Below are 56,355 nucleotides of genomic sequence, written 5' to 3'. Positions count from 1 at the left end.
CCGCAGCCCGACGACACGATTGCGCGGTTCGACTTTGAAACCCACTTGGCCGCCCTGACTGCGCCTGCGCCGCATTGGCCGGACAGCACTCGCACGATTTCCGAACTGCGCCTGTCGCTGCGGGTGCGGCCCACGGGCCTTTTGTCGGGTCTGCAAGGGCCGCGCACGGTGCATCTGGATATTGTCGATTATCCCGGCGAATGGCTGCTGGATCTGGGCCTGCTGGACAAAACCTATGACCAATGGTCGACTGATGTGCTGGCGCGGATCGACAAACGCGCCTGTGCGCAGGGCTTCATGGAGCGCGCCCGCGCCGCCGATCCCGCCGCCGCATTTGACGAGCCGCTGGCGCAGGATCTGGCCAAACGCTTCACCGCCTATCTGAATGACGCGCGCAAGGCGGGGTTTTCCGACTGCACGCCGGGGCGGTTCCTGCTGCCGGGCGATCTGGCGGGCAGCCCGGTGCTGACCTTCGCACCGGTGCCGCTTCTTGGCGCGTCCAGGCGTGGCTCGCTTCACCGCGAGATGGAGCGGCGGTTCGAGGCGTATAAATCCCGCGTCGTCAAACCCTTCTTCCGTGATCATTTCGCGCGGATCGACCGGCAGGTGGTGCTGGTTGATGCCCTGGGCGCAATCCATTCGGGGCCTGAAGCGGTCGAGGATATGCGCCGCGCCATGGCTGATATCCTCAGCGCGTTCCGCCCCGGCCGCAACGCCTTCCTCAGCCGCTTGCTGATGGGCCACCGGGTGGAGCGCATCCTGTTCGCCGCCACCAAGGCCGACCACCTGCACCACACCCAGCACACCCGCCTGAGCGCGATCATGGAGGCGCTGACCCGCGAGGCGCGCGACCGCGCCGATTTCGCCGGGGCCCACACCCAGGCGCTGGCCATCGCATCCCTGCGCGCCACGGTCGAGGAAACGCTGGACCACGACGGCAAGACGTTGGATTGCGTCCGCGGCACACTTCTGGACAGCGGCAAACGGGCGGCATTCTATCCCGGCGAATTGCCCGAGGACCCCGCGCGCCTGCTGTCCCCCGCCCGTTCTGGTGCGCAGAAGTGGCTGGATGGCGACTATGCGGTGATGAACTTCGCGCCCGCGCCGCTGGTGCTGAAACCCGGCGAAGGCCCGCCGCATATCCGGCTGGACCGCGCGGCGCAGTTCCTGATCGGAGACAAGCTGTGACCCCAACCCGCGCCCGGTTGCGCCATATGCCCGCGCTGCTGGCGATCCTGTGGGCCCATACCCGCGCCCCGGATCAGACCGCGCCCGCTCAGCCCATTGTTGCGCGCCCGCGACGCGCCGACATTGTCCTGATGGCGCGGATCATCCTGCGCCGCTGGGTCTGGATCAGCTTCGACGACACCGGCCCCGCCGGGTTTCTGGCCCGCGACGGCGCACGGGTGCACGCGCTTTACGTCCACCCCCGCGCGCAGCGGCGCGGCCACGGCAGCGCCCTGTTGCGCCACGCCAAAAGCGCAATACCAACCGGCGACTGGCTAGAGCTGTGGACCCTGCAAGACAACGCCCCGGCGCGCGCCTTTTATGCCGCGCACGGCTTTGATGTGGCCCGCTTTGGCACCGGGATGGGCAACGATGAAAACCTGCCGGACCTGCATCTGGTCTGGCAAGCAAAGGCAGCAGCATGACCCAAGGCCCGATCCTGATCGACCTAGAAAACACCCCCGCCGCCCCCGGCCCGGATCAGGCCCCGCCGGTTCCCGACGTTGGCCTGCCCGCAGCAGGCCCGACGGCGATGCAAAAGGCGGTCACGCTGGCCGCGCGCGGGCCCTCAAGATTGGCACGGTGGGGCTGGGGGCTGGCGCTGTCTCTGCTTGGCGCCATGATCTCGGTCGCGGCGTGGGATTTCGTCATCAACCTGATCAACCGCATCCCGCTGCTGGGCTATGCCGTGGGCGCAATCAGCATTGCCCTGCTGCTGGTGCTGACCGTTGTGGTCCTGCGCGAACTGGCCGCGTTTTCGCGCCTGTCGCGGATGGACAAGCTGCACAAACGCGCCGAGGAAGCGCTGGCCGAAAACAGCCTGCCCAAAGCGCGCGAGGTCACCACGCGGCTCACAACCCTCTACGCCAACCGCCCCGAACTGGACTGGGCCCGCGCCCGCTTTGCCGAGCGTAAGGACGAACAGTTCGATGCCTCCGCCCTGCTGGACCTGGCCGAGGCTGAACTGCTCAGCCCGATCGACACCGCCGCCCTGGCCGAGGTCGAAGCCGCCGCCCGGCAGGTCGCCTTGGTTACCGCCCTCGTGCCGCTGGCGCTGGCCGATGTCGCCGCCGCCCTCACCTCGAACCTGCGGATGATCCGCCGCGTGGCCGAACTCTACGGCGGCCGCTCGGGCACACTGGGCAGCTGGCGCCTGACCCGCGCAGTGATGACCCACCTTGTCGCCACCGGCGCCGTGGCCATGGGCGATGATATGATCGGAACCCTGGCTGGCGGTGGCCTGCTGTCGAAACTCTCGCGCCGCTTCGGCGAAGGCGTGGTCAACGGCGCCCTCACCGCCCGCGTCGGCGTGGCGGCGATCGAGGTCTGCCGCCCGCTGCCGTTCTCGCGCAAACGCCGCCCCTCGGTCTCGGCCCTGGTCAGCCGCGCCCTGACCGGCCTCTTCGGCCGAACGTGATCTCGGCTTCTTTCTGAGCAAAATACTCCGGGGGAGGGTTTGAAAATCAAAGATTTTCAAACTCGGGGGCAGCGCCCCCAACCTCAGCGCAGCCGTGGCACCCCGTCCGGCCCAGCCATCTTTTCCACCACGCCCGCGCGCAACGATCGCCCGATCCGATGCGCCAACTCTGACCACGCCGCCGCCTGCGCGGGCCGCAGCTCGCGCTGCAACACGTGATCAAACAGCGCCAGCCAGACTGAAAACATCCCCGGCCTTACATCCCCCGCCTCGCGGTGCGCCTGCATCGGATTCCCGTCATAACTGCGCTCGTGCAAAATCGCATTGCGCCAGAACCCGGCGACCTTGTCCTCATGCGAGGGCCAGTCATCTACATGGCGCGCAAACACGGGGCCCAACCCGGGATGATGCCGGATCGCTTCGTAAAACACGGCAACCACCCGGTTGATCTCCTCCGGGGTGATGTCGAACTTCGGGGGAAGTGGTGCCATATCCGTGCCTCCTGTGGCCTTGGCTGCTGTCTACGCCCCCCCGACCGCGGAATAAAGTGGCCAAAGCGCCGCGACGCCGACCTGCCCACCAAGGCCGTCTGACCAAATTGTGCGCCTGGCGGCGCGCTGCATAAGCACTCCGTGCGCTTGGCGCTTCGCCCCTCAGGCGTTCGCGCGGGGCAAAACACATCGCCAGCCCGCGCGCGCCCACGCCACTGTCAGCCCATCCGCCTGTTTGCGGCACCGCCCACTGGACGCCCCCCGCGCAGCATCCTATAACGCACCCCATGACGCATCTGATCGCGATCATCACCCGAATTACATGCCCGGCGCTCTGATAAATTCGAGCCGCCGGGACAAGGCGCGTGACCACTGCGCCGCCCTCATTTCCCCAGAATAATCCGATCACCGAAGGACGCCCCCGATGTGCGCCGAGACCCCCGACTACAAAACCACGCTGAACCTGCCGCAAACCGATTTCCCGATGCGGGCGGGCCTGCCGAAACGTGAACCCGAATGGCTGTCCCGCTGGTCCGAGATGGACATCTACGGCCGCCTGCGCGCCAAGGCGCTGACCGAGGACCGCACGCCCTTCACCCTGCACGACGGCCCCCCCTATGCCAACGGCCACCTGCACATCGGCCACGCGCTGAACAAGACCATCAAGGACATGATCGTGCGCAGCCATCAGATGATGGGCCGCGACGCGCGCTATATCCCCGGCTGGGATTGTCACGGGCTTCCGATCGAATGGAAGATCGAAGAGCAATACCGCGCCAAGGGCAAGAACAAGGACGAGGTGCCGATCGTCGATTTCCGTCAGGAATGCCGCAATTTCGCCGCTGGCTGGGTCGATATCCAGCGCGAGGAATTCAAGCGCCTTGGCGTGACCGGCAACTGGGATCAGCCTTATCTGACGATGGATTTCCACGCCGAGCGTGTGATCGCCGAGGAGTTCCAGAAATTCCTGATGACCGGCACGCTTTATCAGGGTTCCAAACCCGTGATGTGGTCGCCGGTCGAAAAGACCGCGCTGGCCGAGGCCGAGATCGAATACCACGATCACAAGAGCCACACGATCTGGGTGCCCTTCGCCTGCAAATCCGCGCCCGAGGCCCTGCAAGATGCCCGCGTCGTGATCTGGACCACAACGCCTTGGACCATCCCCTCGAACAAGGCGGTCGCCTATAACTCGACCATCGCCTATGGCCTCTACCGCGTGGACGAGACCGAAGAGGAAAGCTGGACCAAGCCCGGCGATCTGTATCTGTTCGCCGATACGCTGGCCGCCGAGGCGCTGACCAAATCCCGCGCCACCAAGTTCACCCGTATCAGCGACGTGGCCGCATCCGACCTCGACGGCATGATCCTCAAGCACCCCTTCGCGGGCCTTGAGGGCGCCAACGGCTTCTGGGACTACGACGTGCCGATGATCGACGGCGACCACGTCACCGACGACGCAGGCACCGGCTTTGTGCACACTGCCCCCTCCCACGGCGCCGACGACTTCACCGCCTTTGAAAAGCGCGGATGGATGGACCGGATGACCCACAATGTCGGCGAGGAATCCGAATTCCTGCCGCATGTGCCGTTCTTTGCTGGCCTCAAAGTCTTTGACCACAAGGGCAAAGAGGGCAAAGCCAACACCACCGTCATCGCCAAACTGGTTGAGGCGGGCGGCATCATCGCGCGCGGGCAGGTCAAACACTCCTATCCGCACAGCTGGCGCTCCAAGGCGCCGGTGATCTTCCGCAACACGCCGCAATGGTTCGCCGCCATCGACCGCCCCGTCGGTGACGGGCACGACACCTATGGCACCACGATCCGCCAGCGTGCCCTGACCTCGATCGACCAGCTGGTGAAATGGACGCCGCAAACCGGGCGCAACCGGCTCTATTCGATGATCGAACAGCGCCCCGACTGGGTGCTGTCGCGCCAACGCGCTTGGGGTGTGCCGCTGACCTGCTTCACCAAAGTGGGCGCGCTGCCGACCGACCCCGACTTCCTGCTGCGCAACGAAGCCGTCAACGCCCGCATCCTCGCGGCGTTCGAGGCCGAGGGCGCCGATGCCTGGTACAAAGAGGGCGCAAAGGCGCGCTTCCTCGACGGGATCGTCAACCCCGATGACTATACTCAGGTCTTCGACATCTTGGATGTGTGGTTCGACTCCGGCTCGACCCATGCCTTCGTGCTGCGCGACCGCGAAGACGGCGCCGCAGACGGCATCGCCGATGTCTATATGGAGGGCACGGATCAGCACCGCGGCTGGTTCCACTCCTCGATGCTTCAGGCCTGCGGCACCATCGGCCGCGCGCCTTACCGCAACGTGGTCACGCACGGCTTCACGCTGGACGCGAAGGGCAATAAAATGTCCAAATCGCTTGGCAACACCATCGTGCCTGAAACCATCATCAAGCAATATGGCGCCGATATCCTGCGGCTCTGGGTGGCGCAGGCCGATTACACCAGCGATCAGCGCATCGGGCCAGAGATCCTCAAAGGCACCGCCGACAGCTACCGTCGCCTGCGCAACACCATGCGCTTCATGCTCGGCTCGCTGGCGCAATTCTCCGAGGCAGACCGGGTCGCGCCCGCCGACATGCCCGAGCTGGAACAGTGGGTGCTGCACCGTCTCGCCGAACTCGACCAGAAAGTCCGCGATGGCTATGCCAGCTTTGACTTCCAAGGCGTGTTCTCTGCGGTCTTCACCTTCGCGACGGTTGACCTCAGCGCCTTCTACTTCGACATCCGCAAGGACGCGCTTTATTGCGACGGCGACACGGCCACCCGCCGCGCCGCCCGCACCGTGCTTGATATCCTGTTCCACCGCCTGACCACCTGGCTTGCCCCGGTGCTGGTCTTCACGATGGAAGAGGTCTGGTTGGAGCGCTTCCCCGGTGCCGACAGCTCGGTGCACCTGCAAGACATCCCCGAAACCCCGGCGGATTGGCTGAATGCCGATCTGGCGGCGAAATGGGCACAGGTCCGCACCGCGCGCCGCGCCGTCACCGCCGCGCTGGAAATTCAGCGCACCGACAAGGTGATCGGCGCCTCGCTCGAAGCGGCCCCCGTGGTGCACGTCGAAGACGCGACCATGCTGGCGACGCTGAAATCCGTGCCCTTCATGGATGTCTGCATCACCTCCGCCATCGCCCTGACCGCCGACCCGGCCCCGTCCGAGGCCTTCCGCCTGCCCGAAGTCCCCGGCATCGGCGTAGTGTTCGAACAGGCAACCGGCGAGAAATGCCAGCGCTGCTGGAAAATCCTGCCCGATGTCGGCCACCACAGCCACGCAGGCGTCTGCGGCCGTTGTGACGCGGCGCTGTCATAAGGCGGGGTAAACCTCGCCCTGCACGGGGGGCAAAGACCGGGCCAAGACCATGCCCGATCCGCCCCCCGTTCTGCATCCCGATATCCGAACCACCGCCCCCTTTCCACGGTCACGTTTCCGGGGCATGATCCTGTCATGCCTCACCTGACCGTTGATACCCCCACCGGCCCGCTCACCCTGACCGAAACCGACGGGGCGATCACCCATGTGACATGGGAACAGGGGGGCAGCGATCAAACCCCATTGCTGACCGAGGCCGCCCGACAGATCACCGCCTATTTCGCCGGAACCCTGCGCACCTTTGACCTGCCGCTCAGCGTCAACGGCTCGGCCTTTCAGCAACAGGTCTGCGCCGCGATCGCCGCCATTCCGTTTGGGGATACCCGGACCTACGGCCAGATCGCCCGCGATCTGGGGGCCCCGGCGCAGGCGGTCGGGCAGGCCTGTGGCGGCAATCCGATCCCGGTGATCATCCCATGCCACCGCGTGCTTGGGGCCAGCGGCCTTGGTGGCTTCTCGGGCGCGGGCGGGGTGGAAACCAAGGTCTGGCTGCTGAAACACGAAGGGGCAGGCGGGCTGCTGATCTGATCGCCAGTGCAAGAGTTAACGCTGCGCCGTGCGCGGCTGGTGCACCTGCCCGGTGTACGGGGGGTGCACAGGGGGTGCACACAATGTGCCGGGCGTAAAACCCCGTCAAAGCCCCCGGTTTACGTGCCGCGCGCTGGAATAACCTGCTGCGCGATGCCTGCGAACAAAAGATAGACCGATGTCACCACCAACCCCCAATGCGCCCAGCTTTCGGGGTGGAAATCCACCCACGCCGCCCAGCCCGCAAAAAAGGTCCAGGCCAAGGCGATCGGCAGCGATATCGCCCGCCAGCGCTCGGTCCGTACCGGATGGATGAATTTCAACGGCATGAACATGCCCACCGCCAGAACCGCCACCAGCGCCAGAATGACCCAGAAATTCGGCTCCAGCGCGAACATCACAATGATCAGCATGTTCCAGCATCCGGGAAAGCCGGAAAATGAATTGTCCTTTGTTTTCATGCGGGTATCGGCGAAATACATGGCGCTGGCAAAGGTGATGACAAAGATCGCAAGCCATCCGGTCCAGCCCGGCAGAAGGCCCGATTTGAACAGCGCAAAGGCCGGGATGAAGACATAGGTCAGATAGTCGATGATCAGATCCAGCAGCACGCCATCGAACTGCGCGGCATAGTGTTTGACGTGGTATCGCCGCGCCAGAGGCCCGTCGATCCCGTCCACCGCAAAGGCCACAACCAGCCACACAAACATCAGGCTCCATTTGCCGTCGACCGCCGCCAGCATCGCCAGCATGGCGAAAATTGCACCCGTTGCAGTCAGCAGGTGGACGGATAACGCCTTGAATTCATTTGTGATTGCCATCAGTGACCTTTCCGCGCCGGTCATCCCGCCTTGGGATGGGTCTTTTCGTATACTTCCATCAACCGGCCCAAGTCCACCGCAGTATACGCCTGCGTCGTCGACAACGAGGCATGCCCAAGCAATTCCTGGATCGCTCGCAGATCCCCCCCGGCATTCAGCAGATGGGTGGCAAAGCTGTGGCGCATCGCGTGCGGAGTGGCCGTGGCGGGCAGGCCCAGCTGCATTCGCGCCTGCTCCATCGCCTTCTGGATCACCCGCGGGTTCAGCGCCCCACCGCGCACCCCGCGAAATACTGGCTGATCGGGCTCCATCGGATGCGGGCACAGCTGCACATAGCGCGCCACGGCCTCGCGCGCGGGGGCGATCACCGGCACGATGCGCTCCTTGCCACCCTTGCCACGAATGCGCAGTACCTCCGCCAGCGGCAGCGCGCGCCCGGTCAGCCCCAGCGCCTCGGAAATTCGCAGTCCACAGCCGTAAAGCATTGTAATTACGGCCATATCCCGCGCGGCAACCCAGCCGGTACTGGTCTGAATCTCGACCGTGTCGATGATCTCTCGCGCGGCATCTTCGGCCAAAGGGCGCGGCAGTTTGCGTTGGAATTTCGGCGATCTGGTCGACAGAACGGCGGTGGGTTCAAACCCTTCCCGCTCGGCCAGCCAGCGATAGAAGCTTTTCACCGCCGACAGTTTCCGCGCCAGCGATCGCGCCCCGACATCGTCGCCCCGCGTGAAGGCCATCCAGGCCCGCATATCCGACACAGTGATCTGCGCCAGCGCTCCCAGCCCCTGAGTCTGGCCTTTGTGGGTGGTCATGAAGCTTAGAAAATCGGCCACATCGCGGCTGTAGGCCGTGATCGTATTCGCCGCCGCGCCCTTCAGCGCTTTCTGCCCGTCCAGCCAGGCTTGCAACGCATCACGGGCGGCGGGCGAGATCAAGGTCATGACAGCCAGCGGCGCATCGACCTTTCGAAAACGCCTGCGAAAAACGCCAGCAAATCAGTACCTTGCTGTGGCGTGAACTGATGCGGGTCTTCTGCGCCCATCACCAGCATTCCCGGCAGGCGCCCGGCGCCGAAGTCCAGTTTTAGGCAGGCCTCTGACCTGACCCAGTCCGCCTGTTCGCCATAAATCGCGGTGGTGCCTTCCTGCATCTGGCGCAGCGTGACCTGCCGCACCGGCACATTGCGCCCGGCGGTCAGGTAATCGTCGATAAAGCCCGGTTCGGCGACCGACAGAACCGCGCCCAGCCGCTTTATCGCCGGGTCATTGTCATTCTGCACCGACTCCAGCACCAGACGCACGCAATCGACCCGCAGGATATCGGCCACTGGTCCACCCAGATCTCGCAGGAAAACCTCGAACTCCATCGGGTCCAGCATCCGCAAAATCGCGCGATGCACCTGATTCGTTCCGGACAGATTTTCATAAGCCGCAGCGATCACACTGCGATGCGTATCCTCCAGCCGGTCCAGCCGCGCCTCCAGCCGCTCCATCGCGATGCCGCGCAGATCAACGATGTTCCCACCCATCGCGCGCTCGTTGGCGGCAATCAGGGCGCGCATAAGGTCTTGGTCGTCAAGGATAACATCCGGCTGCGCGATGATCTTTTCGCGCAAAGTGTCGTCCATTTTGGGCATGCTGCTCATTCTCGCCTCAGTACTTTCCGGAATTATAGCACGGTCACAGGATTTTCTGGCCGGTTTTTTCCCAATCCTTCATGAAGGTCTCGAGGCCCTTATCGGTCAGGGGATGGCTGGCCAGCGCCTTGATCACGGATGGTGGGGCGGTCATCACGTCGGCACCGATGCGGGCGCATTCCAGCACATGGTTAACTGTGCGGATGGAAGCTGCCAGAATTTCAGTCGCGAAACCGTAGTTGTCGTAAACGGTGCGGATATCTTCGATCAGGTCCATGCCGTCGATGTTGATATCGTCCAGCCGTCCGATGAAGGGGCTGATGAATGTCGCGCCAGCCTTGGCCGCCAGCAGCGCCTGATTGGCCGAGAAACACAAGGTGACATTGACCATCGTGCCCTCTTCGGACAGCACTTTGCAGGTCTTCAGCCCGTCCCACGTCAGCGGAACTTTGACCGCGATATTGTCCGCGATCTTGGCCAGCTTGCGGCCTTCGGCAATCATGTCGTCGGCTTTCAGCGCGACCACTTCAGCCGAAACCGGGCCATCGACCATGGCGGCGATCTCGCGGGTGACTTCCAGAATATCGCGGCCGGACTTCAGGATCAGCGAGGGGTTGGTGGTAACGCCATCCACCATGCCCAGATCGTTCAGTTCGGCAATTGCGGCAACCTCGGCGGTGTCTACGAAGAATTTCATCAGAAAGGACCTTGAATGGGTTGGACTTTGGTTATCATGGCTTTACCCCATAGGAACCATTCCCGAAACCCCTTTCACGGAGCCGACGTGCCCGATCCGCAATTCTTTGACCATGGTGATTTGGTGGGCGTGCTGACTGCGCAGCCGTTGGACCGGATACTGGACTATAAGGCCCCCGAAGGTGGCTGCCATCTGGGGGCCTTTGTCGAAGTGCCACTGGGGCCGCGCAAAGTGCTGGGGGTGGTCTGGGGCGCTGGCAAGGGCGACTATGATCGGGCCAAGATCCGCTCGGTGATCCGTGTGCTGGATGCGGCGCCGATGCGCGACGAGATGAAGCAGTTTCTGACCCGTGCCGCCGAATATACCCTGACGCCGATGAGCGCCATGTTGCGGTTGGCCACCCGCGCGCCGGGGCTGGGCGATCCGCCCTCGATGAAAAAGGTGTTTCGGTTGGGGCAGGTCGCGCCGGACCGGATGACGCCCGCCCGCGCCCGCGTGATTGAGACGCTGAACGACTATGGCGGGCTGGCTTTCACCCTGAAAGAGCTGGCCGAGACGGCAGACGTTTCCACGAGCGTCATCAAGGGACTGGCCGCGCAGCGTGCGGTTCTGGAAGAAGACCGCCCGCGCGATCTGCCGTTCCCGCATCTGGACCCGGATCATTCAGGCAAGACCCTGACCGGCGATCAGCAGGCCGGGGCCGAGGCGCTGCGTGCCGGGGTGCGCACGGGGCAATATGGCACCACATTGCTGCGCGGCGTTACCGGCTCGGGCAAGACCGAGGTGTATCTTGAGGCCGTGGCAGAATGCTTGTCGCAGGGGCGGCAGGCGTTGGTTTTGCTGCCGGAAATTGCCCTCACGGCCGAATTCCTGACACGTGTCGAAGCGCGCTTTGGCGCGCGGCCCGCCGAGTGGCACTCGGGCGTGACGATGACCGAGCGGCGGCGGATCTGGAAAATGGTCGGGCAGGGCGGGGCGCAACTGGTGGTGGGTGCGCGCTCGGCCCTGTTCCTGCCGTTTCAGAACCTTGGTTTGATTGTCGTCGATGAGGAACACGACACCTCTTATAAACAAGAGGACGGCGTGCTGTATAATGCCCGCGACATGACCGTGCTGCGGGCGTCGATCTGCGGCGCGCGAGTGGTTCTGGCCTCGGCCACGCCCAGCCTTGAAAGCTGGGCCAACGCCGAGGCGGGCAAATACGACAAGCTGACCCTGACCGATCGCTTTGGCGTTGCGGTCATGCCGGTGATGAAATGCATCGACATGCGCAACGAAAGCCTGCCGTCGGATCGCTGGATTTCGCCCAGCCTGCAACGGGCGGTCACCGCGCGGCTTGAGAAGGGTGAGCAATCGCTGCTTTTCATCAACCGCCGTGGCTATGCGCCGATCACGCTGTGTCGGGCCTGTGGACATCAGATTGGTTGCGATCATTGCGATGCGCGGATGGTCGAGCACAGGTTTCTCAAGCGGCTGGTTTGCCACCAATGCGGCGAAAGCAAACCAATGCCCGAAAAGTGCCCGTCATGCGAGGCCGAGGGGCGGCTGGCCCCGGTTGGTCCGGGGGTGGAGCGGCTTACCGAAGAGGCAGTGGCGCTGTTCCCCGATGCGCGGGTGGTGACGCTGTCATCTGACATGTACGGCTCGGCGCGCGCCCTGAAGGCCGAGATCGAGGCGATTGCCGCCGGGGCGGCGGATATCATCATCGGCACACAGCTGGTGGCCAAGGGGCACAACTTTCCGCAGCTCACTTTGGTGGGGGTGATTGATGCCGATCTGGGCCTGCAGGGCTCTGACCTGCGCGCCGCGGAGCGCACGTTTCAACTGATGCGGCAGGTGGCGGGCCGGGCCGGTCGGGCCGAACGGCAGGGCGAGGCCTTGCTGCAAAGTTATCAACCTGAGCATCCGGTGATCCGCGCCATTCTGGCGGGCGACGAGGATGGGTTCTGGCGCGCCGAGGCGGGCGAGCGTCGCCATGCGGGGGTGCCACCCTATGGGCGGATGGCGGGGATCATCCTGTCTTCGACCGACCCGCAGGAGCCGTTCGATGTTGGTACTGAATTGGCGCGGCGTGACGGGCCATTGCGGCAGATCGGGGCAAAGGTTTTTGGCCCGGCTCCGGCGCCGATTGCGCGTATTCGCGGGCGGCACCGGGTGCGGCTGCTGGTGACGGCCGACAAGGGCGCGCCGTTGCAGGCGGCACTGTCGCGCTGGGTGGCGCAGGTCCGGCTGTCGCCGCAGATGCGGCTGGCGGTGGATATCGATCCGCAAAGTTTCTACTGACGTTGCGGCGCGCCTTGTTCGGGCAGGATCATGCGACGTCAGGCCGGGGCCATGGCGCCGCGTTGATCAACCAGACGATCGGTCAGCATCGCGCCGATCCACATGCAAAGCAGCGCCAGCCAGCTGGTTCCGGTAAAGATCGAGGTGCCGGTGACACCATTGCCGATCGCACAGCCCCCTGCCAGCATCCCGCCAAACCCCATCAGCACAGCGCCTGTCATTGAGCGGCGCATGAAGCTTTCGTTGGTGAAACCCTGAAACTCGAATTCGCCGCGCAGGACCGAGGCGGCGAAGCCCCCCAGAAATACCCCCGGCACCAGCCCGATGTCGAACTCCAGCACCGGATCAGAGGTCAGGAAAAACATCAGCGTATTGGCTGAAGGGCCGGTGAAGGTGGCCGAGGTGATGACCATCGGCTCAAAACTGACATTGGCCAGCGCATAGGTCAGAACCCAGCCCACGGCGACCGAGAACCCGACGCCAGACGCAAAGACAAGCCGCGCCACGGGCATCTTATTCTTGAGCGCCACAGCAAGCGCAAACAGGGCCGTGGCGAAACCCGCCGCCACACCAAACCAGTCGGGCAGGCCAAGCGCATCCAACAGGTTCAGGTTGTGCCCGCCCGCAGTCAGCCACAGCTTTGCCAGCCCGTCGCGCAGAGGGGCCAGCCAGCCATGCAGGCTCATCTGCGCGACGACGGCCAGCACCAGCCCGGACACCAGCGCCCGCAGGTTGCCGGTGGAGGCCAGTACCAGAAGCCGCCCCGAACAGCCGCGCGCCAGAACCATGCCGACACCGAAAAGCAGCCCGCCGATGATCGCGCCTGACCATGTGCCGGGCACGGCCATCATCCGCGCATCCTCGGCCCGCATCAGACCCATCTGTTCGGACAGTTGCACCCAGAACAGGGCGGTGGAAAACGTCAGCAACCAGACGGTAACCGCAGGCCCCATCTGGCCGCGCGCGAATTCCACAGTGGCCGCGCGCAGGCAAAAGCGCGAACGCTGCGCCGCCACGCCGAACAGGATGCCGGTGATCAGGCCAAACAGAGCCGAGGTGGGGTTTTCGCCGATCCGCTCGACAAGGGGCAGAATATCCATGGCGCGCCTTTTTCGTGGTTTGGAAGGGGGTATGACATTCACATATTCAGATTACCTTGATCCAGATCAGACACCCTCGCCAAGCTTTGGCAAAGGGCGTAAGGGGATGGGTATGAAGCCGACAATTACCCTTGAACAGGCGCAGAGCCTTCCGCTTTGGCGCCGCCCCACCAGTCTGCTGTTTTTGATGGCAGCAGCCATGCCTGTGGCCTTTGCCACATGGTCGGCGCTGTTGAACAATTTTGTCATTGAGGTGGCGCAGTTCGATGGCTCTGATATCGGCTGGTTGCACACCGTGCGCGAGATACCGGGCTTTCTGGCCATTGGTGTGATCGCTCTGATCATGGTGGTGCGCGAGCAGGTGCTGGGCGTCGTGGCGCTGGCGCTGCTGGGGGTGGCAACGGCGATGACGGCGTTGTTCCCTTCATTGGGCGGTATTTTGACCATCACCATGCTCAGCTCGATCGGGTTTCACTATTACGAGACGGTCAACCAGTCGCTGCAATTGCAGTGGCTGCCGAAAGACCGCGCGCCGCAGATGCTGGGCTGGTTGTTGGCCGCGGGGTCGGCCTCGACTCTGGTGGCGTATCTGCTGATCGTGCTCAGCTGGGAAACGCTGGGGCTGAGCTATAATATCGTTTATATGTTGTCGGGCGGGTTTACCGCCGTGGTCGCGGTGTTCTGCCTGCTGGCCTATCCGCAATTCGAGGCGCCCAATCCGCAGGTGAAAAAGTTCATCCTGCGCCGCCGGTACTGGCTGTATTACGCGCTGCAATTCATGGCAGGCGCGCGGCGGCAGATTTTCGTGGTTTTCGCAGGCTTCATGATGGTCGAAAGGTTCGGCTTCGACGTGCATGAGGTGACCAGCCTCTATCTTATCAATCTGGTGGCCAACATGGTGCTGGCCCCGGTGTTCGGCAAAGTCGTGGCGCGGTTCGGTGAACGTAGGGCGCTGATCTTTGAATATGTAGGGCTGGTGACTGTGTTTTTGGCCTATGGCGGGATCTATTGGTTCGGTTGGGGCGTGATGCTGGCGGCGGTGCTGTATGTGATCGACCACATGTTTTTTGCGCTGGCTTTGGCGCTCAAGACCTATTTCCAGAAAATCGCTGATCCGGGGGATATTGCCCCCACGGCGGCGGTGGCTTTTACCATCAATCATATTGCCGCCGTTTTCCTTCCGGCGGCGTTGGGCTATCTGTGGTTGACCTCGCCCGGCGCGGTGTTTGTGATGGCGGCGGCCATGGCGGGGATTTCCCTAAGTCTGGCCCTGCTGATCCCGCGCCACCCCGAGCCGGGCAATGAGACGATTTTCACCCGGTTCATTCCGGCCCCTGCGGAATAACATCAGCGGAATACCATATGCGCCCACCTGCAAAGTTCACCACCGGGTCAACCATGCGCCATGTGGCCGTGATGACCATGGCCGGGTCGCTTGGCCTGAGTTTCATGTTTTTGGTCGATTTTCTGGCGCTGTTCTGGATCAGTCGCCTGCACGACGAGGTGCTGATCACCGCGCTGGGGTTCGCCGGGACGATTCAGTTCTTTGTTGTCTCCATCGCCATTGGCATGATGATCGGCGCCGTCGCTCTGGTCAGCCGCGCGCTAGGGATGGGAGAGGCCGACCGCGCCCGCAGTATTGCGACCTCTGCCATGATCTATGGCGTGGGGGTGCAGGCGGCCATTGCGTTGCTGGTCTTTGCATTTCGTCGCCCGCTGTTGATCTGGTCCGGTGCCGAGGGTGAGGCGCTGGAGGTGGCGATATCTTTCCTTGAAATCTCGTTGCCATCGCTGCCGCTTATCGCGGCGGGCATGTGCGCCGGGGCAATCCTGCGGGCGGTCGGTGATGCCTGGCGGTCGATGGCTGTGACCATGACGGCGGGGCTGGTTGCGGTCGTGCTGGACCCGCTGTTGATCCTGTGGATGGGGTGGGGCGTGCAAGGGGCTGCGTTGGTGATCGTGATTTCACGCGCGGTGATGGCGATCGCAGGCATTCTGTGGCTGGTGCGTGGGCATGACATGCTGGCGCGTCCGAAGGCGATTGATCTGCGCCTGTTCCTGAAACCCTTCTGGGTGATTGCTCTGCCAGCGGTTGGCACGCAAATTTCTACTCCGTTTGGCAACTGGGTGCTGATCCGCGCCATGGCCGAGCAGGGCGACAGCGCCGTGGCCGGGCTGGGCGTGGTGATGCGCCTGACGATCCTCAGCTTTGGCGGCATATTTGCCCTATCGGGGGCGATTGGCGGTATCATCGGACAGAACGCGGGCGCGGGCCTGCATGCGCGCGTGGCCAAATCCTATGTCGATGCGCTGAAGTTCTGCGCGCTGTACACTGGCGTGACGTGGATCCTGCTGGCGCTTTTTGCCGATTATGTTGCGGCGGCCTTTGGGCTCAGCCCCGAGGGTGCACATATCGTGCATGTGTTTTCCTACTACGCGGCAGGGTCGTTTGTGTTTACCGGGGCGCTGTTCGTTTCAAACTCGGCGTTCAACAATCTGGGCAGGCCGCTGTGGGCGACTGTGGCAAACTGGACCCGCGACGGGGTGCTGATCGCGCCGCTGGCCTTTGGCTTGGGCACGCTATACGGGGCGTCCGGCGTTGTGATGGCGCAGGCTGTGGCGAACGTGCTGGTCGGGTGTGTCGCGGGTTGGGTCGGCTGGCGGTTCGTCAAGGCCAGGATGGGTATTCAATCCGGCCCGGATGCACATCCCATACGCCGGGGCGCTTGACCCCGACGGGCAGGACGCTTAGGCGCTAAGGCGATCACACCGGAGAGTCCCATGCCCACATTCACCGCCCTGACCACCCTGACCGGAAAAGACCCTGCCGAGGCGCTTGGCGAAGCGATGGAGCGGCTGGAGCCGGAACCCACTGGCGTTGGCGTCTTCGAGATCGAAGATGGTTCGGGCCTGTGGGAGGTCGGTGGTTATTTCATTGAGGCGCCGGATGAAACCGGGCTGGCCGTTCTGGCGGCGGCCTTTGGTGCGAAACCTTTCGCCATTTCCGAGCTGCCTGAAACCGATTGGGTCGCCAAGGTCAAGCGCGAGCTGGCGCCGGTCGTGGCCGGGCGGTTCTTTGTCTATGGCAGTCATGACGCTGACAAAGTGCCGGACGGCGCCGAAGCGCTGCTGATTGAGGCGGCGATGGCCTTTGGCACTGGGCATCACGGCACCACGCAGGGCTGCTTGCGCGCGCTGGACCGGTTGGCGAATGCGGGCTTTGTCGGGCAAAACGTGGCTGATATCGGCTGCGGCACCGCTGTACTGGCGATGGCGGCGGCACGCATCTGGCCGAACCCGGTTCTGGCCAGCGATATTGACGAGGTCGCCGTCGAGGTGGCCGAGGCCAATGTGCGCGTCAACGCTCTGGCGGGCCGTGTCACCTGCCTTGAGGCGGCGGGGTTCGATCACCCTGATTTGAGCGCTGCTGCCCCCTTCGATCTGGTCTTTGCCAACATCCTCAAAGGCCCGCTGATTGACCTTGCCCCGTCAATGGCGGCGAATCTCTCGGCTGGCGGCTATGCGATTCTCTCGGGCATTCTGAACGAGCAAGCTGATGATGTGATTGCGGTTTATGCACGGAATGGCATCAATCTTACCCACCGCGAAGAGATTGGTGAATGGACGACGCTCACTCTTAATAAATGAAGTGAATTCACGTCGAAATTGCAGCAACTTTTAGGCAGCTGCCCCAGAAATGCCACAATTCGACGGTAATTTTTCCTTGTGTCGCGGTGGGGGCCACGACCAGGAGGCTGATATGGCCGACGCGTTTAACGAGTTTGATCAAAGGTTGCGCCGAATTGACCGCAGCCGTGCCCGTCTGAAGCATGGGTATGTTACTATTGTCGACCGGGATGGGCTGATCGTCACCCGACCCCGCAGGGTCCGCCGAGGCGTGCCATTGCGTGGACTTTTTCTTCTAGCTCTCGGATTTCTGGGGTTCAAGGCGCTGTTGATGGCGCATCTTGGCTTTGGCATCTATGATGACCGTGTGCGTGGTCTGCAAGATGGTCCGGCTGTTGAGCAGCTAGGGGCGGTGGTGATGCAGTCCGATCCGGTGTCAGCCTACATTGCGCAGCAGATCCGGCCATATTTGCGCTGACATCCGCTGCACCTGTTTAAAGCAAAACGACCGCGTCGAACCTTCGACGCGGTCGTGTTTGTTTTGTGCCCGGCTGGGTATCAGCGCTTGACGACTACGAAGTCAATATCGCCACGGGACAGGCCGATATCTTCCAGCTCGCGGTCCGACAGGCGCGACAGGGCATTGCGGGTGACGCGCGCGTCATTCCACGTTGCCGCAGCGCCGATCACGGACGCGAGCATATTTGAAATACGGCTGGCGACTCCGCCAGCCTGATACTGGGTGCGGGTGTTGTCATAGACAGCCATATCAGGTTCCTCGGTTTGGGTTGTAGAACGATCACCGTTCATAGCTGGCACATAAAACGCCCAATTAGCGCGCACAACTGGGGTAGATTGCATAAGTCCTATGCGGTTTGTGCATGGGCGCCGCGGGGTGCTAATCGCCTTGCAAAAAAGGGCGATGGATCGGCTTCTGGCGTCGGTTTCCACACTCTAAATGTCGCAATTTGCTGCGCCGCAGCGATTTATATGCAAAAAGCGCCATTCCGGCGCACGGATGTATTCGCGTTGGCCTTTGTTCGCCTTTCGTGCTAGTGGGGTAAAAAAGCAACAGAGCAGGGGGCAGGGATGCGGGTTTTGGGGATTGATCCCGGTTTGCGCAATCTCGGATGGGGGGTGATCGATGCTGAAGGAAGCCGACTCACCCATGTGGCGAACGGTGTTTGCCACTCCGAGGGCGACGATCTGGCGATGCGTCTGTTGTCTTTGCACACTCAGCTGAGTGCGGTGTTGCGTCAGTACGCCCCCGATACGGCGGCGGTTGAGCAGACTTTCGTCAACAAGGATGCGGTCGGGACGCTGAAGCTGGGTCAGGCACGCGGGATCGCGCTGTTGGTGCCTGCGCAGGCTGGGCTGAGCATCGGAGAATACGCCCCCAACAAGGTCAAGAAAACGGTTGTTGGCGTTGGGCATGCGGCGAAGGTGCAGGTCGAGCATATGGTCAGGATGCAGTTGCCCGGGGCTGTGATCAACGGCCCGGACGCGGCGGATGCGCTGGCCATAGCCATCTGTCACGCCCATTATGCCCGCGCCCCCGGCGTGGCGGGCCTGTACGAGAAAAAGGTGCGTGCATGATTGGCAAGATTTCCGGGCGGCTGGAGTATCGCGGTGAGGATCATGTGCTGATCGACGTGCGCGGCGTGGGCTATCTGGTCTATTGCTCGGATCGGACGTTGGCTAGCCTGCCGCGAATGGGTGAGGCGGTGGCGCTCTATACAGATCTTCTGGTGCGCGAGGACCTTTTGCAATTGTTCGGGTTCCCGACCCTGCTGGAAAAAGAGTGGCACCGGCTGTTGATGGGGGTGCAGGGGATTGGGGCCAAAGCCTCTCTGGCGATTTTGGGCACCTTGGGGCCCGAGGGCGTCAGCCGGGCGATTGCGCTGGGGGATGTGAACGCGGTCAAGGCGGCCAAGGGCATCGGGCCGAAAACGGCGCAGCGGATCGTGCTGGAACTGAAGGACAAGGCGCCGGGGATTATGGCGATGGGCGCCACGCTGTCCGCCGCCATGGGGACCGACGAGGCTGAGGTGATCGAAGTGCCTGACCCTGTGTCAAAGTCCAAGCCTGCGCCCGCGCGCCCCAGCAGCGCCACCGCGCAATCCGAGGCTCTGTCCGCCTTGTCCAATCTTGGCTATGCCCCGTCCGAGGCGGCGGGCGCTGTCGCGCAGGCCGCGACGGACCAGCCGGATGCCGAAACGCCCGCCCTGATCCATGCCGCGCTGAAGCTGCTGGCTCCGAAAGGCTAAGCGATGACCGAGCCCGACCCCAACCTGCGCCCTGATCGTTTGCCCGAGGACAATGACCGCGCTCTGCGTCCGCAGGCATTGGACGAGTTCATCGGCCAGGCCGAGGCGCGCGCCAACCTCAAGGTTTTCATCCAATCCGCCCGCCAGCGTGGCGAAGCGATGGATCACACGCTGTTTCACGGCCCTCCGGGCTTGGGTAAGACGACGCTGGCGCAGATTATGGCGCGCGAGTTGGGGGTGGGGTTCCGCATGACCTCGGGGCCGGTTCTGGCCAAGGCGGGCGATCTGGCGGCGATCCTGACCAATCTGGAAGCGCGCGACGTTCTGTTCATCGACGAAATCCACCGCCTGAACCCTGCCGTCGAAGAAGTGCTGTATCCGGCGCTGGAAGATTACGAGCTGGACCTGGTGATCGGCGAAGGCCCCGCCGCGCGTACGGTACGGATCGAATTGCAGCCCTTTACGCTGGTCGGGGCGACCACGCGGATGGGCTTGCTGACCACCCCGCTGCGCGACCGGTTCGGTATTCCGACACGGTTGCAATTCTATACCGAGGATGAACTGCATGAGATCGTTACCCGCAACGCCCGCTTGCTGGGTGCACCTGCCGAACCGGATGGCGCACGCGAGATTGCCAAACGCTCGCGCGGGACACCGCGCATTGCCGGTCGCCTGCTGCGCCGGGTGGTGGATTTCGCCGTGGTCGAGGGCAACGGCCGGGTGACACAGGCGATGGCCGATCACGCGCTGACCCGGCTGGGGGTGGATCATCTGGGGCTGGATGGCGCCGACCGACGGTATCTGACGCTGATCGCCGAGAATTACATGGGTGGCCCGGTGGGGATCGAAACGCTGAGTGCTGCGCTGTCCGAGAGTCGCGACGCGCTGGAAGAGGTGATAGAGCCGTTTCTCTTGCAGCAAGGCCTGATCCAGCGAACTCCGCGCGGGCGGATGCTTGCGCAGAAGGCTTGGACCCATCTGGGCATGGCCGCGCCGAAGGGGCAGAATGATCTGTTTGGCTAAAGTCTGAATTTTGCGTATGTGGGGCAAAATGAAACGAGAGGGATTTGCGCCGTGTCAGACGCAGCGATAACGCCAAGCCAGATTGAGGCGCTGTTTACCCGCAGCGACGACAGTTTTGTGTTTGCCCGTTGGGGCAGGCCGATTGTGCCGGTGGTCTTTGGCGTCGATGACAAAACGCTTGAGGTCGTGAAGGGCGCGGTTGAAGCGGTCGTCTTTCTGGCCGGACATAAGATGGCCGAGACCGACCCCGAGTTGGGCGCCAATCTGATGGTGTTTTTCTTTCGCGACTGGTCCGAACTGGCCGATGTGCCCAAGCTTGACCAATTGATCCCGGGCTTTGGCCCGCTGGTGGAGCGGCTGACGCAGACGGGGGCGGATCAGTACCGTGCGTTTCGGTTTGACGCAGACGGCACGATCAAGGCGGCGTTTGTCTTTGTGCGTATGAACAGCCCACTGGCCGACATGTCGGCGGAAACACTGGCGTTGGGGCAGATGGCGCAGGTGATCTTGCTGTGGTCTGACACGGCATTCCAGAACCGTTCACCCTTGGCGCGCGTGGGCGAGCGTGTGATCCTGCATCCCGAGATCGCGGATGTGATCCGGGCGGCTTACGATCCGATTCTGCCGGGCGCCAATTCGGACCCGAGCCACGCGCTGCGTCTCTTCGCACGGATTGCGCAGATCGCTGGGTAAGCGGCACGTTGCCTGTCGGGGCGCATGGGCGGTTGCGGGCTGGGCGGGCTCTGGCCTAGGGTGCGGCTAACACAGCCAAAGAGGCCTGCCATGACACACCGTTTGCCGATCCGCGTCTACTATGAAGATACCGATATGGCCGGGATCGTCTATTACGCCAATTACCTGCGGTATATCGAGCGGGCGCGCAGCGACTGGGTGCGCGGGCTTGGCATCGACCAGAAGCAGATGAAGGAGGACGGGTATGTCTTCGCCGTGCGCCGGGTCGAGGCGGATTATCTGCACCCCGCCAGGTTGGACGACGAACTGATGGTCGAGACCGTGGTGACGCAGGTGACCGGGGCGCGGCTGGTGATGGATCAGACGGTCAAGTGCGGCGACGAGACCCTGTTTCATGCCATCGTCACCGTGGTGGTGATTACCGAAACGGGCCATCCGGCGCGGCTTCCGGCAAATATCCGCCTGATGCTGCATTAATCTTTGCCGCAAAGGGGGAAATGACACAGTTGTGTTGGCTTTCCCCTTCGCGTTCAGCTATTTTGGTTTGTAATAAAGGCCCAATACAAAAACCGAGGCCGTGAGAGTAGAGCAGGCATATGGAAACAGAGACCCTCGCACTGGCGCAGGAGATTGATTTCTCCATGTGGGCGCTTTTTGCGCGCGCAACCCTGACCGTGAAACTCGTGATGATCCTGCTGATCGTCGCCTCGTTCTGGTCATGGTCGATCATCATTCAGAAAAGCATTCTCTATCGCAAGGCTCGGCGTCAGGCGGCGGCGTTTGACCGCGCCTTCTGGTCGGGCGAGCCGCTGGACGAGCTGTTCGAGCAGACCGGGGCAGAGCCAAGCGGCCAGTCGGAAAAGATATTCGCGGCAGGCATGATCGAATGGCGGCGCAGTCACCGCACCGATGGCGGGTTAATCGCGGGCGCGGCCGCACGGATCGACCGGTCGATGGATGTGGCCATTGCTAAAGAGGCAGAGGTGCTGCAAGGCGGCTTGCCCGTGCTGGCCACCGTTGGATCAACCGCGCCCTTCGTGGGCTTGTTCGGCACGGTCTGGGGCATCATGCACGCCTTCATCAACATTGCTGAGCAGCAGAACACCAACCTTGCCGTTGTGGCGCCGGGCATTGCCGAGGCGCTGCTGGCGACTGGGCTGGGCCTGTTGGCGGCCATCCCGGCGGTTATTTTCTATAACAAGCTGAGCTCTGATAGCGACAGGATCGTTGCGGGCTACGAAAGCTTCGCCGACGAGTTTGCGACCATCCTCAGCCGCCAGTTGGACAGCTGAGCCATGGGCGCTGGTGTCATGCAAAAAGACGGAGGCGGTGGCCGCAGGCGGCGTAGCCGTCGTGGTGGCGCGCGGCCAATGGCGGAAATCAACGTCACGCCCTTTGTCGATGTGATGTTGGTGCTTTTGATTATTTTCATGGTCGCGGCCCCGCTGATGACAGTGGGCGTCCCGGTTGAGCTGCCGAAAACCGCCGCCAATGCTTTGCCGGGCGAACACGAAGAGCCTTTGGCTGTGACCATAACCGCCGAAGGTGTTGTGATGATCCAGACCACCGAAGTGCCACGCGACGAACTGATCAACCGGTTGCGCGCCATCGCGACCGAACGCGAGGGCGACCGGGTGTTCCTGCGCGCCGATGGGGCGGTGCCCTATGAACAGGTCGTACAGGTCATGGGCGCGCTCAATCGTGCAGGGTTCAGCAATATCGGGCTGGTGACGGATACGGGCGGGCCTGCGCTGAACGCGACGGGTAACTGAGGCGGCGATGAACACCGGGCAGTATATCTCGGGCGCAGGTCACATTGGTCTGATTGGCTGGTTGCTGCTGGGCGGCGCCTTTGCACCCGCACCAGAGCCGTTTGAAGTGACCGAGGTATCGGTCATATCGACCGAGGAGTTCGAAACCATGCTGGCTGCCGAGCGCCCGCCCGAAACCGCGACAGATGTGTCGGTGCCGCCCGCACCCGAGGTGCCGCAGGATCAGCCCGCGCCACCCGCGCCGCAGGCCGAGCCGGACCGTCCGCAGCCCGAGGCCGCCGAGGCTCCGCCGCCACCCGATCCTCGCCCTGATGTCAGTCAGCTCGCGCCGCCGCCCGCCGAAGTGACAGATCAGCCGCCGGTTCTGGCCCCGCCACCGCCCGAAACTGCGGTGTTGGCGCCGGCTGTTTCAGATCGCCCGCGTCCGCGCCCCGCACCGCGTGTGGCGCCTCAACCAGTCGCGGCACCCGAGCCAGATGTAAAAGTGGATGAGGTCAAGCGCGAAGAAGCCGTGACCGAGGCGCCAGCCGAAACGCCGCGTGAAGAACAGCAAGCGACGGCGCCTGAGGAAGCCACGACCGAGATCGTGACCGAGGCCACAGAAGAGCCGGCCGCGCCAGCCACATCAATTCGCCCCAAGACGCGCCCGGCGCGGTCAGAGCCTGCGGCCGAAGCCAAGCCCGAAACCAAGACGACGGCCAAGCCTAAACCCGACGCAGATACGACCACGCGCCGCGATGCGGTCAAGGATGCGCTGGCCGAAGCGCTGGCCGGAGCCGCGTCAGAGCCCGCTGCGGCGCCATCTGGCCCGCCTCTGACCTCGGGTGAAAAAGACGCGCTGCGCGTTGCGGTACAGAACTGTTGGAACGTGGGCTCGCTTAGCTCGGACGCCTTGCGCACCACGGTTGTGGTCGCCGTCAGCCTGTCCGAAGATGGCCACCCGGTGGGCGGCTCGGTCCGCATGGTCAGCGCCTCGGGCGGGACAACCGAAGCCACACGACAGGCGTTCGAGGCTGCCCGGCGCGCCATCATCCGCTGTGGTGCCAGCGGATTTTCGCTGCCGAAAGATAAGTATACGCAATGGCGTGACATTGAAATGACATTCAATCCGGAGAAAATGAGGATCAAATGATGACACGCTTTCTGACCCTCCTGGCGGCCTGCGTCGCCCTGACCCTTCCCGTGGCGGCGCACGCTGGTCCGCTTCGGATCGAGATCACCGAAGGCGTGATCGAACCCTTGCCGTTTGCGGTGCCCAACTTTGTGCCCGAAAGCAGTGCAGCCGCAAAAACCGCCGCCGATATCGCGCGCGTGGTGGCCGAGGACCTGAGCGGCACCGGGTTGTTCCGCGAGATCCCCAGCGGGGCCTTCATCAGCCAGATCACCAGCTTTTCCAGCCCGGTACAGTTTGCCGACTGGAAGGCGATCAACGCACAGGCGCTGATCACCGGTGCGGTCAGCGTACAGGCAGGCGGGCGTTTGGTGATCAAGTTCCGGGTCTACGACGTCTTCGCCGGGCAAGAGCTGGGCACCGGTCTGCAATTTGCGGGCACGCAAGAGGGCTGGCGCCGGATGGCGCACAAGGTGGCCGATGCCGTTTACAGCCGGATCACCGGCGAGGGCGGGTATTTCGACAGCCGGGTTGTGTTCGTTTCGGAAACCGGCCCCAAGGATAAACGCCGCAAGCGGCTTGCGATCATGGATTATGATGGCGCGAATGTGCAGTTCCTGACTGACAGTTCCTCGATCGTTCTGGCGCCGCGGTTCTCGCCGACCGGCGATCGCATTCTTTATACCAGCTATGAAACCGGGTTCCCGAAGATTTACGTTCTGGACGTGGCAAGCGTTGGCCGCCGGGTCTTGGAAAGTCAGGCAGGCACGATGAGCTTTGCGCCGCGCTTTGGCCCGGATGGCCGCACGGTGGTGTATTCCCTGACCGAAGGCGGCAACACTGATATTTACCGCATGGACATCACCACGGGGCAGTCGCAGCGGCTGACCAGCGCACCCTCGATTGAAACGGCCCCCAGCTTCAACCCGGATGGCAACAGGGTCGTGTTCGAAAGCGATCGCAGCGGCACGCAGCAGTTGTACGTGATGAGCGCGACCGGAGGCGAACCGCAGCGGATCAGTTTCGGGCAGGGGCGATACGGCACGCCGGTTTGGTCTCCTCGCGGCGATCTGATTGCCTTTACCAAGCAAAACAAAGGTCGGTTCCACATTGGCGTGATGCGCGCTGACGGGTCAGAGGAACGGTTGCTGACCGCCTCGTTCCTGGACGAGGGGCCGACTTGGTCACCCAACGGTCGTGTAATCATGTTCACCCGCGAAACGCAGGGGGCGGGCGGGCAATCGAGCCTGTATTCGGTGGATATTTCCGGGCGCAATCTTAAGCGGGTGCGGACCGAGGGCGGGGCGTCTGATCCGGCTTGGTCACCGCTTCAGAACTAAACAGAAACAGGCGGGGCGGGCAATGTGCCGCCTTGCTGCAAGGCTATGCGTTTCCACGATGGAAACGATATGATAGAAATGAAGCAAAGAACATGAACACGAGCGGGGCACGTTACATGACATATCTGACACGGGCAGTAATCCTGACATCCATTCTGGCCCTTTCGGCCTGTACCAACCCGGACCGCTTCGGTAGCGACGATGTCGTTCTGAACGGCGGCGGCACCGGGGCAGGAGCGGCAGGATCAGTCAGCGACCCGACTTCGCCGCTGTATTTCCAGCAGGCCGTGGGCGACCGGGTTTTGTTTGCAGTGGATCAGTCCAGCCTCAGCCCTGAGGCGCGTGTGGTGCTGGATGGTCAGGCAGGCTGGCTTCAGACCAATTCGGATTATACTGCGATCATCGAAGGACATGCTGACGAGCAGGGCACACGCGAATACAACCTTGCGCTTGGCGCGCGTCGCGCAAATGCGGTGCAGGAATATCTGATTTCGCGCGGGGTACCCGGCGGGCGGCTGAGGGTCGTAAGCTATGGCAAAGAGCGCCCGATCGAGATTTGCAGTGAAGAGGCGTGTTATGCCAAAAACCGCCGTGCCGTGACGATTATTTCGTCCGGTCTGTCAGGTTAAGCCGGAGGTCGCCATGCGCTGGATTTTTGTCACATGTATCGGCCTTCTGGCGCTTCCCCTGACGGGGAGGGCGCAGGACCGGGCCGAGACGCTGGCCGATGTCCGGCAGGAAATGTCCGTGCTCTATGTCGAGGTGCAGCGGCTCAAGCGCGAGCTAAGCACGACCGGCGCATCTGGCGGCTTGTCTCAGGGTGGGTCGGCTTTGGTGCGGATCGACGCGATTGAGCGGGAATTGCAGCGGCTGACGGGCAAGACCGAAGAACTGGAATTCCGCATCAACCGCGTGGTGACAGATGGCACCAACCGCATTGGCGATCTGGAGTTCCGGCTGGTCGAGTTGGAAGGTGGGGATGTGTCGAAGCTGGGCCAGACCACAACGCTGGGCGGCGGCACAGCGGCACCCGCGCCTGCAGCGCCAATCGTCCCGAATGCCGAGACCGAGATGGCGGTGGGTGAAAAGGCTGATTTCGAGCGGGCAGAGGGGGTGCTCGCCTCGGGTGACTTTCGCGCCGCCGCAGACCTCTTTGCGACCTTTGGCGAGACCTATCCGGGCGGGCCACTGACGGCGCTGGCGCATCTCAAACGTGGCGAGGCTCTGGCGCAGTTGGACGACCAAACCGGTTCGGCCCGCGCGTATCTCGAGGCGTTTAGCAGCGACCCGAAGGGCGAACACGCCCCTGATGCACTGTTCCGCCTTGGGCGGGCCTTGGGTGGTCTGGGCCAGACCAGCGAGGCCTGCGTGACCTTGGGCGAAGTGGGCGCGCGCTTTCCTGCCTCTGCTGTCGTTGAACAGGCCGAGGCCGAACGGGCGCGTTTGAGCTGTTCGTGACACGCGAAAACGTAGATTTGCATGCAAGCCTGTCGCAGGCTCTGGACGGGGTCGCGGGGCCGTTGGGGGTCGCCGTTTCGGGGGGCGGGGATTCTCTGGCGTTGCTGTACCTGTTGGCCGACTGGGCTGGTGATGCCGGGGTGGAGCTACATGTTGTCACCGTCGATCACGGCCTGCGTCCTGAGGCGCGCGATGAAGCGCGCGCTGTGGCGCTGCACGCTCATGCACTTGGGGTGTGTCATGACACGCTGCTTTGGCAGGGGTGGGATGGCAGTGGCAACTTGCAGGATCAGGCGCGACGCGCGCGCTATGGCCTGATCGGCGCGTGGGCCAAAGAACATGGAATTCCGCAGGTCGCGCTTGGGCATACGGCGGATGATCAGGCTGAAACAATGCTCATGCGACTGGCGCGCGGCGCGGGTGTGGATGGCCTGTCGGGCATGGCCGTAAAACGCCGGGTCGGCCCGGTTGAGTTCCTGCGCCCGCTCTTGTCGTTGCGTCGCGAGGCACTGCGTGACGCATTGCGGAGTCGTGGGGTTGAATGGGTCGAAGACCCTTCAAATACGGATGTACGGTTCGATCGGATCAAGGCTCGCAGAGCGCTGGAGAACCTTGGCGATCTGGGGGTGAATGCCTCGTCTCTGGCCTTGGTGGCCGGGAATATGCGTCAAGCCCAAGAGGCGCTGAACTGGGCCGTTTTGGGGTTTTCTCGTCAAAATGTGCAGGTACGGGCGGGGGATGTCATCATCGACCGCAAAGCTTTCCTGACCCTGCCGCGGGAATTGGCCCGTCGTTTGCTGGTCCATGTCCTGAACTGGTTGGCGGGGGCGGAGTATGCGCCGCGTGGCCGCGCCGTGGTTGGCATGATCGAGGCTGCGGCGAGTGGCACGCCTGCGGTGTTGCAAGGCTGCCGCATGGTGATCCGTAAGGGCGGCCTGCATTTCTTTCGCGAACTGAATGCCGTGGCCAAGGTGCGGTCTGCTCCTGATGGTCTGTGGGATGGTCGGTGGCGCCTGACCGGCCCGGCGCAGCCGGGGCAATGGATTGCTGCGCTGGGGCACGAGGGGCTGGCGCACTGCCCCGATTGGCGCGCATGTGGCCGACCTGCGGCGGCGGTGGCGGCGGGGCCTGCGGTCTGGTCCGATCAGGGGCTGGTCGCTGCGCCTTTGGCCGGGGTGTCGGCGGGATGGCGCGCGGAATTGGCCCCAGAGCACGAAGATTTCCTCTCGGGGCTTTCATAGCATTGAAGATAGGTGCATGATCTCTATTTAAGATCGGTGGGGCCTGTGATAGGCGCAGGTCCAAACCGAAGATTTGGGAGAATTTCCTTGGGCAACGCAAGAAATATCGCCTTTTGGGTCGTTCTGTTCCTGTTGATCCTGGCTTTGTTCAACCTGTTCAGCGGAACAGGCAGCACGCTGCAAAGCCAGACCATCAGTTATTCCGACTTTGTGAAGTCGGTACAGGACGAGAAAGTCAGCAAAGTGACGCTCGATGGCGAGAAAGTGCGATTCCGTGGCACCGATGGCCGGGACTATGTGACCATCAAGCCGGAAGATGCCGAAGTTACGCAAATGCTGATCACTGAGGGTGTGCCGGTATCGGCCGAAAGCCAGGAGCAATCCGGTTTTCAAACCTTCATACTGTCGCTTCTACCTTTCCTGCTGCTGATCGGGGTGTGGATCTATTTCATGAACCGGATGCAGGGCGGCGGCAAAGGCGGGGCCATGGGTTTTGGTAAATCCAAGGCCAAATTGCTGACCGAAAAGCAGGGCCGCGTGACCTTTGATGACGTGGCGGGCATTGACGAGGCCAAGGAAGAGCTTGAAGAGATCGTTGAATTCCTGCGCAACCCGCAGAAATTCAGCCGCTTGGGCGGTAAAATCCCTAAAGGCGCGTTGCTGGTGGGCCCTCCGGGCACCGGTAAAACGCTGCTGGCGCGCGCAATCGCGGGTGAGGCAGGCGTGCCCTTCTTTACCATCTCCGGTTCGGACTTCGTGGAAATGTTTGTGGGCGTTGGTGCCAGCCGTGTCCGCGACATGTTTGAGCAGGCCAAGAAAAACGCACCCTGCATCGTGTTCATTGACGAAATCGACGCCGTGGGCCGCGCCCGTGGCGCCGGATACGGTGGCGGTAACGACGAGCGCGAACAGACCCTGAACCAGCTTCTGGTCGAAATGGACGGGTTCGAGGCGAACGAGGGCGTGATCATTCTGGCGGCGACCAACCGTCGCGATGTTCTGGACCCGGCGCTGCTGCGTCCAGGCCGGTTTGACCGTCAGGTCACGGTGCCGAACCCTGACATCAAAGGCCGCGAGAAGATTTTGGGCGTTCATGCGCGCAAGACCCCGCTTGGTCCCGATGTGGACATGCGTATCATTGCGCGCGGCACGCCGGGCTTCTCGGGTGCCGACCTGATGAACCTTGTGAACGAGGCCGCGCTGATGGCCGCTCGTGTTGGCCGCCGCTTTGTCACCATGGAAGACTTCGAGAACGCCAAGGACAAGGTAATGATGGGGGCCGAGCGTCGCTCGATGGTGTTGACGGCGGATCAGAAGGAAAAAACTGCCTATCACGAGGCGGGGCACGCCATCGTTGGTCTGAGCCTACCGAAATGCGACCCGGTTTATAAGGCGACCATCATTCCACGCGGTGGTGCTTTGGGCATGGTTGTGTCGCTGCCCGAGATTGATCGGCTGAACTGGCACAAGTCTGAATGCGAGCAAAAGCTGGCGATGACCATGGCCGGCAAGGCCGCAGAGATCCTCAAATATGGCGAGGATGAAGTCAGTAACGGCCCGGCGGGCGATATTCAGCAGGCCTCCTCGTTGGCGCGGGCCATGGTGCTGCGCTGGGGCATGTCGGACAAGGTTGGCAATATCGACTATGCCGAGGCGCATGAGGGATATTCCGGCAATACGGGCGGTTTTTCGGTCTCGGCTCATACCAAAGAGATGATCGAAGAAGAGGTGCGGCGTTTCATTCAGGATGGCTATGTCAAGGCGGTTAAAATCCTCAACGACCGTCACGATGAATGGGACCGTCTGGCGCAGGGATTGTTGGAATACGAGACCCTGACCGGCGAAGAGATCGAGCGCGTGATCCGCGGCGAGCCGCCACAGCCAGGTGCTGGTGAGGATGATACGCCGGATCAAGGTGCGGCCGCTTCGGTCACAGCCATTCCCAAGACTAAACCCAAAGCCAAGCCGAAAGCCGACGGCGGGATGGAGCCAGAACTGTCGTAATGACGGGTATGGTTGGACAAGACTGGAGCCCCGGGACCTATCATAGGTTCCGGGGTTTGCGTTTGCGCCCTGCGATGGATCTTCTGCGCAGTCTTGATCCGCTGCCTGCGGGTGATGTGGTCGACTTGGGCTGCGGGAGCGGCACGGTGGGTCCCGCTCTTGCAGGGCTTGGGCGCGCAGTGCGGGGGGTCGATACTTCGCCCGCCATGCTGGCCGAGGCAGAGGCTTCGGGGGCCTATGAGGCATTGGAATTGGCCGATATCGCGAGCTGGCATACAGCTGAGACGTTGGCGCTGATCTATTCCAACGCGGCACTCCATTGGTTGGAAGATCACGCGCGCCTTTTGCCCCGGCTGGCGGGAATGTTGACTTCTGGCGGCACACTTGCGGTGCAGGTGCCGCATCAGAATAACGCCCCTTCGCATCGGGTTTGGGTGTCGTTGTGTGAAGAGATGTTTCCGGGGCGGTTTGATCAGACAGCGGGCCCAGGCGTGTTGCTGCCTGCGGAATATCACCGGTTGCTGTCCGATCTTGGAACGTTGAGTTTGTGGGAAACAGAGTATTATCAGAATCTTGAGCCAAGTGTGACGGCGCACCCGGTGCGGCTGTTTACGGAAGCCACATATGCCCGACCGATCCTTGCCATGTTGGCCCCGGACGAACAGGCCGAACTGATTGCGCGGTATGAGGCGGTGATGGAAAAGGCATATCCTCGTGCGGCGGATGGCTCGGTTCTGTTTCCCTTTCGCAGATTGTTTTTTACGCTGGTGGTCTGAGCCGCAAGCGTTGGTGTGCATGTCGGGGAAGGATGCCTCCTGCGGGAGTATTTCGGTCAGAAAGAAATCACGGGTCGGAATGTTTGGTATCACGGTAAGTTATTTGAAGAGTGTGGCTGTAGTTTGCACTATGGCCTTTGCGAGACATGAAGGAGATCCGAGATGCCCGCATTGAAACCCACAGATTTTGCAGCAACGATTACTTGGTTGGGCTGTGTGGCCGATCGGGAGGCAAGTCTGCGGGCGGAGCCGTTGAGCGAGGTTATGTTAAGCTACGCCGGGGTTGAGGGCGAGGCGCATGGCGGGCTGGTGCGGCCATCTTGCAGCCGGGTGATTAGGCAGCATCCGCGCGGTACCGAAATCCGCAATGTGCGGCAGCTGTCGGTTCTGTCGGCTGAGGAGTTGGCCGAGGTGGCGGCGAAGATAGGAGTGGGGCAGTTTCACCCCGCATGGGTTGGTGCCAGCATGGTGATTGAGGGTATTCCAGATTTCACCCATGTGCCGCCGTCTTCGCGGCTTCAGGCACCTTCGGGGGCAACTTTGGTTGTGGATATGGAAAACCGCCCGTGCCATCTGCCGGTAAAGGTGATCGACGAGGACGCGCCGGGCGCGGGGCGGAAATTCAAGGCGGCCGCAGCGGGCAAGCGCGGGGTCACTGTCTGGGTTGAGCGTGAGGGTGTACTCCGGTTGGGTGATGTGTTGCGTCTGCATGTTCCGGATCAGCCGGTCTGGGCGCATCTGGATGCGGCGCGGCGCTGAAGTCGCTTTGCCATGTGGCCTGCTTCGGCCATTGCGACGCAAGCAAGGCCGGAAATGTCGGGTTGCAGCCATTGGGCATTTTCCCCTTAGGTTAAAAAAAGGGAAAGCACTTTGACGCGCGGAACTAGGGGAGAGGATCCATGAAGTATAAATCCGACATCGAGATCGCCCGCGAAGCCAGCAAGAAACCGATACATGAAATCGGTGCAAAGCTGGGGATTCCGTCAGCGAGCCTTGTGCCCTATGGCCATGACAAGGCCAAGCTGAGCCAAGACTTCATCCGTTCGGTACAGGGGCGCGAGAATGGCAAGCTGATCCTTGTGACCGCGATCAATCCGACCCCGGCGGGCGAGGGCAAGACCACCACGACCGTGGGGTTGGGGGACGGGCTGAACAGGATCGGCAAGAACGCAGCGATCTGTATCCGCGAGGCCAGCCTCGGCCCCTGTTTCGGGATGAAGGGGGGCGCTGCGGGCGGCGGACATGCTCAGGTCGTGCCGATGGAAGAAATGAACCTGCATTTCACCGGCGATTTCCATGCGATCACGAGCGCACACAACCTGCTGAGCGCAATGATCGACAACCATATCTATTGGGGGAATACTCTGGAGATTGACGTGCGGCGTGTGGTTTGGCGGCGGGTCATCGATATGAATGACCGGGCGCTGCGCGATATCATGACCTCGTTGGGGGGCGTGCCCAACGGGTTTCCGCGCCAGACCGGATTTGACATCACTGTCGCGTCCGAGGTCATGGCGATCTTGTGTCTGGCCAATGATCTTGAGGATTTGCAGAACCGGCTGGGCGAGATCATCGTGGCGTATCGTCGTGATCGTAGCCCGGTGTATTGCCGTGATATCAAGGCCGACGGCGCGATGACGGTGCTGCTGAAGGACGCGATGCAACCCAATCTGGTGCAGACGCTGGAGAATAGTCCGGCCTTTGTTCATGGTGGGCCGTTTGCCAATATCGCGCATGGATGCAACTCGGCGATTGCCACGACCACTGCGTTGAAACTGGCTGATTATGTGGTGACCGAAGCCGGGTTTGGGGCTGATTTGGGCGCCGAAAAATTCATGAATATCAAATGCCGCAAGGCGGGGATTGCGCCTGATGCCGTGGTGATTGTGGCGACGGTGCGGGCGATGAAGATGAACGGTGGCGTCGCCAAGGCCGATCTTGGCCCCGAGAATGTCGAGGCGGTTCAGCAAGGGTGCCCAAACCTTGGGCGCCACATTGCCAATGTCAAATCTTTCGGCGTGCCGGTTGTGGTCGCGATCAACCATTTTGTCACGGATACTGATGCCGAAATTCAGGCCGTGCAGGCGTATGTGGCGCAGCAGGGCAGCGAGGCGATCCTGTCGCGGCATTGGGAGCACGGCAGCGCGGGCAGCGAGGCGCTGGCACGTAAGGTGGTCGAACTGGCCGAGAGCGGCATGTCGCATTTTGCGCCGCTCTATCCCGACAACATGCCACTGTTTCAGAAGATCGAGACGATTGCGAAGCAGATCTATCATGCCGACGAGGTTTTGGCCGATCACAAAATCCGCGCTCAGTTGGCGGAGTGGGAAAAGGCAGGGTATGGCCATCTGCCGATCTGCATGGCCAAGACGCAATACAGCTTCACAACCGATCCCAGTCGCCGCGGCGCGCCAACGGGCCACTCGGTACCCGTGCGCGAGGTGCGGCTGAGCGCGGGGGCGGGCTTTGTGGTTGTGATCTGCGGCGAGATCATGACCATGCCGGGCCTGCCGCGTGTGCCTAGTGCCGAGGCGATTATGCTGAACACTCAGGGGCAGATAGAAGGTTTGTTCTGACTTGAACCCGCGCAACCACGATCAATGGTGGCAGAGCGGCGCAGGATAGCGTAAGGGCGGGCATCCTTATCAACTGGCATGATGCAGGAGCGAATATGAGCGCGCATATTATCGACGGTAAGGCCTTTGCGGCCAAGGTACGAGAAAAGGTGGCGACCCATGTTGCACGCCTGAAGGCGGATCACGGGATTACCCCCGGTCTGGCTGTTATTCAGGTCGGCGAAGATCCCGCAAGCGAGGTCTATGTGCGCAACAAGGGGCTTCAGACTGTTGCGGCAGGTATGAACTCGTTCGAGCACAAGCTGCCAGCGGATACGCCCGTGGAAGACCTCTATGCGCTGATTGAACGGCTGAACGCTGACGCGGCCGTGCACGGTATTCTGTGCCAGTTCCCGGTACCTGCTCATATGAGCGAGGAAGAGGTCGTTGCGCGTATTGATCCGGCCAAGGATGTTGACGGGCTGCATATTCTGAACGCGGGTCGGTTGGCCAGCGGTCAGGCTGCAATGGCACCGTGCACGCCGTTGGGCTGCCTGATGATGCTGCGCGAATACCATGGGTCGCTGTCAGGCATGAACGCGGTTGTGGTGGGGCGATCAAACCTTGTGGGCAAACCGATGGCACAGCTTTTGCTGCGCGACAGTTGCACGGTCACCATTGCCCATTCGCGGACCCGGGATTTGCCTGGCGTTGTGCGCGGGGCAGATATCGTCGTGGCTGCCGTTGGCCGCCCGCAGATGATACCGGGTGATTGGATCAAGCCGGGGGCCACCGTGATCGATGTTGGCATCAACCGGATCGACAAACCCGAAGGCGGGACGCGGCTTGTTGGCGACGTAGAATTTGCCAGTGCAGTTCAGGTCGCGGGGGTCATTACTCCGGTTCCCGGCGGTGTTGGTCCGATGACCATCGCCTGCCTGCTGGCCAATACGGTTACCGCCTGTTGCCGCGCCAATGGTCTGCCCGAGCCTGAGGGGCTGACGGCCTAAACTGGTACAGGCACCATGGTGCCCTGAAGAATGGCGATCAGCGTATCGGTGTCTCCATCGCGCGCCACGACTTCAGAGGTGACAATCACCAACCTTCGGCCCGATTTTATTACCTTTCCGGTGGCGATCAGCAGCTCGCCCTTGGCCGGGGCCAGAAGGTTGATCTTGATTTCAGAGGTCAAGACCTCGAAGCTTTCGGGCATGACAGACAGGGCGGCATACCCCGCAGCACTATCGCCAATCGCAAATGTCAGCCCCGCATGGCCAAACCCGTGCTGCTGACGCGCGCCCGGCAATATCGGGGCTTCGATCACAGCCGTGCCATCTTGGACCTCGGTCAGGCTCGCGCCAAGGGTGGACATCATGCTTTGCGCACTGAAACTGCTGTGCAACCGCTCAAAAAATGGGTGAGTCATTGTCATGCCCTATACTGTCATCCTGTTACTCTATGGAGGTGTCTGTAGGGATGTAAAACGGTTTCTTCTGCCTCGCTCACAGGACCGTGTGGAGCGTGGGACAACAAGTACTTGCAGTTGTGTTCTCAGTTGATATTACAGCAACGGGCTGGAAATGTTCGGTTTTATCTCTTAGGCCGTCGTGTGGGTGAAGTGTAAATGTACGGTGTTCTGACCAGATCTTTGAGGCTTGTGCTGTCGCCGGTCGTGTTGGCTATTTGGGTGCTGATCGCGCTTGCCGCAGCCGCTGTGGGACCGCTCGACACGTATTCAAACCTGACCCTGCCTCAGCGGGGGCTATACTGGGGCGCGATTTGTGGCGTGTCTGTATTCCTAGCTAATATTCTGCGTGAATTGGCGGTAAAGACCATCCCCGCCGAGTTGATGTGGCTGAGAGACGTGTTGGTCGTCATAGGCATGACATTGTTTTTTTCGCCGTTTGTTTTTTTTCTGACGCTGCTCATGATTGGGCAGTCCGATCGCGTTGCGCCGTCATTTTTAAAGGTCAGTGTTCTGGTTGCCTTGCTCAGCACCGTCATCCAGACTATCAAACGAATTCACTCAAAGGCCTCCCCGCAGAGTGAATTTCTCGGCGGTGAAACTGGCGCGCTTGGCTTGGCTCATCTGCCCACTCCGATTGAAATAGTTCCTTCGCCGCCGACGCCGGAACCGCCGCGGCTGATGCGGCGTCTGCCCGAGGGGGCGCAAGGCCCGGTCCTTCACCTGAGCGCACGGGATCATTTCGTGGATGTTGAGCTCCCGTACGAAACTCACAGTGTGCGGATGCGTTTTGTTGATGCAATCGCTGAATTGGATGGGGTTGAGGGGTATTGCACACATCGGTCCCATTGGGTTACCAGCAGCGCGGTCACAGGCGCGGAGCGGGACAACGGTCGGTTGTTCCTGCGGTTGACCAGCGGAACTCTGGTGCCGGTCAGCCGAACGTATCGTCCACAATTGGAGCAGGCCGGTCTGGTCTGACTTTCGCTTCGTCATCAAGTGGCGCGTGGCATCAGGAGCAGAGCGAGAGGTGGACCAGATCAGAGCTGCCAGTGCCGCCCTCAGCTGGCCGTTTAGTATTTTTAGCCACAGCAGATGTTGTCATCGACTACGACCTAGTCGGGGCAGTGGCGCGCCCCAGAATGGCGGTCTGGTTCGGTGGATCGAGCATCTAGGTTTGGGTGAACAATTTTCGAAAACACCCGGCGGGGGTGACCAGTGTGTGCCGCCTTGTCAGTTTCTTTCTGATAAAAATACTCTGGCGAGGATATTTGGGAAATGTGAATATCAGGGGCAGCGAGGCTTCAGTTGGCGGATTGCATCCTGAACGGCGCGAGGCAGGGCGGTGTCGGTATCTGGGGTGGCGGCGTCCAGCGCGCTTTCGACATCTTTGACCAGAATGCCGATGGAATTGTTGTCACTCAGCCCGTCGCGGGAAAACTCGATGGTGTCAAAGTTGGAAGCGAACCAGTTCTGCCCGGAAGAGGTGTTGATCAGGTCCAGCAAGGCGCATTCGTCAAGCCCGGCTTCGTCCGCCCAGTCCAGCACCAGACGGGTCATGGCGGTGTTGCTCGCGGCCAGCAGGTTGTTCAGCACTTTTGCCTGCATCCCCATGCCGAACACCCCCATACGGTGGAAATGCGCGCCCATGGCATCGAAAAGCGGCTGACAACGGTCAAGGTCGGAGTCCGCTCCGCCAAGCATGAACGACAGGCGGGCTTCTTGGGCGGCAATGGCCGCCCCGGACATCGGAGCGTCGATCAGTGCGATATGACCCGGCACCCGCTCACGTAGATCGTGAACATAACGGGGGGACAGGGTGGAGCAGATGATGATCGTATGCAGGTCGGGCGCTTGCGCGATCAGGCCCTGCGGACCATGCAAAACTTCTTCTGTCTGAGTGATATCCCGTACGACAGTAATAAGAATTTGCAGGCCCTTTGCAAAAATACATGCGTCGGTGTGCATCAGGTCGCTGAGCGGGCCACTTTTCGCAATCGGTTGCACGTCAAACCCACGCACGCAAAATCCGGCTTTGTCTAGCGCGGCAAGCATTGGGGCCCCCATACGCCCGCAACCGGCGACGCCGATCACTTCACGATAATCTCGTCCTTCACGAACATGTTCGCCCATGCGCGGTCAATCAGCTCCGGTGTCATCTGATACGGTATCCCTTCGAATTCGCAGATCGCGATCATCTGGTCAATCAGGAACACCGGCTGGTAGTTGGCATAGACATTGTCGATGGTCGGGTATTTTTCCTGAAACAGATGGAGCAGAGCGGGTTCGTTCAGCGGCATCCCCTTTTTGCGGGCGATCAGTGCGAAGATCTTGAGATAGTTTTCCTGGCTCGGCCCGTCGATCTTGATTTTGTAGAAGATCCGGCGCAGGGCAGCCTGATCGAAAATCTCGTTCGGGTGAAAGTTGGTCGAGAAGATCACCAGCGTGTCGAAGGGCACCTCGAATTTCTCGCCTGATTGCAAGGCAAGAATATCTTTGCTTTCCTCAAGCGGCACGATCCAGCGGTTGACCAGCGCCTGTGGCGGTTCGGCTTGGCGGCCAAGGTCGTCAACAATGAAGATCCCGCCGGTTGCCTTGAGTTGTAGCGGCGCCTGATAGGTGCGTGCGATCGGGTTATAGATGAGATCCAGCATCGACAGCGATAGCTCGCCCCCGGTAATCACGGTCGGTCTCTGACACCGCGCATACCGGGTGTCAAAACTGCGCTTGCGGCGCAATGAATTGGGATCATCCTCTTCAACCTCGGCCGAGCTGTGCACGATCGGATCATAGACGGTGATCACCTGACCGGAATATTCGATGGCGCGGGGGACATAGATTTTGTCGCCCATTGCGTCGCGGATCCCGTTCGAGATCGAGGATTTTCCGTTGCCGGGCGGGCCATACATCAGAATGGAGCGCCCCGAGCTGACGGCGGGGCCAAGGTTTGACAACAGGTCAGATGGCAGGATCAGGTGACCCATCGCAGTGGTCAGCTGTTCTCGTGTGATCTGGATATTGCGGATCGACTGGCGCTTGATCTGTTCGCGGTACACTGCCAGTGGCACCGGCATGGCTCCGAAATACTCCGACTGGGTCAGCGCATCCAGCGCGCGCGCCTTGCCGCCATCGGTCAATTGATACCCCATCTCGGGACCCGCGTTGGCGCTGAGCGTACCGGTGGCTTCGAGAAGGCGCTGCTCGCGCGCTAGGTCCACCAGCTCTTGTGTCACCATACGCGGCAGGCAGATTGCCTGTGCGATATCGGTCACCATTGTCACGTTCTTGCGGAAGATCGTTTTGAGCAGGATGTCACGCATCATCGGCAGCGGCAGCTGCATACCTTCGATGCTGCTGGGTGGAGGAGGGGGGGCGACGGTGGACTGAGGCGAGGCTTGCATATTCATCGGCGGCTAAATGTCCTGCTGCTGCGAGTGAGTACATGTGCGCACATCGGTAGGCCGACACGCTGATGTATCCAATCTGATGGCAGAAGGTGGCGAAATGATGGAAAAACCGGGCCTTTCCAGCGCGGGTGAAACCGTTTGGAAAGGGGCCGATAGTCAGCTTCCGTAAACGATGCCAAGTCCGAGATAGATCGAGAGCGCGCCGCCAAGGGCAAGGCCCATCGGGAAATCGCGCTGCCGCGTCCAGCTTTCCCAATCGGGGGCAAGTTTGCGTAGCGGCGAACGGCGTGCAAGCCGATGCGTGGTGAAGGCCCCCAAAAGCGTTGCTGCAAATAATGCCAATACAAAACGCAGATCGCCAAGTGCGATATAGGGCGCGGCCGCTGCAGAAAATTTGGCGTCACCGGCCCCGACCAAACCGCCCGCATTCAGGATGATCCCGACCAACAGCACGACAACCAATTGCACCAAGCGCGCGCCAAACTCTGGCAGTGGCATCAGGAACGGACCGATCAGAACAAAGATCAGCGCAAGCGCGAGGACGGAATAGTTTGGGATGCGCATCGCGCGCATGTCGCTCCAAGCCGCCCAGAAGCAGATCGGAAGCGACAGCGGGAACAGCCAGATCGCTGACAGGCGTGTGATCGATAGCGTCGGTTCAAGCCCCGACCAGAAAGCGGTAAGAAACTCCATGCTCGGGTCAGTTCGTTACATTGTTTTCAAGTGCGCGTAGGCTGCGCACGGCATCCTCGAAATGCTGTGGGTGGGTTTCGATCGCTTCGCGAAGAAGGCCCTTTCCGGTCTCGATATCGCCCTGTTTGATCGCGCTCAGACCAAGCGTATGCAGCAGCTGCGCCCGTTCTGTTTGATCCATTGGGATCACCGGCAACGAATAGTTCCGTTGCGCGCCGCGGGCCAAGACCATGTTGTTCTTGGCGGTGAACAGCGTCTGGTCTTGCCGGATCGCATCCGAAAACAGCCGCTCGGCTTCGGTGAAATCACCGCGCGTCAGTTTGGAGTAGCCCCAGTTGTTCAACACACCGGCAGGGCGTGTCGTCAGCCCCACGGCGGTTTCATAGAAGCTGTCAGCTTTCTTCCACTCTTTGTTGCTATCGGCGATCATCGCCTCAAGCCGGTAGCGTTTGAAGGTTTCGAATGTCGGTGGCACGCGGTCCAGTACCTTGTCGGCCTCCTCCCACTGCCCGGTGCGGATCAGGGCGTCGGCGTGATCAACGCGGTCGTCATTGGTCGATTTTGGATCGGCAACAATTTTGGCCCAGATCGGCACTGACTCGGTGGCGCGGCCTGCGCGGACATAGGACTGTGCCAGCCCCCGCTTCAGGTCAAGCCGGTCAGGATTTTCGGTCGACGCCCGTTGAAAATACGAAACCGCCTCGTTCGGGTCGGCGACCGTGAGCATGATGTCACTCAGGTTATTCTCATCGACCGCATTGACGGCGCTGAGCGCCCGGTCAACCTTGTTGCCGCGCACCTGATCGCAGGCCGACAAGCCGAATGCCCCAGCAATGCTCAGGGTCAGAATGAGGGGGTGGCGCATATTGTGCGTCCTTTTTACTGCTCTCGCCCGATCATGGTATCTGGCGGATCAGATAGTCGCTGCTGCCCCGCCGTACCAATTTATAATCTTGTTCTGCACTTATATCATACGCAGGATTTTTTAATTTTGCGAGCGCCAAGCGCAGATTATCACGAATTGAGTCACTTTCGCCATTGTCCATGGCGTAGGCGTGCCGGAACATCTGCTCAGCCTCGGCCACTTTGCCGCGTTCCATCAGAACAACACCCAGATTGTTCCAGATCTCGGGGCTTGCCTGATCGGTTTCGATCGCGCGACGGAGCAGACGCTCGGCTTGTCCCAAGCGACCCAGGCCAAGGTTGGCGCTGCCCAAACCCGATAGCACATCAACAGTCATGCCGTGTTGCAAGGCCGCACGGGAATAGGCCTCAAGCGCCAATTCGTATTCACCCGCATCCATCAGGCGCTGCCCCACAAGTAACCCATCGACAGCTTTGCCGCGCTGGGAAAGGCCCGGTGCATATACACCATCGCCGGATGCGCCAAGGTCGCCTGTGGAACAGGCGGCCAAGCCAAGGGCCAATACCGGAGCCAGGACGAGCCCGGTGCGGAAATGTTTCATTCTGTCAGCTGCTCACTTACCCAGTTTCGTGATCCCGATGATCGACGGCGCGACCAGAATGATCAGCAGCGGCGGCACGGTCAACATCATAGTGGCAAGCGTCATCTTTGTGGGCAACTTGTTTGCGGCCTCTTCGGCACGCATCACACGTTTGTCACGCATTTCCCCGGCATAGACGCGCAGCGCCTCGGCAATCGAGGTGCCGAACGTGGCCGATTGCACAAGCACGGTGACGAAGCTGGAAATGTCGGCTACGCCGCAGCGCTCGCCCATATCCGCCAGCACCGAGGATTTGTCCTTGCCGGCCTTGATCTGCTGCGACACGATTTCAAACTCATCGGCCAGCGCGGGAAAGGACGACCGGATTTCCTTGGATACGCGGATGATCGACTGGTCCAGCGATTGCCCCGCCTCGACACATACAAGCATCATGTCCAATGCGTCGGGGAAGCCTTCTGTAATCTTGGTCTGGCGTTCCTGCTGGCGTTTGGTCACCCAGTATTTTGGCATCATATAGCCCGCGCAACCGGGTCCGAGAATATAGAGCAACACCATCTGCGTCGTGGCACCTGTCCCGGACACAAAGGCAAGGTAATACAGAACGCCCATCACCAGCAGGCCGATCCCCAGCGCGAATTGGGCAAAATGGTAAATCCGAACCGCCTCTTTCGAGCGATACCCGGCCTGCACGAGCTTCAGGCTGACAGCAGAAAACTGCTCTTCGTCCTGCGGTTCCAGAAAGGTCGAATATTTTTCAAGTTTGTTGTTGCCTTTGGCTGTGCGCAGGGTACCGCCTCGGCCGCCTTTATTCTCGGCGTTCGCCGTTTCCCTCAGCTTGTCCAACGGATCTTTGCGCGAGGTCAGAAAGAAGGGGATCGTGCCGACGATCAGCGCAAGGCCAAGAAAACCCACGATAAACAGAGGCATCAATGCGCCCATGCCTTCGCCGAGGAGTGTATCGAAAAAGCTCATGGTATTCTCCTCAGACCTTGATGTTGACCAGCATCCGCATCACGAACATGTTGACCACCAGAAAGGCCGCAACGACCAGACAGGCTGGAATGAACAGGGCGTGGTCCAGAACTTCGTCATAGTAATTCGGGTCCAGCAAGTTGATGCCGACCAGCGCGATAATCGGGAAGCCAGACAGAAACTTGCCGGACCATTGCGCCTCGGCGGTGATTGCCTTGACCCTGCGGAACAGGCGAAACCGCGAGCGGATAACGACGGCCAGACCCGCCAGGATTTCCGCAAGGTTGCCGCCTGACTGCTGCTGGATGGTGACGGCGACGGCCAGAAAGCGCAGATCCTGCATATCCAACCGTTCGGCCATCTCCTTCAGCGCTTCGCCGACATCGCGACCGTACTGGCTTTCATCCGCGATCATGCCGAATTCAGTGGCCAGAGGGTCGGTCACCTCTTTGGCGACGATCTGAATGGCCGAGGTGAAGGGGTGACCGACCCGCAGCGACCGCACCATCAGTTCGATGGCATCCGGCAATTGCTCTTCGATCATGGCCATGCGCTTTTTGGCTTTGCCGGACACCCAGAAGAAAACGCCGCCCACGCCCATGACAACCGCAAGACCCAGCCGGATCGGCAGCGAGGTCTGCGTGCCCACGGTAAGGCCGACAAAGGCCATCACGGAAAGTGCACCCATCAGCAGCATCAACTGGACGGGCGTAAAGGCGATGGCGGCCTTCTGCGCCTTTTCGGCAAGAATGGAATAGATCGGGATGGACCGAAACTGCATGTGCTGGCCCATCTCCTTGCGGAGCTTCTCCATCACTTCGGTGCGGTTGGTGCCTTTCTCCATCATGTCCAGACGGCGATTGACCCGGCTGTTCAAGCTGATCGAGCGGCCAAAGACCGTCAGGTAAATCCCCTCGACGATGACCAGAACGCCGATGAAAATCAGGCCATAGATAATCGGTTCGATTGAAATGGACATCTGGCTTACTCCGCAGCGACAGGTTCAAAGATGGATGCGGGCAGATCATAGCCCCACAGGCGGAAACGCTCGGAAAAGTGACTGCGCACGCCGGTCGCCGTGAAATGGCCGATGATTTTGTTCTCTGGCGTCAGACCGACACGCTGAAAGCGGAACACTTCCTGCATGGAAATCACATCGCCCTCCATCCCGGTGATCTCGGTGATCGAGGTCATCCGGCGCGAACCGTCCTGAAGACGGCTGGCCTGCACAATCAGGTTCACAGCCGAGGAAATCTGACTGCGCACCGCCTTGATCGGCATTTCGATACCGGCCATGGCGATCATGTTCTCGAGACGGGAAACGCCGTCGCGCGCCGAGTTGGCGTGGATTGTAGTCATCGAGCCGTCGTGGCCCGTGTTCATCGCCTGCAACATGTCGATCACTTCCTCGCCGCGGGTTTCGCCCACGATGATCCGATCCGGGCGCATCCGCAGGGCGTTGCGCAGACAGTCGCGCTGGGTGACGGCCCCCTTGCCTTCGACGTTGGGCGGGCGGCTTTCCATCCGGCCCACGTGGACCTGTTGCAGCTGAAGTTCTGCCGTGTCTTCGATTGTCAGAATACGCTCTGCGTCGTCAATGAACGATGACAGCGCGTTCAACGTTGTGGTTTTCCCTGAACCCGTACCGCCCGATACGATGACGTTCAGCCGCGTGGCGACGGCTGCCTGAAGATAGGCCGCCATTTCTTCGTTGAAGGCACCGAAGCGCACCAGATCGTCGATCCCCAGCTTTTCTTTTTTGAACTTACGAATGGACACAAGCGAGCCATCAACCGCGATCGGTCCGACCATGGCGTTGAAGCGCGATCCGTCCGCCAGACGGGCATCGACGTAAGGGTTACTTTCATCCACCCGACGACCCACTGCGGACACGATCTTGTCGATGATCCGCAACAGATGCTTTTCATCCTTGAAGGTGATGTCGGTCAGTTCCAGTTTGCCGGACCGCTCGACGAAGATCCGCCGCGGCCCGTTGACCAGAATATCGTTCACCGAGTCGTCTTTCAGCAGCGTCTCCAGCGGGCCAAGGCCGGTCACCTCGTCGTACAACTCCTGGATCAGTTGGGTGCGATCCTCGCGGTTCAGAACGATGCCTTTTTCTTCCAGAACCTCCGCCGAAATCGAGCTGATCTCGGCGCGCAGCTCGGACTCTGTGGCCGATTCAAGTGCAGCAAGGTTCAGGTTGTCCAGCAGCGCCCGGTGCAGTTCCAGCTTGATCTCGCCCAGACGCTCCTTGCGTTTGCGCTCTTTGTCCATCGGTGCGGTCTGCGCTGCGGCCTTGGGCATGGGCTTGCGGACAGAAACCGACGCGGATGCCGACGCACTCGTCTGGGCCGCCGCCTTGGCGGTCTCGGCCGGTTTGCGCGCGGGGCTTGCGGCCGGTCTGGCGCTAGCTGCGTCTGATTTTTTATAGCGTGAAAACATGATCGTCGCCCCCTGTATGTATTAAGCCGTTTCGGTGTCTTGTTGACCCAGCTCGTGAAGTGAGGCCGCCAGTTTGGCGATTTCCTTGCGCAACGGGTTTTTGGCGGCGCTCTGCGCCATCGGTATTCCGTGATCACCTGCCTGAGTGACCGCATTCCCACCGTCGGGCAAAAGCAGTTCGATCTTGATTCCAAGGCTGTCTGCCATGCGTTTCACGCGCGTTTTGCCGTTCAAGTCCGTGAATTTCGGCGCGCGGTTGAGCACAAACCGTAACTTCTCAAACGGCAGGTCTTCGGCTTGAAGCGCCCGCTTCAGCCTCAGAGTGTTCTGCGCGGACCGCATGTCCAGTTCGAGCGTGGCGAAATAAACATGTGCCGCGTTCAGAACGGTTTCGGACCATTGCACCAGAGTTTTCGGCATATCCACGATGACATAGTCGAAGTGATGGCGCGCAACGTCGATCAAGCGGGTGATGTCATCGGATGAGATCAGATCAAGTGGCAGCATATCGGCGGGCGCTGTCAAAACGAACAGCTTGTCCTCAAAGCTCATCAACGCCTGGCTGAAGCTGTCATCATCCATCGACTCGGTGTCGGACAGCAGCTCGAACACCGCTTCACGGCGGGGCAGGTCAAGGAACGTGGAGACAGAGCCAAACTGCAGATCAAAATCGAGAATGCAAACTCGCGGCGGGGTTTCACCCTTTTTCCCAACGTTTGCCAGTTCCCAAGCCAAGTTGACCGCCAGAGTTGTTGCGCCCGTACCACCTGCCAAGCCGTGAATCGCCACCAGAACACCCTCGCGGTTATGCGCGGATTTTACTTTTGGACCGGTCGATTCAGCGACGGCGGGCTGCGATTGCGCCGCAACAGGTTCAGGCGTGCGAATGCGGTCAATCGCGGATTGCAGTTCGTTTTCCGGCAAGGGGTAGGGCACAAATTCATCAGCGCCCTGACGCAGCAACTGATGCAGGGCGGCGGGGCTGACATCTTCGGCGATCAGAATCACTTTGATACCGTGGCTTTTCGCCTTGGTGATGATTCCGCCCAGCATGACAAGGTTATCTTCGTCCTCGCTGTCGACGGCCAAGGCAACGAATTCCAGCATTTCCGCATCTGGTTGTTCGAAGAACGGCAGCGCTTCGTCGAAGCCCAGATCACCCCAGGCATCCCCCATTGCGGCTTCCATGTCCTCGATCAGCAGATCAAAATTTTGCACGTCCCGGCTGATCGTGCACGCCAGGATTGGACTGGCCTCAGGGTGCGCGGTATCGTTACTCATCATTGCCTCGCCTCACGTCCTTTTCGGTTCGGATCGTCAGGTAAAAGGGGAAAGGAGTTCTGCGTCCCTATTGCCCCAACCTGCGGTCACCGCGTCCGGTTTTAACCGAACGCACTACTCCCATTGGGGACAAGATCGCGGGGAAACGAGGCAATAATAGGGCTAAAAAACCGTAATTGTGCGAAATCTTCGCACGATAAGCGCTAGATGCCCTTATTGTTCAGGTCATTCGCCGGAGGTGGTGACGCTGTCTGAAATCCCGGTCAGAGTCGACGGAACCTTGGCGCTGTCTACGTAGCCGCGATAGACAATTTGAGCGTATTTGCCATCCATGACTGTCGGGTGACCGTCCACAAAGCCGGAAACCTCGGTCACTGTGCGCCTGTTGCGGCGCTCTTTGCCCTCGGTCACTACCAAGGGCTGAGTTTCGCCAAACGATACGACGGCTTCAAGCCGAGAGCGGCTGATGCCCTGAGAAGACAGATACCGGACCACAGCATTGGCGCGACGCAATCCCAGTGCCTTGTTATATCCGCTCGAACCTACAGCGTCTGTATGTCCGTAAACACGGAAGCGAACCTCGGGGAACTGGCGGATCCAATTGGCTTGTTGCGCCAGTGTGGCGCGCGCACCCGCGTCCAGTTGCGACGAGTTGAACGCGAAATTGACCGTGCTCGTGACCTCTTCGGAAAAGCGGTGCGACATGCCAATAACATAGGACTTTTCGCCGTTCATGATCTGCGTGTTGTTCATGATCGAATTGCCAAAGCCGCCACCGCCAACCAAGGCGCCTGCCTCATGCGTGAAGGTGGAATACGTGCTGGTTCCCGAGCATCCTGCCAACAGGGCGACGCCACCAATCGTAAGAAGTTTAAGCATGTGCCCTGTCATCCGATCACTCCATCACATAGCCGTAGGAGCCGCTGAAATCCTGCCGGGCAACTTCGCCTGCGGCACCTTTCAACTTGCGATTTTTATCACGGGCGACCCGACCATACAGGAACAGATCTTTTTCCGATGGCGGTGTAATCCGATCCGTTGGCAAGGCCAGAGCTTCGCCTCGTGTTGGGGTCACAAGATGGGCTGTTACAATGATCACAAGCTCGGATTGCGAACGCTGATACTCGGCGCTGCGGAACAGCGCGCCAAGAATTGGGATGTCACCAAGCCATGGTATCTGGCCATTGGTGTCGATGAATTCATCCTGCAGCAGCCCGGCAATGGCAAAGCTTTCCCCGTCGCGCAGCTCGACTGTGCTAGAGGTTTCACGACGGCGGAATGCGTCGATGGTGAAGGCGTCGGTTTTATAACCGTTGCTGGGGTCGATCGACGAAACAGCAGCCTTCAGTTCAAGATTGATCAGATCGCCATCAACAACGCGGGGGACGAAATCCAGCTCGACCCCGAAGGGTTTGAACTCGATCGAGATCATGCCGTTTTCTTGGCTGACAGGCACTGGATATTCGCCGCCGGCAAGAAACTTGGCTTCCTGACCCGACAGCGCGGTTAGGTTCGGTTCGGCCAAGGTGCGAACAACCCCTTTGGTTTCAAGGGCTTCCAGCAACAAACCAACCTGAACCGATCCGACGTCAAAGCCGAACAGCATCGCACCGTTGTTTTCATTGACGCCCGGAATCAATCCAGCCAGAGAATTCGCTATACCGCCTGAGGTGTTTGTAGTGTTGGTGCCGCCGGACAGATTCACGTTGCCTGGGCTTCCGTTCAGCGACAAAGAACTGCTGAGCGATTTGGAAACATTGCGCTCCATCTCGGCAAAGCGGACCTTCAGCATGACTTGTTGCACACCGCCGACACTCATCAGGTTGGACACGCGATCAGGGGCATAGCGCTCGGCCAGATCAAGCGCCCGTTGAAGCCGCGACGCGCTAGAAGCGGTGCCCGACAGAACGATGCCGTCGTTGGCTGTGCGCACTTCGATTTTTTCGCCCGGCAGGATCTGACGCAGGCGTTCCTTGAACTCGGTAATATCTGCCGCAACAACAACGTCGACATTGGTGATCAGTCGCCCGGTGGCGTCCAGCAATGTCAGAGTGGTTACGCCCGGTGATTTCCCGAGAACATAAATTGTCCGATCCGACAAAGAGGAAATGTCGGCAATAGCAGGGTTGGCAATGGAAAGCTCTGCAAAAGGTGTTTCGCTTTCGACAACAACCGCCCGGTTCATTGGCACGTTCAGAGAGGACGACGGCCCGCCTTTGACTACTCGCAACGTTTCAGCCTGAGCAGGGGCGCCCAAGGAAACAGGCCCGAAAGCCAAGGCCAACCCCATCGCGGCGGCCTGAAAATATTTACCGTATGTCATGTGACCTGCCTTTCGATCACGCCTCGTTTGCGGGTCTTTTTGCCCACCAATTGCCTGCACCCTGCGATGATTTCGGAAATTTTGCAAGAATCAATAGGTTCCGGCCAAGTGTTTATCCAAATTTGCGGTGTATTGCAGTCGCATATGAGGCTGAAATGCAACGGGGGCGGGCACTACACGATGCCCGCCCCCGGATGATATTCTATTTTCGCCGCCCTCAGTTGGTGCAGGGGATGGGGATGGCGACAACTTCGGCGCCGCGGCGGGTGCGGATGGTGCAGACTTGCTGCTCGACGGCTGCAGCTTTTACCGGCGCTTCGTCTTCTACGATGCCCAGCAACGCGCGTTGATCAACCTCAATCGCGGCGCTTACCGTGTCATCCTCGGCGCCGACCAATGCCAGCGACAACCGCCCTGTGGATTGAGCTTGCGCCAGTGCCGCAACCTGCTGCGGCAGGGCCGCGACCGTAACTGTGCCAGCAATGTTGGCCTCGGTCGTGTCGCCATTGGCGGTCTGGTCCACGGCAATCAATTTGATGCTGCTTTCGATCAACTTGGTGAACTCGCGGCGCTGCGACAGGGTACCGGTCGTGGAATCGCCGGTCCAGTAGATATCCACACGGTCGCCGGGGCGCAGAAAGCCGGACACGCCGCTGGACACATCAACCTTGATGGCAAAGGCTCGCATCCCGCGTTCCAGCCGCGAGGTTAGGCCCGCGTCTTCGCCCGGCTCGGTCACCTTGACGGCCATGATCGCCTCGTTCTTTTCCATTGCGCGCAGCACGACGCGGCGCATGTCCGGGTTCTTTGGATCGGGAAGCAGATCTTCTATGGTTTTGAATACGCCTTCAGGAACGGCAGCTTCGGGCCATTTGACCACGTGCACGTCCTCTGGCTTCAGAACCTCGCCATATTGCAGGCTGCGACCGGCCACGAACACGTCCACCGTTTTGACCACCTCGGTCTGGGCCGAACGCGCGCGCGCCAGCTCGGTCTGATAGCCGGTAACATAGGTTTTGGCCATGTAAACGGCGAACCCCGCAAGGCCGATGCCCACAATAAGAACCAGTCCAAAAACCAGACGCATGATCGTATCCTTTCAAACGTTATTCAGTTGGCCATGTACCAGACACAGGCCGCCCGATGCTTGCCGTATCATCCCCAAGGATTGGGGCGAAATGATGGAAGAGGTGTGGTAAAGGCGCGCAATCTAATCGGCGATAGCATCGACCGTGGTCGTCAGGTGGTCGCTCAACGTGTCCGAAACGTTGTTGGATCCCTGAAAAACCGGATAGGTTCCGGCCAGAGCCAATCCGACGGTCGCAGCGGTCAGAACGATCCACTCGACAGTCACCGCGCCACTTTCGTCAACGTGGAATTTCTGCCTGACTTGACGAAGTTTGTTTTTCATCATCCTGCCCTCGATCCTGATGGCGCATTCTCGTTCTCGGAATGTCGCGGAGGGGCGGGCGATAAAGGCGTCCGACCTTCTGTTGAAACGTCGCCTTTTGGCGCCGATAAATATACCTATATACACGCAGGGCCGCGCCATTTTCAGGCGCGACCGATTTTTTTTGAATTGGGTCTCAGCCAGCGATTAGTTGCTCTGAGCAGCAGCCGTTGCGGTATCGGTCGCCAAGTCGGCGCTGATCGCGGTGGCGGCAGTACCGATACCGGTCGACACGGTCGACACGCCGGCGATGCCCAGGCCAACGACGGCTGCGGTCAGAACAACCCAGTCAACAGTCACGGCACCGTCTTCGTCTTTGCGGAAGTTTTTGAAGAATTTGATCATTGTACGTCCCTCCAAAGGATCTGATTTAAGTTTTACTCTGTTGCAACCGGTCAGGCACTGGTGTGGGTCTCTCTCTGTAGCCCGTTGCCGTCTTGGTATGACGCAATATAGCCAGTCGATTGGGGCGAGATTTTGGCGTGAAACGAACGATTTTTGAAAATTTTCGCGGTATTTTTTCGCCAGCTGATGGAGGTAACCCTTGGTTGGCGGACCGCCGAATGTGAAAAGACCGCGCCTGAAACAGGCACGGTCTTCTTCGAGCTAATTCGACAGGAGCGATTAGTTGCTCTGAGCAGCAGCCGTTGCTGTATCGGTGGTCAGGTCGGCGCTGATCGCGGTGGCGGCAGTGCCGATACCGGTCGACACGGTCGACACGCCGGCGATGCCCAGGCCAACGACGGCTGCGGTCAGAACAACCCAGTCAACAGTCACGGCACCGTCTTCGTCTTTGCGGAAGTTTTTGAAGAATTTGATCATTGTGTGTCCCTCCAGAGGATCTGATTTGAGCTTATACTCGGTTTCAACCGGTCAGGGACTTGTGTGGGCCGTTCTCTCTCTTTGGCCCGTCACCGTCTTGGTATGACGCAATATAGCCAGTCGATTGGGGCGAGAGTTTGGCGTGAAACGTTCGTTTTTACCAAATTTCCGCGGTATTTTTTCGCCCGTCGATTGAGGCTTCCGCGATTGGGAGGCCACCGAATGCAAAAAAAACCGCGCCTGAAACAGGCGCGGTCTTCTTCGAGCTAATTCGACAGGAGCGATTAGTTGCTCTGAGCAGCAGCCGTTGCTGTATCGGTGGTCAGGTCGGCGCTGATCGCGGTGGCGGCAGTGCCGATACCGGTCGACACGGTCGACACGCCGGCGATGCCCAGGCCAACGACGGCTGCGGTCAGAACGACCCAGTCAACAGTCACGGCACCGTCTTCGTCTTTGCGGAAGTTTTTGAAGAATTTGATCATTGTGTGTCCCTCCAGAGGATCTGATTTGAGCTTATACTCGGTTTCAACCGGTCAGGGACTTGTGTGGGCCGTTCTCTCTCTTTGGCCCGTCACCGTCTTGGTATGACGCAATATAGCCAGTCGATTGGGGCGAGAGTTTGGCGGCAGTTCAGCAAAAATTAATAAATCACATATTGCCGCGAAAAATTTATAAGCCGCTGTCTTGATGTAATAAAATATAGGGCATTTCGCCATTTCACCCTTTTCGGTTTAAGTATTGTGGCGAAAATGGGGGGCGGGGCCGCATTTCTGACGGGAAATCTGGCCCGAAGGTCGGTTTTCTGCAATACTCCGTTCAAAAGACTGAACACAGGCAGAGTGGGGCGCGTCCATGAAACGGAGCGTGGCAGTAGTATTGGTGATCGCGGCGGTAACGTTTGGCACGGCTGTGCTGGCCGAAAGCCCGCAGCCATTTCAGGATTTCACGTTTAAACGGGTCAAGCCGCCGAAGAGTGGTAGCGGGAAACGCATCACTGTGCAGATTGATCCGGGGGCAGTTCCGCAGCCCAGCAAGCAACCAGCAGAACAGAGCGCTTCCCAAATCAGCGCAGCGGTCGGGCAGGATGGGCGGTTTGGCTGGTTTTGGGCGCAGGTATCCCCCGATCTGGCCAACACAGGGCCGGGGAGGCTTGAGCCCGCTTTGGTACACTTGGCCAACCCGCCGCAGGGGCAGGGCATAACGGCCCCCCGATTGAGCGATATGATGGCCATTGCCCGGCAGCAGGGACCCGAGATGCTGCTCAGGACAGTTGGTACTGGTGTGTCACCGGCTTTGGTGCTTGCGGTGATCTCGGTCGAATCTGGTGGGCGGACGGATGCGGTCAGCGGTGCGGGGGCACAGGGGCTGATGCAGCTGATCCCGGCCACAGCTGAACGGTTCGGGGTCGCCGACAGTCTGAACGCGGGCGAAAATATTCGGGGTGGCGTGGCCTATCTGGACTGGCTGCTGAAAGAATTCGACGGCGACCCGATACTGGCGCTGGCCGCTTACAATGCCGGGGAAAATGCGGTGAAAAAGCACGGCGGCGTGCCGCCTTATGCCGAAACGCGAGATTATGTGCCCAAGGTGCTGGCAGCGTTTTCCGTGGCGCGGGGCCTGTGCAGAACGCCACCTCAGTTGATCTCGGACGGGTGCGTGTTCAATCTGGGCAGCTAAACCTGACAAAAAAACCGCCCGTCGCGGTGGGCAACGGGCGGATCATATTTCTGTTCAGGATCGAAGGATCAGACGATCGTGGCCTCGGTGGCGGCGATCATCTCTTCGCGCGTGACGCCGGGCGCCAGTTCTTGGATATGAAGCCCTTTATGGGTGACATCCAGAACGCCGAGGTTGGTGATGATGCGATCCACCACGCCCTTGCCGGTCAGCGGCAGGGTGCATTCCTTCAGTACCTTCGATTCACCGTGCTTGTTGGTGTGATCCATCACAACCACCACGCGGCCAACGCCAGCGACCAGATCCATCGCGCCGCCCATGCCTTTGACCAGCTTGCCCGGCACCATCCAGTTGGCCAGGTCGCCATTTTCCGCCACTTCCATCGCGCCCAGAATCGCCATGGCGATCTTGCCGCCCCGGATCATGCCGAACGAGGTGGCGCTGTCGAAATATGCCGAATGCGGCAGCTCGGTGATGGTCTGCTTGCCGGCGTTGATCATGTCGGCGTCTTCGGTTCCTTCAATCGGGAAGGGGCCCATGCCCAGCATGCCGTTTTCCGATTGCAGGGTCACTTCGACGCCTTCGGGGATGTAGTTGCTGACCAGCGTCGGAATCCCGATGCCAAGGTTCACATACCAGCCGTCTTGCAGTTCCTGTGCCGCGCGGGCGGCCATTTGATTGCGGTCCCAAGCCATTTTCAAAGCCCTCCCTTAAGCTTTACGCACAGTGCGCTGTTCGATGCGTTTCTCGTGATCGCCTTTGATGATGCGATGCACATAGATGCCGGGCAAGTGGATGTGATCCGGGTCCAGCTGGCCGGGTTCGACAATCTCTTCGACCTCGACAACACAGACCTTGCCACACATTGCTGCGGGCGGGTTGAAGTTGCGCGCGGTCTTGCGGAAAATCAGGTTGCCGGTGGTGTCGGCTTTCCAGGCTTTCACGATGGCAAGATCGGCAACGATGCCCTCTTCCATGATGTATTCCTGACCGTCGAAGATCTTGCTTTCCTTGCCCTCGGCAATGACCGTGCCTACGCCGGTCTTGGTATAGAAGCCGGGAATACCACAGCCACCCGCGCGCATCCGCTCGGCCAGCGTGCCCTGCGGGTTGAATTCCAGCTCAAGTTCGCCCGACAGATACTGGCGCATGAATTCCGCGTTTTCGCCCACATAGGACGAGATCATTTTCTTGACCTGCTTGGTTTGCAGCAGGATGCCGATGCCGAAATCATCCACGCCTGCGTTGTTGCTGGCGAAGGTCAGATCTTTGGTGCCTGCCTCTTTGATGGCCTGCAACAGCAGTTCCGGAATGCCACAAAGGCCAAAGCCCCCGGACGCGATGAACATGCCGTCGAACAGCAGCCCATCAAGGGCCTCGGCGGCTGTGCCATAGACTTTTTTCATGGATGTCTCCCTCAAACCCAAGTTGCGGCAATCAGTGACCAGAAGAGGCGCAAGAGTCAATCAAGCGCCCCTAGGTCACCCGGTCTGAGCCGCGTTGCCTGCTTCTAGGGGATCGCGCACGCCGGGCCAATACGTAGTAATACGAGTGGCGGCGTTAACTGTCTTCGGCAGCGGCCGGTTTTGCCGCAGCTTTTTTGGCAGGGGCCTTTTTGGCGGCGGGTTTCTTCGCCGCCGGTTTCTTGGCGGCGGGCTTTTTAGCTGCAGGCTTTTTGGCGGCGGCTTTCTTGGCCGGTTTCTTGGCAGCCTTTTCGGCGATCAGCGCCACGGCCATATCCATTGTTACGTCTGTCGGCTCGGTCTCTTTGGGGAGGGTCGCATTGACTTTTTCCCACTTCACATAGGGGCCATAGCGCCCTTCCATGATGTTGACCGCACCACCGGATTCCGGGTGTTCACCCAGTTCTTTCAAGGGCTTGGCTGCAGCACCCCGGCCCGCGCCGCGGGCGGCTTTGGCTGCCAGTTCTTCGACCGCGCGGTTCATGCCGATGGTAAAGACGTCGTCGACATCTTTGATGTTGGCATAGACGCGACCGTGTTTGACGTAGGGGCCATAGCGGCCAATTCCGGCCTCGACCATCTCGCCATCCTCGGGGTGGGGGCCGATCTCACGCGGAAGGTTCAACAGCGTCAGCGCCTTATCCAGATCAATGGAATCGGGCGCCCAGCCTTTGGGTAGCGAGGCGCGGGGCGGTTTCTTGTTTTCTTCGGTGGCTTCGCCGCGTTGAACATACGGCCCGAAGCGGCCCGAGCGCAGGCTGATTTCATCGCCTGCGTCTTCGCCCAGAACCCGGTCGCCGCCCTCGGCACCTTCGCCACCAATGGGGCGGGTATAGCGGCATTCAGGGTAGTTGCCGCAGCCGACAAACCCGCCGGTACGCGATGTTTTCAGGTGCAGTTTCCCTTCGCCACACAGCGGGCAGGTGCGCGGATCAGAGCCATCCTCGCGCGGGGGGTACAGTTGCGGCGCGAGCGCCGCATCAAGCACATCCAGCACTTCAGTGATGCGCAATTCACTGGTTTCCGCAATCGCGACCGAGAAATCGCGCCAGAATCGCGCCAGCACATCTTTGTAGTCCCGGTCACCTGCGGACACATCATCAAGTTGTTCTTCAAGATCCGCAGTGAAGTCATACTCCACATAGCGTTTAAAGAAGTTTAACAGAAAGATCGTGACGATCCGGCCCTTGTCCTCGGGGAACAGGCGGTTCTTGTCCTTGCGGACATATTCGCGGTCCTGAATCGTGGTGATCACGCTGGCATAGGTCGAGGGACGACCGATGCCAAGTTCTTCCATCTTCTTGACCAGCGTCGCCTCGGTATAGCGGGGCGGGGGTTGGGTGAAGTGCTGATCGGGGGTGATGCCGCGCTTTTCAGCCGCTTCGCCCTGAGCAATTTGCGGCAGGCGCTTGTCGTCGTCATCCAGAACGGAATCGTCGCGGCCTTCTTCGTAAACCTTGAGGAAACCTTCGAACAAAACCACTTGCCCGGTGGCGCGCAGTTCGACCTGACCATCGGCGCTACCGACGTCAACGGTGGTGCGTTCCATCCGCGCGGCTTCCATCTGACAGGCGATGGTGCGTTTCCAGATCAGATCATAGAGTTTGCGCTGGTCGGGTTCCGAGATTTTCAGCTTGGTCGCATCCAGAGACATATCAGTCGGGCGGATACATTCGTGGGCTTCCTGCGCGTTCTTGGCCTTGTTTTTATAGATCCTCGGGCTGGACGGCACGAATTCGGCACCATAGCGGGTGGCGATTTCCTCGCGGGTGGCGGTCACGGCTTCGGGGGCCATGTCGATGCCATCGGTCCGCATATAGGTGATGTGCCCGGCCTCATACAGGCGCTGTGCGGTGCTCATGCACTGGCGGGCGCCCATGCCGAATTTGCGGCTGGCCTCTTGTTGCAGGGTCGAGGTCATGAACGGCGCCGAAGGATTGCGGGAGGCGGGTTTCGCCTCGACCGATTTCACGGTCAGGTCGCGGCTGCTGACGGCCTGCACGGCCAGTTCGGCCTGCGTTGCGTTTTCAAGGCTGTATTTGTCCAGCTTGTCACCGGCCAGAACGGTCAGGCGGGCTTCGTATTCCTGACCACGCGGGGTGGCGAGCACGGCTTTGACGGTCCAGTATTCGCGGGCTTTGAATGCCTCGATCTCGATCTCGCGTTCAACGATAAGCCGCAGGCAGACCGATTGCACACGGCCGGCGCTGCGGGCACCGGGCAGTTTGCGCCAGAGCACGGGGCTGAGGTTAAAGCCAACGAGGTAATCCAGCGCGCGGCGGGCCAGATAGGCCTCGACCAGCGGGGCATCGACCTGACGCGGGTTTTTCATCGCTTCGGTGACGGCGGACTTGGTGATGGCGTTGAACACGACGCGGCTGACGGGGGTGTCCTTTTTGATCGCCTTGCGCTTGCGCAGGGCTTCTTCCAGGTGCCAGCTGATCGCCTCTCCCTCGCGGTCGGGGTCGGTTGCGAGGATCAGTTCGTTGTCGTCTTTGAGCGCGTCGGCGATGGCTTTGACATGCTTGCGGCTGTCGACGCCAATTTCCCATTTCATGTCGAAATCGTGTTCGGTGTCGACCGATCCGTCCTTGGCAGGCAGGTCACGGACGTGGCCATAGGACGCCAGAACGGTGTAGTTAGGTCCGAGATATTTGTTGATTGTCTTGGCCTTAGCTGGGGATTCGACAACGACAACAGGCATGGAAATTCCTTTCGACTCGGACCAGGGCTTATGGCGGCGGAACATGTGCGGCGTTGGGGGGCTTTGTCAATGCAGCGGATTCGACCGGGGTAATCGGGCTGTGGACGGGCCGGGCTTGGGACAGCGAAGACATGCGGCGGTTTCGCTGCATGCTCAGGGCGCGTCGGAGGTTGGGCCGTTCAGTTGACCAGTGACAGCAGGCCGCCGGGTTGCCGGGCGATTTTGCCGTCCAGCTCGAGGTCGATCAATGCAGGGGTCACGGAATGCGCCGGTGTGGCCAGATCGCGGATCAGTTGATCCTCGGCCAGCGGAGAGGGGCCGAGCCGCTGCAGGATCTGACGGTGCAGTTGGGCCGTGTCGCGCAGGGTGCGGCGCTGTGGGGGGGAGGGGGGCAGATCGTCAAGGTCAAGCTGGGCCTGCTGCGGAACGGACGCCTGCAGGGGCGGCAGCGCTTCGATCACGTCTTCGGCGGAGCGCACCAGCCGTGCACCGTCGCGGATCAACATGTTGCAGCCGCTGGCGCGGGCATCGAAGGGATGGCCGGGCACGGCCAGCACCTCGCGGCCCTGATCTAGGGCGTTCTTTGCGGTGATCAGGCTACCGGATTTTGCGGCGGCTTCGACGACGACGACGGCTTGTGCCAGACCCGAGATGATTCGGTTGCGGCGTGGGAAGTGGCGGGCTTGTGGTGCGAGGCTAAATGGTTGTTCTGAAAGGCGTAACCCG

57 protein-coding genes (2 of these 57 cut by a window edge) are annotated in these 56,355 nt (G+C 60.8%); 29 read left to right on the top strand and 28 right to left on the bottom strand.

Annotation, left to right across the window (positions count from 1 at the left end):
- The 3 genes in view from BSF79_RS02970 to BSF79_RS02960 are tightly spaced (each overlapping or abutting the next) and all read left to right on the top strand, a layout consistent with a single transcriptional unit that may run on beyond the window.
- Positions 1-1,188, top strand: the 3' portion of a protein-coding gene (locus tag BSF79_RS02970; RefSeq protein ID WP_090268695.1) for a YcjX family GTP-binding protein. The gene continues 228 nt to the left of window position 1, outside the view; only the last 1,188 of its 1,416 coding nucleotides appear in the window; the start codon falls outside the window, past its left edge; it ends in the stop codon at positions 1,186-1,188.
- Positions 1,185-1,652, top strand: coding sequence for a GNAT family N-acetyltransferase (locus BSF79_RS02965; RefSeq protein ID WP_139246373.1), 468 nt, complete (start codon positions 1,185-1,187; stop codon positions 1,650-1,652). Before BSF79_RS02970 ends, BSF79_RS02965 begins: the two co-directional genes overlap by 4 nt.
- Positions 1,649-2,644 carry a YcjF family protein gene (locus tag BSF79_RS02960; protein ID WP_090268136.1) on the top strand — a complete coding sequence of 332 codons (996 nt, stop codon included), beginning with the start codon at positions 1,649-1,651 and terminating at the stop codon, positions 2,642-2,644. The genes BSF79_RS02965 and BSF79_RS02960 overlap by 4 nt, the downstream gene beginning before the upstream one ends.
- An 83-nt stretch (positions 2,645-2,727) precedes the next feature.
- On the opposite strand, the gene BSF79_RS02955 is transcribed toward BSF79_RS02960, so the two are convergent.
- Positions 2,728-3,135 (bottom strand): group III truncated hemoglobin, encoded by a 408-nt coding sequence (locus BSF79_RS02955; protein ID WP_090268134.1) that lies wholly within the window; start codon positions 3,133-3,135, stop codon positions 2,728-2,730.
- Positions 3,136-3,559: 424 nt separating this feature from the next.
- On the opposite strand from BSF79_RS02955, the gene ileS reads away from it, so the two are divergent.
- Together ileS and BSF79_RS02945 are read left to right on the top strand one after the other, a co-directional pair.
- Positions 3,560-6,466 (top strand): isoleucine--tRNA ligase, encoded by a 2,907-nt coding sequence (gene ileS / locus BSF79_RS02950; RefSeq protein WP_090268132.1) that lies wholly within the window; start codon positions 3,560-3,562, stop codon positions 6,464-6,466.
- 135 nt (positions 6,467-6,601) lie between these two features.
- Positions 6,602-7,054, top strand: a complete 453-nt coding sequence (locus BSF79_RS02945; protein ID WP_090268129.1) for a methylated-DNA--[protein]-cysteine S-methyltransferase — start codon at positions 6,602-6,604, stop codon at positions 7,052-7,054.
- Between the two features lie 119 nt (positions 7,055-7,173).
- Here the strand turns inward: BSF79_RS02945 and BSF79_RS02940 are convergent, their stop codons facing one another.
- From BSF79_RS02940 to fsa, 4 genes are read right to left on the bottom strand one after another with little or no spacing between them, the layout of a single operon-like run.
- A complete protein-coding gene (locus tag BSF79_RS02940) occupies positions 7,174-7,875 on the bottom strand; it encodes a CDP-alcohol phosphatidyltransferase family protein (protein ID WP_425443227.1) in 702 nt (233 codons plus the stop codon).
- Positions 7,876-7,895: 20 nt separating this feature from the next.
- A complete protein-coding gene (locus BSF79_RS02935) occupies positions 7,896-8,819 on the bottom strand; it encodes a tyrosine recombinase XerC (RefSeq protein WP_090268127.1) in 924 nt (307 codons plus the stop codon).
- Positions 8,816-9,523 (bottom strand): DUF484 family protein, encoded by a 708-nt coding sequence (locus BSF79_RS02930; protein ID WP_090268125.1) that lies wholly within the window; start codon positions 9,521-9,523, stop codon positions 8,816-8,818. The genes BSF79_RS02935 and BSF79_RS02930 overlap by 4 nt, the downstream gene beginning before the upstream one ends.
- A 34-nt stretch (positions 9,524-9,557) precedes the next feature.
- Positions 9,558-10,211: a fructose-6-phosphate aldolase gene (gene fsa, locus BSF79_RS02925; RefSeq protein WP_090268122.1), complete on the bottom strand. Its 654-nt coding sequence runs from the start codon at positions 10,209-10,211 to the stop codon at positions 9,558-9,560.
- 36 nt (positions 10,212-10,247) lie between these two features.
- Between fsa and BSF79_RS02920 the strand changes: the two genes are divergently transcribed.
- Positions 10,248-12,494, top strand: coding sequence for a primosomal protein N' (locus BSF79_RS02920; protein WP_090268693.1), 2,247 nt, complete (start codon positions 10,248-10,250; stop codon positions 12,492-12,494).
- Between the two features lie 38 nt (positions 12,495-12,532).
- Here the strand turns inward: BSF79_RS02920 and BSF79_RS02915 are convergent, their stop codons facing one another.
- Positions 12,533-13,594: a YeeE/YedE family protein gene (locus BSF79_RS02915; RefSeq protein WP_090268120.1), complete on the bottom strand. Its 1,062-nt coding sequence runs from the start codon at positions 13,592-13,594 to the stop codon at positions 12,533-12,535.
- Positions 13,595-13,706: 112 nt separating this feature from the next.
- Here BSF79_RS02915 and BSF79_RS02910 point away from each other — a divergent pair, with 112 nt between their 5' ends.
- From BSF79_RS02910 to BSF79_RS02895, 4 genes are all read left to right on the top strand, one after another.
- On the top strand, positions 13,707-14,939 hold the full coding sequence (locus BSF79_RS02910) for an MFS transporter (RefSeq protein WP_090268692.1): 1,233 nt from the start codon (positions 13,707-13,709) through the stop codon (positions 14,937-14,939).
- Positions 14,940-14,956: 17 nt separating this feature from the next.
- On the top strand, positions 14,957-16,324 hold the full coding sequence (locus tag BSF79_RS02905) for an MATE family efflux transporter (protein ID WP_090268117.1): 1,368 nt from the start codon (positions 14,957-14,959) through the stop codon (positions 16,322-16,324).
- Positions 16,325-16,375: 51 nt separating this feature from the next.
- Entirely contained in the window at positions 16,376-17,242 is an 867-nt protein-coding gene (locus tag BSF79_RS02900; RefSeq protein WP_090268115.1) for a 50S ribosomal protein L11 methyltransferase, read from the top strand.
- A 112-nt stretch (positions 17,243-17,354) separates the two neighbouring features.
- Positions 17,355-17,699: a hypothetical protein gene (locus tag BSF79_RS02895; RefSeq protein WP_090268113.1), complete on the top strand. Its 345-nt coding sequence runs from the start codon at positions 17,355-17,357 to the stop codon at positions 17,697-17,699.
- A gap of 80 nt (positions 17,700-17,779) precedes the next feature.
- On the opposite strand, the gene BSF79_RS02890 is transcribed toward BSF79_RS02895, so the two are convergent.
- Positions 17,780-17,989, bottom strand: a complete 210-nt coding sequence (locus BSF79_RS02890) for a DUF1127 domain-containing protein (RefSeq protein WP_090268691.1) — start codon at positions 17,987-17,989, stop codon at positions 17,780-17,782.
- Between the two features lie 321 nt (positions 17,990-18,310).
- Here BSF79_RS02890 and ruvC point away from each other — a divergent pair, with 321 nt between their 5' ends.
- The 17 genes from ruvC (at position 18,311) to folD (ending at position 34,471) form a co-directional block, all read left to right on the top strand.
- Positions 18,311-18,817, top strand: coding sequence for a crossover junction endodeoxyribonuclease RuvC (gene ruvC / locus BSF79_RS02885; RefSeq protein WP_090268111.1), 507 nt, complete (start codon positions 18,311-18,313; stop codon positions 18,815-18,817).
- Positions 18,814-19,488 carry a Holliday junction branch migration protein RuvA gene (ruvA, locus tag BSF79_RS02880; RefSeq protein WP_090268109.1) on the top strand — a complete coding sequence of 225 codons (675 nt, stop codon included), beginning with the start codon at positions 18,814-18,816 and terminating at the stop codon, positions 19,486-19,488. Before ruvC ends, ruvA begins: the two co-directional genes overlap by 4 nt.
- Positions 19,489-19,491: 3 nt before the next feature.
- Entirely contained in the window at positions 19,492-20,511 is a 1,020-nt protein-coding gene (gene ruvB, locus BSF79_RS02875; protein WP_090268107.1) for a Holliday junction branch migration DNA helicase RuvB, read from the top strand.
- 66 nt (positions 20,512-20,577) lie between these two features.
- The gene (locus BSF79_RS02870; protein ID WP_090268690.1) at positions 20,578-21,204 is read left to right on the top strand and encodes a hypothetical protein; all 627 of its coding nucleotides are present in this window, start codon (positions 20,578-20,580) and stop codon (positions 21,202-21,204) included.
- A 90-nt stretch (positions 21,205-21,294) separates the two neighbouring features.
- Positions 21,295-21,681, top strand: a complete 387-nt coding sequence (ybgC, locus tag BSF79_RS02865; protein WP_090268105.1) for a tol-pal system-associated acyl-CoA thioesterase — start codon at positions 21,295-21,297, stop codon at positions 21,679-21,681.
- Between the two features lie 119 nt (positions 21,682-21,800).
- Entirely contained in the window at positions 21,801-22,496 is a 696-nt protein-coding gene (tolQ, locus tag BSF79_RS02860; RefSeq protein WP_090268102.1) for a protein TolQ, read from the top strand.
- A 3-nt stretch (positions 22,497-22,499) separates the two neighbouring features.
- Entirely contained in the window at positions 22,500-22,976 is a 477-nt protein-coding gene (tolR, locus tag BSF79_RS02855) for a protein TolR (RefSeq protein ID WP_090268100.1), read from the top strand.
- Positions 22,977-22,983: 7 nt separating this feature from the next.
- Entirely contained in the window at positions 22,984-24,108 is a 1,125-nt protein-coding gene (locus BSF79_RS02850) for an energy transducer TonB (RefSeq protein WP_090268098.1), read from the top strand.
- Entirely contained in the window at positions 24,105-25,427 is a 1,323-nt protein-coding gene (gene tolB / locus BSF79_RS02845; protein WP_090268096.1) for a Tol-Pal system beta propeller repeat protein TolB, read from the top strand. Before BSF79_RS02850 ends, tolB begins: the two co-directional genes overlap by 4 nt.
- Positions 25,428-25,543: 116 nt before the next feature.
- Positions 25,544-26,056, top strand: coding sequence for a peptidoglycan-associated lipoprotein Pal (gene pal, locus BSF79_RS02840; protein ID WP_090268095.1), 513 nt, complete (start codon positions 25,544-25,546; stop codon positions 26,054-26,056).
- Positions 26,057-26,069: 13 nt separating this feature from the next.
- Complete coding sequence (gene ybgF, locus BSF79_RS02835) at positions 26,070-26,885, top strand: tol-pal system protein YbgF (RefSeq protein WP_090268093.1); 816 nt, start codon at positions 26,070-26,072, stop codon at positions 26,883-26,885.
- Positions 26,882-28,126, top strand: coding sequence for a tRNA lysidine(34) synthetase TilS (gene tilS, locus BSF79_RS02830; RefSeq protein WP_245776299.1), 1,245 nt, complete (start codon positions 26,882-26,884; stop codon positions 28,124-28,126). Before ybgF ends, tilS begins: the two co-directional genes overlap by 4 nt.
- 87 nt (positions 28,127-28,213) lie before the next feature.
- On the top strand, positions 28,214-30,130 hold the full coding sequence (gene ftsH, locus BSF79_RS02825; protein WP_090268090.1) for an ATP-dependent zinc metalloprotease FtsH: 1,917 nt from the start codon (positions 28,214-28,216) through the stop codon (positions 30,128-30,130).
- Positions 30,131-30,204: 74 nt separating this feature from the next.
- Positions 30,205-30,906, top strand: coding sequence for a methyltransferase domain-containing protein (locus tag BSF79_RS02820; protein ID WP_090268088.1), 702 nt, complete (start codon positions 30,205-30,207; stop codon positions 30,904-30,906).
- Between the two features lie 162 nt (positions 30,907-31,068).
- Positions 31,069-31,665 carry an MOSC domain-containing protein gene (locus BSF79_RS02815; RefSeq protein WP_090268085.1) on the top strand — a complete coding sequence of 199 codons (597 nt, stop codon included), beginning with the start codon at positions 31,069-31,071 and terminating at the stop codon, positions 31,663-31,665.
- A 140-nt stretch (positions 31,666-31,805) separates the two neighbouring features.
- Positions 31,806-33,482 carry a formate--tetrahydrofolate ligase gene (locus BSF79_RS02810; RefSeq protein ID WP_090268082.1) on the top strand — a complete coding sequence of 559 codons (1,677 nt, stop codon included), beginning with the start codon at positions 31,806-31,808 and terminating at the stop codon, positions 33,480-33,482.
- Between the two features lie 95 nt (positions 33,483-33,577).
- Complete coding sequence (folD, locus tag BSF79_RS02805; protein WP_090268080.1) at positions 33,578-34,471, top strand: bifunctional methylenetetrahydrofolate dehydrogenase/methenyltetrahydrofolate cyclohydrolase FolD; 894 nt, start codon at positions 33,578-33,580, stop codon at positions 34,469-34,471.
- Here the strand turns inward: folD and BSF79_RS02800 are convergent.
- Positions 34,468-34,887: a PaaI family thioesterase gene (locus BSF79_RS02800; RefSeq protein WP_090268078.1), complete on the bottom strand. Its 420-nt coding sequence runs from the start codon at positions 34,885-34,887 to the stop codon at positions 34,468-34,470. The genes folD and BSF79_RS02800 overlap by 4 nt on opposite strands.
- Before the next feature lie 198 nt (positions 34,888-35,085).
- Between BSF79_RS02800 and BSF79_RS02795 the strand changes: the two genes are divergently transcribed.
- A complete protein-coding gene (locus tag BSF79_RS02795) occupies positions 35,086-35,907 on the top strand; it encodes a LytTR family DNA-binding domain-containing protein (RefSeq protein WP_090268076.1) in 822 nt (273 codons plus the stop codon).
- A 306-nt stretch (positions 35,908-36,213) separates the two neighbouring features.
- Here the strand turns inward: BSF79_RS02795 and BSF79_RS02790 are convergent, their stop codons facing one another.
- From BSF79_RS02790 to BSF79_RS02715, 16 genes are all read right to left on the bottom strand, one after another.
- Positions 36,214-37,059: an NAD(P)-dependent oxidoreductase gene (locus tag BSF79_RS02790; protein ID WP_090268074.1), complete on the bottom strand. Its 846-nt coding sequence runs from the start codon at positions 37,057-37,059 to the stop codon at positions 36,214-36,216.
- Positions 37,017-38,333 (bottom strand): ATPase, encoded by a 1,317-nt coding sequence (locus BSF79_RS02785; protein ID WP_090268071.1) that lies wholly within the window; start codon positions 38,331-38,333, stop codon positions 37,017-37,019. Before BSF79_RS02785 ends, BSF79_RS02790 begins: the two co-directional genes overlap by 43 nt.
- Before the next feature lie 156 nt (positions 38,334-38,489).
- Entirely contained in the window at positions 38,490-39,026 is a 537-nt protein-coding gene (locus BSF79_RS02780; protein ID WP_090268069.1) for a prepilin peptidase, read from the bottom strand.
- Between the two features lie 7 nt (positions 39,027-39,033).
- Positions 39,034-39,891: a tetratricopeptide repeat protein gene (locus tag BSF79_RS02775; protein ID WP_090268066.1), complete on the bottom strand. Its 858-nt coding sequence runs from the start codon at positions 39,889-39,891 to the stop codon at positions 39,034-39,036.
- A 31-nt stretch (positions 39,892-39,922) separates the two neighbouring features.
- On the bottom strand, positions 39,923-40,492 hold the full coding sequence (locus tag BSF79_RS02770) for a tetratricopeptide repeat protein (protein WP_090268064.1): 570 nt from the start codon (positions 40,490-40,492) through the stop codon (positions 39,923-39,925).
- 12 nt (positions 40,493-40,504) lie between these two features.
- Complete coding sequence (locus tag BSF79_RS02765) at positions 40,505-41,464, bottom strand: type II secretion system F family protein (protein WP_090268061.1); 960 nt, start codon at positions 41,462-41,464, stop codon at positions 40,505-40,507.
- A 10-nt stretch (positions 41,465-41,474) separates the two neighbouring features.
- Positions 41,475-42,443, bottom strand: coding sequence for a type II secretion system F family protein (locus BSF79_RS02760; RefSeq protein WP_090268058.1), 969 nt, complete (start codon positions 42,441-42,443; stop codon positions 41,475-41,477).
- 5 nt (positions 42,444-42,448) lie between these two features.
- Positions 42,449-43,909, bottom strand: coding sequence for a TadA family conjugal transfer-associated ATPase (locus BSF79_RS02755; protein ID WP_090268056.1), 1,461 nt, complete (start codon positions 43,907-43,909; stop codon positions 42,449-42,451).
- 21 nt (positions 43,910-43,930) lie between these two features.
- Positions 43,931-45,190: a CpaE/TadZ family protein gene (locus BSF79_RS02750; RefSeq protein ID WP_090268688.1), complete on the bottom strand. Its 1,260-nt coding sequence runs from the start codon at positions 45,188-45,190 to the stop codon at positions 43,931-43,933.
- 225 nt (positions 45,191-45,415) lie between these two features.
- Positions 45,416-46,069: an OmpA family protein gene (locus BSF79_RS02745; protein WP_245776297.1), complete on the bottom strand. Its 654-nt coding sequence runs from the start codon at positions 46,067-46,069 to the stop codon at positions 45,416-45,418.
- A gap of 16 nt (positions 46,070-46,085) precedes the next feature.
- On the bottom strand, positions 46,086-47,513 hold the full coding sequence (locus BSF79_RS02740; protein ID WP_090268052.1) for a type II and III secretion system protein family protein: 1,428 nt from the start codon (positions 47,511-47,513) through the stop codon (positions 46,086-46,088).
- Between the two features lie 217 nt (positions 47,514-47,730).
- The gene (cpaB, locus tag BSF79_RS02735; RefSeq protein WP_090268050.1) at positions 47,731-48,600 is read right to left on the bottom strand and encodes a Flp pilus assembly protein CpaB; all 870 of its coding nucleotides are present in this window, start codon (positions 48,598-48,600) and stop codon (positions 47,731-47,733) included.
- 123 nt (positions 48,601-48,723) lie between these two features.
- Positions 48,724-48,924: a Flp family type IVb pilin gene (locus BSF79_RS02730; protein ID WP_090268687.1), complete on the bottom strand. Its 201-nt coding sequence runs from the start codon at positions 48,922-48,924 to the stop codon at positions 48,724-48,726.
- Between the two features lie 186 nt (positions 48,925-49,110).
- Positions 49,111-49,308, bottom strand: coding sequence for a Flp family type IVb pilin (locus BSF79_RS02725; protein ID WP_090268048.1), 198 nt, complete (start codon positions 49,306-49,308; stop codon positions 49,111-49,113).
- 279 nt (positions 49,309-49,587) lie between these two features.
- Complete coding sequence (locus BSF79_RS02720) at positions 49,588-49,785, bottom strand: Flp family type IVb pilin (RefSeq protein ID WP_090268046.1); 198 nt, start codon at positions 49,783-49,785, stop codon at positions 49,588-49,590.
- Positions 49,786-50,069: 284 nt separating this feature from the next.
- Positions 50,070-50,267: a Flp family type IVb pilin gene (locus BSF79_RS02715; RefSeq protein WP_090268046.1), complete on the bottom strand. Its 198-nt coding sequence runs from the start codon at positions 50,265-50,267 to the stop codon at positions 50,070-50,072.
- Positions 50,268-50,637: 370 nt separating this feature from the next.
- On the opposite strand from BSF79_RS02715, the gene BSF79_RS02710 reads away from it, so the two are divergent.
- The gene (locus tag BSF79_RS02710) at positions 50,638-51,462 is read left to right on the top strand and encodes a lytic transglycosylase domain-containing protein (RefSeq protein ID WP_090268044.1); all 825 of its coding nucleotides are present in this window, start codon (positions 50,638-50,640) and stop codon (positions 51,460-51,462) included.
- Positions 51,463-51,530: 68 nt separating this feature from the next.
- Here the strand turns inward: BSF79_RS02710 and BSF79_RS02705 are convergent, their stop codons facing one another.
- From BSF79_RS02705 to dprA, 4 genes are all read right to left on the bottom strand, one after another.
- Positions 51,531-52,157: a 3-oxoacid CoA-transferase subunit B gene (locus BSF79_RS02705; RefSeq protein ID WP_090268042.1), complete on the bottom strand. Its 627-nt coding sequence runs from the start codon at positions 52,155-52,157 to the stop codon at positions 51,531-51,533.
- Positions 52,158-52,172: 15 nt separating this feature from the next.
- Positions 52,173-52,868, bottom strand: a complete 696-nt coding sequence (locus BSF79_RS02700) for a CoA transferase subunit A (protein ID WP_090268040.1) — start codon at positions 52,866-52,868, stop codon at positions 52,173-52,175.
- A 154-nt stretch (positions 52,869-53,022) separates the two neighbouring features.
- The gene (gene topA / locus BSF79_RS02695) at positions 53,023-55,629 is read right to left on the bottom strand and encodes a type I DNA topoisomerase (RefSeq protein ID WP_090268038.1); all 2,607 of its coding nucleotides are present in this window, start codon (positions 55,627-55,629) and stop codon (positions 53,023-53,025) included.
- Positions 55,630-55,808: 179 nt separating this feature from the next.
- Positions 55,809-56,355 carry the final stretch of a DNA-processing protein DprA gene (gene dprA, locus BSF79_RS02690; protein WP_090268036.1) on the bottom strand. The gene runs 605 nt beyond the window's last position, so the window shows 547 of its 1,152 coding nt (coding positions 606-1,152); the start codon falls outside the window, past its right edge; it ends in the stop codon at positions 55,809-55,811.

Source organism: Thalassovita taeanensis (assembly GCF_900110775.1).
Taxonomy (GTDB): Bacteria; Pseudomonadota; Alphaproteobacteria; order Rhodobacterales; family Rhodobacteraceae; genus Litorimicrobium; species Litorimicrobium taeanense.
This window is presented reverse-complemented; position numbering and strand designations above follow the sequence as displayed.

Excerpts from the sequence above, each read along its gene's own strand:
- BSF79_RS02960 (WP_090268136.1), top strand. The coding sequence starts at position 1,649 with ATGACCCAAGGCCCGATCCTGATCGACCTAGAAAACACCCCCGCCGCC.
- BSF79_RS02955 (WP_090268134.1), bottom strand. The coding sequence starts at position 3,135 with ATGGCACCACTTCCCCCGAAGTTCGACATCACCCCGGAGGAGATCAAC.
- ileS (WP_090268132.1), top strand. The coding sequence starts at position 3,560 with ATGTGCGCCGAGACCCCCGACTACAAAACCACGCTGAACCTGCCGCAA.
- BSF79_RS02945 (WP_090268129.1), top strand. The coding sequence starts at position 6,602 with ATGCCTCACCTGACCGTTGATACCCCCACCGGCCCGCTCACCCTGACC.
- BSF79_RS02940 (WP_425443227.1), bottom strand. The coding sequence starts at position 7,875 with ATGGCAATCACAAATGAATTCAAGGCGTTATCCGTCCACCTGCTGACT.
- BSF79_RS02935 (WP_090268127.1), bottom strand. The coding sequence starts at position 8,819 with ATGACCTTGATCTCGCCCGCCGCCCGTGATGCGTTGCAAGCCTGGCTG.
- BSF79_RS02930 (WP_090268125.1), bottom strand. The coding sequence starts at position 9,523 with ATGAGCAGCATGCCCAAAATGGACGACACTTTGCGCGAAAAGATCATC.
- fsa (WP_090268122.1), bottom strand. The coding sequence starts at position 10,211 with ATGAAATTCTTCGTAGACACCGCCGAGGTTGCCGCAATTGCCGAACTG.
- BSF79_RS02920 (WP_090268693.1), top strand. The coding sequence starts at position 10,248 with ATGGCTTTACCCCATAGGAACCATTCCCGAAACCCCTTTCACGGAGCC.
- BSF79_RS02915 (WP_090268120.1), bottom strand. The coding sequence starts at position 13,594 with ATGGATATTCTGCCCCTTGTCGAGCGGATCGGCGAAAACCCCACCTCG.
- BSF79_RS02910 (WP_090268692.1), top strand. The coding sequence starts at position 13,707 with ATGAAGCCGACAATTACCCTTGAACAGGCGCAGAGCCTTCCGCTTTGG.
- BSF79_RS02905 (WP_090268117.1), top strand. The coding sequence starts at position 14,957 with ATGCGCCCACCTGCAAAGTTCACCACCGGGTCAACCATGCGCCATGTG.
- BSF79_RS02900 (WP_090268115.1), top strand. The coding sequence starts at position 16,376 with ATGCCCACATTCACCGCCCTGACCACCCTGACCGGAAAAGACCCTGCC.
- BSF79_RS02895 (WP_090268113.1), top strand. The coding sequence starts at position 17,355 with ATGGCCGACGCGTTTAACGAGTTTGATCAAAGGTTGCGCCGAATTGAC.
- BSF79_RS02890 (WP_090268691.1), bottom strand. The coding sequence starts at position 17,989 with ATGGCTGTCTATGACAACACCCGCACCCAGTATCAGGCTGGCGGAGTC.
- ruvC (WP_090268111.1), top strand. The coding sequence starts at position 18,311 with ATGCGGGTTTTGGGGATTGATCCCGGTTTGCGCAATCTCGGATGGGGG.
- ruvA (WP_090268109.1), top strand. The coding sequence starts at position 18,814 with ATGATTGGCAAGATTTCCGGGCGGCTGGAGTATCGCGGTGAGGATCAT.
- ruvB (WP_090268107.1), top strand. The coding sequence starts at position 19,492 with ATGACCGAGCCCGACCCCAACCTGCGCCCTGATCGTTTGCCCGAGGAC.
- ybgC (WP_090268105.1), top strand. The coding sequence starts at position 21,295 with ATGACACACCGTTTGCCGATCCGCGTCTACTATGAAGATACCGATATG.
- tolQ (WP_090268102.1), top strand. The coding sequence starts at position 21,801 with ATGGAAACAGAGACCCTCGCACTGGCGCAGGAGATTGATTTCTCCATG.
- tolR (WP_090268100.1), top strand. The coding sequence starts at position 22,500 with ATGGGCGCTGGTGTCATGCAAAAAGACGGAGGCGGTGGCCGCAGGCGG.
- BSF79_RS02850 (WP_090268098.1), top strand. The coding sequence starts at position 22,984 with ATGAACACCGGGCAGTATATCTCGGGCGCAGGTCACATTGGTCTGATT.
- tolB (WP_090268096.1), top strand. The coding sequence starts at position 24,105 with ATGATGACACGCTTTCTGACCCTCCTGGCGGCCTGCGTCGCCCTGACC.
- pal (WP_090268095.1), top strand. The coding sequence starts at position 25,544 with ATGACATATCTGACACGGGCAGTAATCCTGACATCCATTCTGGCCCTT.
- ybgF (WP_090268093.1), top strand. The coding sequence starts at position 26,070 with ATGCGCTGGATTTTTGTCACATGTATCGGCCTTCTGGCGCTTCCCCTG.
- BSF79_RS02820 (WP_090268088.1), top strand. The coding sequence starts at position 30,205 with ATGGATCTTCTGCGCAGTCTTGATCCGCTGCCTGCGGGTGATGTGGTC.
- BSF79_RS02815 (WP_090268085.1), top strand. The coding sequence starts at position 31,069 with ATGCCCGCATTGAAACCCACAGATTTTGCAGCAACGATTACTTGGTTG.
- BSF79_RS02810 (WP_090268082.1), top strand. The coding sequence starts at position 31,806 with ATGAAGTATAAATCCGACATCGAGATCGCCCGCGAAGCCAGCAAGAAA.
- folD (WP_090268080.1), top strand. The coding sequence starts at position 33,578 with ATGAGCGCGCATATTATCGACGGTAAGGCCTTTGCGGCCAAGGTACGA.
- BSF79_RS02800 (WP_090268078.1), bottom strand. The coding sequence starts at position 34,887 with ATGACTCACCCATTTTTTGAGCGGTTGCACAGCAGTTTCAGTGCGCAA.
- BSF79_RS02795 (WP_090268076.1), top strand. The coding sequence starts at position 35,086 with ATGTACGGTGTTCTGACCAGATCTTTGAGGCTTGTGCTGTCGCCGGTC.
- BSF79_RS02790 (WP_090268074.1), bottom strand. The coding sequence starts at position 37,059 with ATGGGCGAACATGTTCGTGAAGGACGAGATTATCGTGAAGTGATCGGC.
- BSF79_RS02785 (WP_090268071.1), bottom strand. The coding sequence starts at position 38,333 with ATGAATATGCAAGCCTCGCCTCAGTCCACCGTCGCCCCCCCTCCTCCA.
- BSF79_RS02780 (WP_090268069.1), bottom strand. The coding sequence starts at position 39,026 with ATGGAGTTTCTTACCGCTTTCTGGTCGGGGCTTGAACCGACGCTATCG.
- BSF79_RS02775 (WP_090268066.1), bottom strand. The coding sequence starts at position 39,891 with ATGCGCCACCCCCTCATTCTGACCCTGAGCATTGCTGGGGCATTCGGC.
- BSF79_RS02770 (WP_090268064.1), bottom strand. The coding sequence starts at position 40,492 with ATGAAACATTTCCGCACCGGGCTCGTCCTGGCTCCGGTATTGGCCCTT.
- BSF79_RS02765 (WP_090268061.1), bottom strand. The coding sequence starts at position 41,464 with ATGAGCTTTTTCGATACACTCCTCGGCGAAGGCATGGGCGCATTGATG.
- BSF79_RS02760 (WP_090268058.1), bottom strand. The coding sequence starts at position 42,443 with ATGTCCATTTCAATCGAACCGATTATCTATGGCCTGATTTTCATCGGC.
- BSF79_RS02755 (WP_090268056.1), bottom strand. The coding sequence starts at position 43,909 with ATGTTTTCACGCTATAAAAAATCAGACGCAGCTAGCGCCAGACCGGCC.
- BSF79_RS02750 (WP_090268688.1), bottom strand. The coding sequence starts at position 45,190 with ATGAGTAACGATACCGCGCACCCTGAGGCCAGTCCAATCCTGGCGTGC.
- BSF79_RS02745 (WP_245776297.1), bottom strand. The coding sequence starts at position 46,069 with ATGCTTAAACTTCTTACGATTGGTGGCGTCGCCCTGTTGGCAGGATGC.
- BSF79_RS02740 (WP_090268052.1), bottom strand. The coding sequence starts at position 47,513 with ATGACATACGGTAAATATTTTCAGGCCGCCGCGATGGGGTTGGCCTTG.
- cpaB (WP_090268050.1), bottom strand. The coding sequence starts at position 48,600 with ATGCGTCTGGTTTTTGGACTGGTTCTTATTGTGGGCATCGGCCTTGCG.
- BSF79_RS02730 (WP_090268687.1), bottom strand. The coding sequence starts at position 48,924 with ATGAAAAACAAACTTCGTCAAGTCAGGCAGAAATTCCACGTTGACGAA.
- BSF79_RS02725 (WP_090268048.1), bottom strand. The coding sequence starts at position 49,308 with ATGATCAAATTCTTCAAAAACTTCCGCAAAGACGAAGACGGTGCCGTG.
- BSF79_RS02720 (WP_090268046.1), bottom strand. The coding sequence starts at position 49,785 with ATGATCAAATTCTTCAAAAACTTCCGCAAAGACGAAGACGGTGCCGTG.
- BSF79_RS02715 (WP_090268046.1), bottom strand. The coding sequence starts at position 50,267 with ATGATCAAATTCTTCAAAAACTTCCGCAAAGACGAAGACGGTGCCGTG.
- BSF79_RS02710 (WP_090268044.1), top strand. The coding sequence starts at position 50,638 with ATGAAACGGAGCGTGGCAGTAGTATTGGTGATCGCGGCGGTAACGTTT.
- BSF79_RS02705 (WP_090268042.1), bottom strand. The coding sequence starts at position 52,157 with ATGGCTTGGGACCGCAATCAAATGGCCGCCCGCGCGGCACAGGAACTG.
- BSF79_RS02700 (WP_090268040.1), bottom strand. The coding sequence starts at position 52,868 with ATGAAAAAAGTCTATGGCACAGCCGCCGAGGCCCTTGATGGGCTGCTG.
- topA (WP_090268038.1), bottom strand. The coding sequence starts at position 55,629 with ATGCCTGTTGTCGTTGTCGAATCCCCAGCTAAGGCCAAGACAATCAAC.